56 protein-coding genes, 1 tRNA gene and 3 pseudogenes (1 of these 60 running past the window's edge) are annotated in these 55739 nt (G+C 65.4%); 23 read left to right on the plus strand and 37 right to left on the minus strand.

Going from position 1 to position 55739, the window contains the following annotated elements; translation table 11 throughout:
• A partial coding sequence (locus tag WBB07_RS29545; protein ID WP_526313356.1) for a C39 family peptidase occupies positions 1-1283 on the plus strand: 1283 nt, incomplete at its 5' end.
• Positions 1284-1329: 46 nt separating this feature from the next.
• On the opposite strand, the gene WBB07_RS29550 is transcribed toward WBB07_RS29545, so the two are convergent.
• Both WBB07_RS29550 and WBB07_RS29555 read right to left on the minus strand, forming a co-directional pair.
• Positions 1330-2271 (minus strand): 2-hydroxyacid dehydrogenase, encoded by a 942-nt coding sequence (locus WBB07_RS29550; protein WP_526313358.1) that lies wholly within the window; start codon positions 2269-2271, stop codon positions 1330-1332.
• Positions 2268-2777 carry a GNAT family N-acetyltransferase gene (locus WBB07_RS29555; protein WP_526313360.1) on the minus strand — a complete coding sequence of 170 codons (510 nt, stop codon included), beginning with the start codon at positions 2775-2777 and terminating at the stop codon, positions 2268-2270. The genes WBB07_RS29550 and WBB07_RS29555 overlap by 4 nt, the downstream gene beginning before the upstream one ends.
• A gap of 91 nt (positions 2778-2868) precedes the next feature.
• Here WBB07_RS29555 and WBB07_RS29560 point away from each other — a divergent pair, with 91 nt between their 5' ends.
• The 6 genes from WBB07_RS29560 (at position 2869) to WBB07_RS29585 (ending at position 10076) form a co-directional block, all read left to right on the plus strand.
• On the plus strand, positions 2869-3414 hold the full coding sequence (locus WBB07_RS29560; RefSeq protein WP_526313361.1) for a hypothetical protein: 546 nt from the start codon (positions 2869-2871) through the stop codon (positions 3412-3414).
• A 64-nt stretch (positions 3415-3478) separates the two neighbouring features.
• Positions 3479-4750 carry a PucR family transcriptional regulator gene (locus tag WBB07_RS29565; RefSeq protein WP_526313363.1) on the plus strand — a complete coding sequence of 424 codons (1272 nt, stop codon included), beginning with the start codon at positions 3479-3481 and terminating at the stop codon, positions 4748-4750.
• A 124-nt stretch (positions 4751-4874) separates the two neighbouring features.
• Positions 4875-6332 (plus strand): class I adenylate-forming enzyme family protein, encoded by a 1458-nt coding sequence (locus WBB07_RS29570; RefSeq protein ID WP_526313365.1) that lies wholly within the window; start codon positions 4875-4877, stop codon positions 6330-6332.
• A 19-nt stretch (positions 6333-6351) separates the two neighbouring features.
• Positions 6352-8109: a DUF3556 domain-containing protein gene (locus tag WBB07_RS29575; protein WP_526313367.1), complete on the plus strand. Its 1758-nt coding sequence runs from the start codon at positions 6352-6354 to the stop codon at positions 8107-8109.
• On the plus strand, positions 8106-9527 hold the full coding sequence (locus tag WBB07_RS29580; RefSeq protein WP_526313369.1) for a phytoene desaturase family protein: 1422 nt from the start codon (positions 8106-8108) through the stop codon (positions 9525-9527). The genes WBB07_RS29575 and WBB07_RS29580 overlap by 4 nt, the downstream gene beginning before the upstream one ends.
• Before the next feature lie 183 nt (positions 9528-9710).
• Positions 9711-10076, plus strand: a complete 366-nt coding sequence (locus WBB07_RS29585; RefSeq protein ID WP_526313371.1) for a cupin domain-containing protein — start codon at positions 9711-9713, stop codon at positions 10074-10076.
• 111 nt (positions 10077-10187) lie between these two features.
• Here the strand turns inward: WBB07_RS29585 and WBB07_RS29590 are convergent.
• The 3 genes and pseudogenes from WBB07_RS29590 to WBB07_RS29600 form a co-directional block, all read right to left on the minus strand.
• A pseudogene (locus WBB07_RS29590) lies at positions 10188-10601 on the minus strand (transposase family protein); the annotation flags it as partial.
• 177 nt (positions 10602-10778) lie between these two features.
• Positions 10779-10851: transfer RNA gene (locus WBB07_RS29595), tRNA-Arg, on the minus strand.
• Positions 10852-10984: 133 nt separating this feature from the next.
• Positions 10985-11803, minus strand: coding sequence for a TIGR03621 family F420-dependent LLM class oxidoreductase (locus WBB07_RS29600; RefSeq protein WP_526313373.1), 819 nt, complete (start codon positions 11801-11803; stop codon positions 10985-10987).
• A gap of 71 nt (positions 11804-11874) precedes the next feature.
• On the opposite strand from WBB07_RS29600, the gene WBB07_RS29605 reads away from it, so the two are divergent.
• Positions 11875-12924, plus strand: coding sequence for a carboxylate-amine ligase (locus tag WBB07_RS29605; protein WP_526313460.1), 1050 nt, complete (start codon positions 11875-11877; stop codon positions 12922-12924).
• A gap of 1 nt (position 12925) precedes the next feature.
• Here the strand turns inward: WBB07_RS29605 and WBB07_RS29610 are convergent, their stop codons facing one another.
• The 13 genes from WBB07_RS29610 to WBB07_RS29670 all read right to left on the minus strand — a co-directional run bounded on the left by WBB07_RS29610 (position 12926) and on the right by WBB07_RS29670 (position 23014).
• A complete protein-coding gene (locus tag WBB07_RS29610) occupies positions 12926-13627 on the minus strand; it encodes an anti-sigma factor (protein ID WP_526313375.1) in 702 nt (233 codons plus the stop codon).
• Positions 13624-14205 (minus strand): RNA polymerase sigma factor, encoded by a 582-nt coding sequence (locus tag WBB07_RS29615; protein ID WP_526313377.1) that lies wholly within the window; start codon positions 14203-14205, stop codon positions 13624-13626. Before WBB07_RS29615 ends, WBB07_RS29610 begins: the two co-directional genes overlap by 4 nt.
• Positions 14202-14984 carry a DUF1295 domain-containing protein gene (locus tag WBB07_RS29620; RefSeq protein ID WP_526313462.1) on the minus strand — a complete coding sequence of 261 codons (783 nt, stop codon included), beginning with the start codon at positions 14982-14984 and terminating at the stop codon, positions 14202-14204. The genes WBB07_RS29615 and WBB07_RS29620 overlap by 4 nt, the downstream gene beginning before the upstream one ends.
• The gene (locus WBB07_RS29625; protein WP_526313379.1) at positions 14981-16255 is read right to left on the minus strand and encodes an SAM-dependent methyltransferase; all 1275 of its coding nucleotides are present in this window, start codon (positions 16253-16255) and stop codon (positions 14981-14983) included. The genes WBB07_RS29620 and WBB07_RS29625 overlap by 4 nt, the downstream gene beginning before the upstream one ends.
• Entirely contained in the window at positions 16252-17013 is a 762-nt protein-coding gene (locus WBB07_RS29630; protein ID WP_526313381.1) for a DUF1365 domain-containing protein, read from the minus strand. The genes WBB07_RS29625 and WBB07_RS29630 overlap by 4 nt, the downstream gene beginning before the upstream one ends.
• The gene (locus WBB07_RS29635; protein WP_526313383.1) at positions 17010-18308 is read right to left on the minus strand and encodes an NAD(P)/FAD-dependent oxidoreductase; all 1299 of its coding nucleotides are present in this window, start codon (positions 18306-18308) and stop codon (positions 17010-17012) included. The genes WBB07_RS29630 and WBB07_RS29635 overlap by 4 nt, the downstream gene beginning before the upstream one ends.
• 125 nt (positions 18309-18433) lie before the next feature.
• Complete coding sequence (locus WBB07_RS29640) at positions 18434-18712, minus strand: ANTAR domain-containing protein (RefSeq protein ID WP_526313385.1); 279 nt, start codon at positions 18710-18712, stop codon at positions 18434-18436.
• A gap of 123 nt (positions 18713-18835) precedes the next feature.
• On the minus strand, positions 18836-19843 hold the full coding sequence (locus tag WBB07_RS29645) for a poly-gamma-glutamate hydrolase family protein (RefSeq protein ID WP_526313464.1): 1008 nt from the start codon (positions 19841-19843) through the stop codon (positions 18836-18838).
• A gap of 54 nt (positions 19844-19897) precedes the next feature.
• The gene (locus tag WBB07_RS29650) at positions 19898-21124 is read right to left on the minus strand and encodes an Nramp family divalent metal transporter (protein WP_526313387.1); all 1227 of its coding nucleotides are present in this window, start codon (positions 21122-21124) and stop codon (positions 19898-19900) included.
• Between the two features lie 65 nt (positions 21125-21189).
• Positions 21190-21447 (minus strand): hypothetical protein, encoded by a 258-nt coding sequence (locus tag WBB07_RS29655; protein ID WP_526313389.1) that lies wholly within the window; start codon positions 21445-21447, stop codon positions 21190-21192.
• A gap of 59 nt (positions 21448-21506) precedes the next feature.
• Complete coding sequence (locus WBB07_RS29660; RefSeq protein WP_526313391.1) at positions 21507-21755, minus strand: hypothetical protein; 249 nt, start codon at positions 21753-21755, stop codon at positions 21507-21509.
• Between the two features lie 15 nt (positions 21756-21770).
• On the minus strand, positions 21771-22019 hold the full coding sequence (locus WBB07_RS29665; RefSeq protein ID WP_526313393.1) for a hypothetical protein: 249 nt from the start codon (positions 22017-22019) through the stop codon (positions 21771-21773).
• Positions 22020-22222: 203 nt separating this feature from the next.
• The gene (locus WBB07_RS29670) at positions 22223-23014 is read right to left on the minus strand and encodes an SDR family oxidoreductase (protein ID WP_526313395.1); all 792 of its coding nucleotides are present in this window, start codon (positions 23012-23014) and stop codon (positions 22223-22225) included.
• Between the two features lie 165 nt (positions 23015-23179).
• On the opposite strand from WBB07_RS29670, the gene WBB07_RS29675 reads away from it, so the two are divergent.
• Genes WBB07_RS29675 through WBB07_RS29685 form a run of 3 tightly spaced genes read left to right on the plus strand, consistent with a single transcriptional unit; the run spans position 23180 to position 25777 of the window.
• Positions 23180-24235: a type III polyketide synthase gene (locus WBB07_RS29675; RefSeq protein WP_526313397.1), complete on the plus strand. Its 1056-nt coding sequence runs from the start codon at positions 23180-23182 to the stop codon at positions 24233-24235.
• Positions 24236-24242: 7 nt separating this feature from the next.
• A complete protein-coding gene (locus WBB07_RS29680; RefSeq protein ID WP_526313398.1) occupies positions 24243-24764 on the plus strand; it encodes an isoprenylcysteine carboxyl methyltransferase family protein in 522 nt (173 codons plus the stop codon).
• A complete protein-coding gene (locus WBB07_RS29685; protein WP_526313400.1) occupies positions 24761-25777 on the plus strand; it encodes an NAD(P)/FAD-dependent oxidoreductase in 1017 nt (338 codons plus the stop codon). The genes WBB07_RS29680 and WBB07_RS29685 overlap by 4 nt, the downstream gene beginning before the upstream one ends.
• 7 nt (positions 25778-25784) lie before the next feature.
• Here the strand turns inward: WBB07_RS29685 and ku are convergent, their stop codons facing one another.
• The 3 genes from ku to WBB07_RS29700 form a co-directional block, all read right to left on the minus strand.
• Positions 25785-26681, minus strand: coding sequence for a non-homologous end joining protein Ku (ku, locus tag WBB07_RS29690; protein WP_526313402.1), 897 nt, complete (start codon positions 26679-26681; stop codon positions 25785-25787).
• 108 nt (positions 26682-26789) lie between these two features.
• On the minus strand, positions 26790-27707 hold the full coding sequence (locus tag WBB07_RS29695; RefSeq protein WP_526313404.1) for a carbohydrate kinase family protein: 918 nt from the start codon (positions 27705-27707) through the stop codon (positions 26790-26792).
• Positions 27704-29122: a mannitol dehydrogenase family protein gene (locus WBB07_RS29700; RefSeq protein WP_526313406.1), complete on the minus strand. Its 1419-nt coding sequence runs from the start codon at positions 29120-29122 to the stop codon at positions 27704-27706. Before WBB07_RS29700 ends, WBB07_RS29695 begins: the two co-directional genes overlap by 4 nt.
• Positions 29123-29246: 124 nt before the next feature.
• On the opposite strand from WBB07_RS29700, the gene WBB07_RS29705 reads away from it, so the two are divergent.
• From WBB07_RS29705 to WBB07_RS29725, 5 genes are read left to right on the plus strand one after another with little or no spacing between them, the layout of a single operon-like run.
• Entirely contained in the window at positions 29247-30266 is a 1020-nt protein-coding gene (locus WBB07_RS29705) for a sugar-binding transcriptional regulator (RefSeq protein WP_526313466.1), read from the plus strand.
• Between the two features lie 14 nt (positions 30267-30280).
• On the plus strand, positions 30281-31654 hold the full coding sequence (locus tag WBB07_RS29710; protein WP_526313408.1) for an ABC transporter substrate-binding protein: 1374 nt from the start codon (positions 30281-30283) through the stop codon (positions 31652-31654).
• 5 nt (positions 31655-31659) lie between these two features.
• Positions 31660-32616 (plus strand): carbohydrate ABC transporter permease, encoded by a 957-nt coding sequence (locus WBB07_RS29715; protein ID WP_526313468.1) that lies wholly within the window; start codon positions 31660-31662, stop codon positions 32614-32616.
• On the plus strand, positions 32616-33500 hold the full coding sequence (locus WBB07_RS29720) for a carbohydrate ABC transporter permease (RefSeq protein ID WP_526313410.1): 885 nt from the start codon (positions 32616-32618) through the stop codon (positions 33498-33500). Before WBB07_RS29715 ends, WBB07_RS29720 begins: the two co-directional genes overlap by 1 nt.
• Before the next feature lie 17 nt (positions 33501-33517).
• A complete protein-coding gene (locus WBB07_RS29725; protein ID WP_526313412.1) occupies positions 33518-34597 on the plus strand; it encodes an ABC transporter ATP-binding protein in 1080 nt (359 codons plus the stop codon).
• A 20-nt stretch (positions 34598-34617) separates the two neighbouring features.
• Here the strand turns inward: WBB07_RS29725 and WBB07_RS29730 are convergent, their stop codons facing one another.
• From WBB07_RS29730 to WBB07_RS29765, 8 genes are read right to left on the minus strand one after another with little or no spacing between them, the layout of a single operon-like run.
• Entirely contained in the window at positions 34618-35586 is a 969-nt protein-coding gene (locus tag WBB07_RS29730) for a sugar kinase (protein WP_526313414.1), read from the minus strand.
• Entirely contained in the window at positions 35583-36218 is a 636-nt protein-coding gene (locus tag WBB07_RS29735; protein ID WP_526313415.1) for a bifunctional 4-hydroxy-2-oxoglutarate aldolase/2-dehydro-3-deoxy-phosphogluconate aldolase, read from the minus strand. Before WBB07_RS29735 ends, WBB07_RS29730 begins: the two co-directional genes overlap by 4 nt.
• Positions 36215-37351, minus strand: coding sequence for a mandelate racemase/muconate lactonizing enzyme family protein (locus WBB07_RS29740; RefSeq protein ID WP_526313417.1), 1137 nt, complete (start codon positions 37349-37351; stop codon positions 36215-36217). The genes WBB07_RS29735 and WBB07_RS29740 overlap by 4 nt, the downstream gene beginning before the upstream one ends.
• 59 nt (positions 37352-37410) lie before the next feature.
• Positions 37411-39015, minus strand: coding sequence for an N-acyl-D-amino-acid deacylase family protein (locus WBB07_RS29745; protein WP_526313419.1), 1605 nt, complete (start codon positions 39013-39015; stop codon positions 37411-37413).
• Positions 39015-39755 carry an amino acid ABC transporter ATP-binding protein gene (locus tag WBB07_RS29750; protein ID WP_526313421.1) on the minus strand — a complete coding sequence of 247 codons (741 nt, stop codon included), beginning with the start codon at positions 39753-39755 and terminating at the stop codon, positions 39015-39017. Before WBB07_RS29750 ends, WBB07_RS29745 begins: the two co-directional genes overlap by 1 nt.
• Positions 39752-40456, minus strand: coding sequence for an amino acid ABC transporter permease (locus WBB07_RS29755; protein ID WP_526313423.1), 705 nt, complete (start codon positions 40454-40456; stop codon positions 39752-39754). Before WBB07_RS29755 ends, WBB07_RS29750 begins: the two co-directional genes overlap by 4 nt.
• Positions 40456-41118: an amino acid ABC transporter permease gene (locus WBB07_RS29760; RefSeq protein ID WP_526313425.1), complete on the minus strand. Its 663-nt coding sequence runs from the start codon at positions 41116-41118 to the stop codon at positions 40456-40458. Before WBB07_RS29760 ends, WBB07_RS29755 begins: the two co-directional genes overlap by 1 nt.
• A 9-nt stretch (positions 41119-41127) precedes the next feature.
• On the minus strand, positions 41128-41949 hold the full coding sequence (locus WBB07_RS29765) for a transporter substrate-binding domain-containing protein (protein ID WP_526313427.1): 822 nt from the start codon (positions 41947-41949) through the stop codon (positions 41128-41130).
• Positions 41950-42124: 175 nt separating this feature from the next.
• Here WBB07_RS29765 and WBB07_RS29770 point away from each other — a divergent pair, with 175 nt between their 5' ends.
• The 3 genes from WBB07_RS29770 to WBB07_RS29780 all read left to right on the plus strand — a co-directional run bounded on the left by WBB07_RS29770 (position 42125) and on the right by WBB07_RS29780 (position 46215).
• Entirely contained in the window at positions 42125-42802 is a 678-nt protein-coding gene (locus WBB07_RS29770; RefSeq protein ID WP_526313429.1) for a GntR family transcriptional regulator, read from the plus strand.
• A 108-nt stretch (positions 42803-42910) separates the two neighbouring features.
• A complete protein-coding gene (locus tag WBB07_RS29775) occupies positions 42911-43711 on the plus strand; it encodes an SDR family NAD(P)-dependent oxidoreductase (protein WP_526313431.1) in 801 nt (266 codons plus the stop codon).
• 218 nt (positions 43712-43929) lie between these two features.
• Positions 43930-46215 (plus strand): ATP-dependent DNA ligase, encoded by a 2286-nt coding sequence (locus WBB07_RS29780; protein WP_526313433.1) that lies wholly within the window; start codon positions 43930-43932, stop codon positions 46213-46215.
• Between the two features lie 146 nt (positions 46216-46361).
• On the opposite strand, the gene WBB07_RS29785 is transcribed toward WBB07_RS29780, so the two are convergent.
• Both WBB07_RS29785 and WBB07_RS29790 read right to left on the minus strand, forming a co-directional pair.
• A complete protein-coding gene (locus WBB07_RS29785; protein ID WP_526313435.1) occupies positions 46362-47096 on the minus strand; it encodes an alpha/beta fold hydrolase in 735 nt (244 codons plus the stop codon).
• A 506-nt stretch (positions 47097-47602) separates the two neighbouring features.
• Entirely contained in the window at positions 47603-48316 is a 714-nt protein-coding gene (locus tag WBB07_RS29790; protein WP_526313436.1) for a TetR/AcrR family transcriptional regulator, read from the minus strand.
• Between the two features lie 137 nt (positions 48317-48453).
• Here WBB07_RS29790 and WBB07_RS29795 point away from each other — a divergent pair.
• The 3 genes and pseudogenes from WBB07_RS29795 to WBB07_RS29805 form a co-directional block, all read left to right on the plus strand.
• Positions 48454-48561, plus strand: a pseudogene (locus WBB07_RS29795) (MmpS family transport accessory protein); the annotation flags it as partial.
• A gap of 21 nt (positions 48562-48582) precedes the next feature.
• Positions 48583-48714: pseudogene (locus WBB07_RS29800) on the plus strand (hypothetical protein); the annotation flags it as partial.
• Positions 48711-49670 (plus strand): ketopantoate reductase family protein, encoded by a 960-nt coding sequence (locus WBB07_RS29805; protein WP_526313438.1) that lies wholly within the window; start codon positions 48711-48713, stop codon positions 49668-49670. The pseudogene WBB07_RS29800 and the gene WBB07_RS29805, both read left to right, overlap by 4 nt.
• A 26-nt stretch (positions 49671-49696) precedes the next feature.
• On the opposite strand, the gene WBB07_RS29810 is transcribed toward WBB07_RS29805, so the two are convergent.
• From WBB07_RS29810 to WBB07_RS29830, 5 genes are all read right to left on the minus strand, one after another.
• The gene (locus WBB07_RS29810; RefSeq protein WP_526313440.1) at positions 49697-49825 is read right to left on the minus strand and encodes an arylsulfatase; all 129 of its coding nucleotides are present in this window, start codon (positions 49823-49825) and stop codon (positions 49697-49699) included.
• Positions 49826-49965: 140 nt separating this feature from the next.
• Positions 49966-50583, minus strand: coding sequence for a hypothetical protein (locus WBB07_RS29815; protein WP_526313442.1), 618 nt, complete (start codon positions 50581-50583; stop codon positions 49966-49968).
• An 87-nt stretch (positions 50584-50670) separates the two neighbouring features.
• A complete protein-coding gene (gene rnhA / locus WBB07_RS29820; protein ID WP_526313444.1) occupies positions 50671-51144 on the minus strand; it encodes a ribonuclease HI in 474 nt (157 codons plus the stop codon).
• Positions 51145-51195: 51 nt separating this feature from the next.
• Positions 51196-53067: an acetate--CoA ligase gene (locus tag WBB07_RS29825; RefSeq protein ID WP_526313446.1), complete on the minus strand. Its 1872-nt coding sequence runs from the start codon at positions 53065-53067 to the stop codon at positions 51196-51198.
• A gap of 40 nt (positions 53068-53107) precedes the next feature.
• On the minus strand, positions 53108-53938 hold the full coding sequence (locus tag WBB07_RS29830; protein WP_526313448.1) for a helix-turn-helix domain-containing protein: 831 nt from the start codon (positions 53936-53938) through the stop codon (positions 53108-53110).
• Between the two features lie 101 nt (positions 53939-54039).
• Here WBB07_RS29830 and WBB07_RS29835 point away from each other — a divergent pair, with 101 nt between their 5' ends.
• Positions 54040-55026, plus strand: coding sequence for an aldo/keto reductase (locus tag WBB07_RS29835; protein WP_526313450.1), 987 nt, complete (start codon positions 54040-54042; stop codon positions 55024-55026).
• A gap of 22 nt (positions 55027-55048) precedes the next feature.
• Here the strand turns inward: WBB07_RS29835 and WBB07_RS29840 are convergent, their stop codons facing one another.
• Positions 55049-55739, minus strand: partial view of an LLM class flavin-dependent oxidoreductase gene (locus WBB07_RS29840; RefSeq protein ID WP_526313452.1) — the 3' portion only. It continues 185 nt past the right edge of the window; only the last 691 of its 876 coding nucleotides appear in the window; the start codon falls outside the window, past its right edge — the gene reads right to left on this strand; its stop codon occupies positions 55049-55051.

Raw genomic sequence — 55739 nt, forward strand, 5'->3', positions numbered from 1 at the left:
GTGCCGGGGGCACCGCCTACCTGGAGCCGGGCAACGGTGGTGACGGCGGCGACTTCGGATACGGCGGCTCGGCCGGCGACGGCGGTGACGCCGGAAGCAATTCCATCGGTGACCGGCACGGATACGACGGCGACGACGGTACCGGGGGCGTGAACGGGCACCCAGGTTCGGCTCAAACAACCAGTGCTGTCAGTGATTTCAGTGCTGCGGCCGTGTCCGCGGCGCAACCGATCACATTGCAGTCACTGTGGAATGGCCTGGCCCGCCAGCTTTCCTACATCCTGTTCAACAACGCCCCGATCGTGGCTCCGAGCTGGGGTAGCCAATACGGCAGCGACAAGAAGATCGACGGGGATCTCAATGGTCAGAGCAGCAACGGGTTCGACCTGACCTACACGGTCAAGACGCCCCCACGGTTCGGCACCCTGACGCTGAACGAAACCACCGGCAAATTCGTCTACACACCGGACGAGAGGCTCGTCGACGCGGGGATCACCGACCACTTTGTGGTCACCGTCAACAACGGCACCACTGCAAAGCTTCCGGGAGCAGCCGGGGTGCTGCAGGGAATCGTCCACTCGTTTGCGGTCGCCATCGGATTGGCGCAGCCCGACAGTATCGATCGGGAGATTGTCCTCACGGTCACCGGCAACGGTCAGTACGGCACCACGGCCAACGGCCAATACTGGTCGGAGCAGCACTACTTCAACTGTGTGCTGATGGCGACGTCCATGGCGGTCGCGCAGGTCACGAGTCAGCATCCGCTCACCGAGGCGCAGATGATCGCCCTGGCGATGGATACCGACAGCATCGTCATCCCCGGCCAGCGGGTCTTCTTACACCAGAACATCGAGGAAGGCGCCTACGCGAAGGACGCCGCGAGGTTGATGGAGAAGCACTTCAACGTCACGGCGGAGTATCACATTTCCGGGACCTTCGACGACGACGACAACCCGATCGACCTGCCCACCGCCCAGGACGGCCAGCGGGCTTTCTCGGCCATGCAGGCAGCGCTCGCGCAAGGGAAAGCCGTGATGGCAGGAGTCAACTCGAACACTATCTGGTCTGCCGCAGACAACTACACCCCGGGCGCCACCGCCAACTGGACCAACAGTGACCACGAACTGGTGGTGATTGCCATCGACATGAATCGTGGCATGGTCTATCTGAACGACAGCGGTTCCGCTTTCGGGCGGGCGATGAAGGTGCCGGTCGGCGCGTTCCTCAATGCGTGGCAGGCGAATTACTACGAGATGGTGATCGTCTCGGCCAACAACACCTGAGGCGAACATCTTCCGCAGCAACGGGTTTGGCCCCGGCGTGACGTCCTCATCGGTCCGTCGCGCCGGGGCCTGCAACCAGGTTCGCTGGACGGCCGCCGCCGAGGAACTCCTCGATCTGCTCCCGGGCGATCACCCACGCCCGCTCCGAGGCGCCCTCGGTGCTTCCGGCGACGTGCGGGGTGAGCAACAGCCCCGGAGCCGTCCACAGGGGGTGGCCTTCGGGCAACGGTTCCGGGTCGGTGACGTCCAGCGCCGCCCGCAGTCGGCCCGACATCAACTCGGCCGTCAGGGCGTCGGTGTCCACGGCGCCACCACGTCCGGCGTTGACCACGATGGCACCGTCGCGCAGTTGTGACAGGAACTCGGCGTCGATGAGGTGGTGGGTGGCCGCGTCGGCGGGCAGCATCGACACCACAACATCGACGTGGGGCAGCAGCTCACCGATCTCACCGAGGGCGAGGACTCCCGCTCTGGCGGTGCGTCCGACAAGCGTGACCTCGGTGTCGAAGGGGGTCAACCGGGCTGCCAGGTTGGCGCCGAGATCACCGGCCCCGAGGACGAGGACCCTCTTGCCGATGAGTGTGTCGGTGTCCGCCGGCCGCCATTGGCCTTCGGACTGACTGTGGTTGAAGTAGGCAAGATCTCGATACAGGAACAGCAGCGCCGCCACCACCCACTCGGCGGTCGAGCCGCCGTGTGCGCCGCGACCGTTGGACAACTGCACACCGTCAGGGAGATAGGGCAGCCACTGCTCGAAACCGGCAGTCAGCGTTTGGATGAGCTCGAGGCGGGGCAATTCGGCAAATCGGGTCGCGGTGGCCTCGGAGCTTTCATGGCTGACCACCACCACCGTCGCGTCCAGACCGGCATCTGGCCACGGTTCTCCCGGCTGATAGCGCAGCGTTGTGATGCTCGTCGAGTCGGCGAGCGTCGCAACACCCAGATCGTCCGGCACCAGCACCAGCTGCGGGACCTGCGGAGTACTCATGCGTCACCGAGTTGTTTCTCGAACGTATGGGCGCCGACCGTTTCGGCCGGCAGGGCGAGGTCGTAGAGCGGTGTGTATCCCATGGCGCGGTAGAGGGCGACGGCCTCCGGCTGCCGCGGACCGGTCATCAGATACACCCGGGTGTAGCCGTATTGTGCTGCAAGGCGCTCCAATTCGGCCACCACGCGTCTGCCGTGGCCCTGTCGGCGATGCGTGGCTGCTGTCCAGATCCGCTTGAGTTCGGCGGTGGTCGAGCCGTGCCGGCGAAACGCTCCGCCGGCGACCGGGCTGCCGTCGATCAGCGCAATCACCAGCGTGCCGTGGGGAGGTTCGAACTCCTCGGGTGGGTAGGCGCGTAGGTCACGGTATTCGCCGCCGATGTCGTCGCCGTATCGGTTGCGGTACTCGACGGACAGTTCATCCAGCAGTGGTGCCGCCAGCGGGTCGTCTTGATGCACGACCACAAAAACGGGTTCGCCGACGGCGGCATCGGTAGATGTGGTCACGCGCGGCTGTCCTCCGTGGCTTGTCCTGGATAGGTACGAGCAAGTATGCCGTTCGGCGGCGCAAACGCCGCTGCCCCGTCACAATGGCCGGGTGTTGACAGTGCCCGCCAGTGTGTGGAAAGGCGGCCCCGTCCGTCGGGCGATGACAGTGGGGGTCTGCCTCGGTGTGTGTGCCGGAGCCATGGCCTGGTTGGATACGGGCGATCCCAGCGCCGGGGTGATCGCATTGGTGGTGTTCGGCATCGCCTGCGGCGCCTGGACGGCCTCCCGGATGAGTCGATTCTGGCCGGGTGCAGGGGAATTGACGGGAAGTCAACGAGTCTTGGTGGTCAATGCGGTGCGAAGGGCCCGGCCGATCCGGGATGCGCGGCTGGCCCCCGCGGTACTCGACTACAGCCGGGGGTTGCACGCTGCCGCGGAAAGCACCAAGCCGTGGCGCTGGGTGGTGCCGGTGGTGCTGCTCGTTGTGATGGTGATGGCGTTGTGGGATGGGATCATGGGGTCGGCGAACAACGCCGTCGCCTCGTTCGTCTATGTGGTGCTCATCGGACTCAACGTCTCGTGGTGGCCGGGCCGTCGCGAGGACCTGCTGGTCAACGCGGATCGGGTGTCGGCATTGGCGCGGCAGATGGTCTGAGCGGCCGCGCTGTTCTGGGCAGCGTGATCACCTGTCAGTAGCGGTGCGGGGGTGGAGGTGGACCGTGGCTGAGCAGCCCAGTGCGTTGGTGTTGTGGGTTGCGCAACAGATGAGCGTGCGTCGTGACGGGTTCATCGCAGATCTGGTGTCGGTGACGCGTGCCCAGATTCGTTCCTTGGACCATGACGCGCGGCTGGTCGATCTGTTGAACGCCAGTATCACCGAGAATGTGGTCGCCGCCGTTCACTTCCTCGAACACGGCGGTGAGGAAGGCGATGTCGAGGCGCCGAGCGCGGCGTTGGTCTATGCGCGCGCACTGGCGCAGCGGGATGTGCCGCTGTCGGCGCTGATTCGCGCCTACCGGATCGGGCACAACCGGTTCATCGACGAGGCGATGACGGTGCTGGGAACGGCTGAATCCCAGGATCAAGCCTTGTCTGCCGCCGCAGAATTGGTGCATCGAGCTGCGCTGTGGATCGACCATGTGTGTGATCAGGTCGGCGTGGTGTACGAGCAGGAACGCGACCGCTGGGTGAGTAGCCGCAGTGGTCTTCGCCAGCATTGGGTCAATGAAGTCCTCAACGGTGGGCCGGTGGACATCGGCCGCGCGGAGCACGCCTTGGAGTACCGGCTCGACCGTCTGCACCTGGCAGCGGTGATGTGGTCCGACGGCGAGGTGGCCACCAGGGAAGTGGGGGAGCTCTTCGACGATGCAAAGGCGCTCATCGGTCAACGGCTGGGCGCCGTCGGTCCGGCGCTGATGGTCCCGACCGACGAACGGGAGGCGCGGCTGTGGTGGCCCGTCGGTGCCGTCGAGGTGCAGACCGAACCCCTGGGGCGCGCACTGCAGGAGGCCGGTTTGGCCGCCCGGGTGGCCATGGGTGACCCCGGACGTGGGGTCGAGGGATTCCGGCGAAGCCTGCGTCAGGCCGAACGGACCCAGGTGGTGGCGGTCGCCGGCGATGACAAGTTGGGGCCGGTGGTGACCTACGCTGCCGTGGCCCCGGTGGCTTTGATGGCCGACAACCTGGCCGACCTGCGCCGCTTTGTTGCCGCGGTGCTTGGCGAGCTGGCCGTCGACGACGAACGCAGCCAGTGGTTGCGAGACACGCTGCGTGAATTCCTGGCCCGCAATCGCAGCTACGCGGCGACTGCCGAAGCCCTCTATCTACACCGGAACACCATCCAGTACCGGATCGGTCAGGCCTTGGACAAGTGCGGGGTATCGCTCGAAGACCACGACCTTGTTGTGCACGTGCAGATCGCGCTGCTTGCCTGCCGGTGGCTGGGTCGTGCTGTTCTGACTCCCACGTCCAGAGACCTCAGGTCCCGATGATGCTGTGTGTTGTGCGGAGCGCACGACGGCGGCGGTCAGCTTCGGTTGGTCGACATATGGTGTACATCACATCGGCGCGCCTAGCGTGAGTCAGGCCCCAGGATCTCGCTGTTGAGGAGTTTCGATGCATTTCGCCGACCTGCTTGACCACCGTGCGGAGGAGCACCCCGACCGGACGGCGTTGTCTGACGAGCACAACGGGCAGCTCTCCAACGTCGAGGTGGTGGCGCGGATCGACGCCGCCGCGGCCCGGCTCGCGGCGGCCGGAACGGTCGCCGGGGATGTGGTGGCAATCAAATTGCCCAACCGCAGCGAGTTTGTCATCGGGTTGTTCGCCGCATGGAGTCTCGGTGCAGCCGTGACACCCATCAATCCGTCGCTCACGGCCGCCGAGGTCGAGTTCCAACTCTCCGATGCGTCGGTGCGGGTGATGATCAGCGACGACAGCGACACCGACCAAGAGGTCACGGTGCTGCGGATCGGCGCCGACGTGGCGGCGCCGAGGCCTGCGCCTGGACCGCGGCGCGCTGACGATGTGGCGTTGGTGGTCTACACCAGCGGCACCACCGGTCGCCCCAAAGGGGTGGAGCTGACCCACGCCAACCTGATGGCGATGGCCGAATCGATCAACACCGCCATGGACAGCGGGCCCGAAACCCACAGCCTGCTGATACTCCCGCTGTTCCACGTCAACGGGATCGTGGTCAGCATCCTGGCGCCGCTGCTGGCCGGCGGCCAAACGACCATCGCCGGCCGGTTCGACCCGAAACGGTTCTTCGACATTGTGGAACGTCACCGGCCGACCTACTTCTCGGCGGTGCCCACCATCTATTCGATGCTGGCCACGCTGCCCGCGGAGATCACCCCCGACACCAGTTCGCTGCGGTTCGCGATCTGTGGCGCCGCCCCCATGCCACCGGCACTGATCGACACATTCGAGCGTCGTTACCGCGTCCCGATCATCGAGGGTTACGGCCTCTCGGAAGGAACATGTGCGTCGACAACCAACCCGCTCAACGGAATTCGCAAGCCCGGCACCGTCGGGGTGGCACTCCCCGGCCAACAGGTCGCGATTTTCACCGACAGCGGCGGGGGCGTCGCACCCGGAACGGCCGGCGAAGTCGGTATCAAGGGGCCCACCGTGATGCGGGGCTACCTGAATCGTCCCGAGGCAACCGCCGAAACCATCGTCGACGGCTGGCTGCGCACCGGCGACATCGGATTCCTCGACGACGACGGCTATCTCACGCTCGTCGACCGGGCCAAGGACATGATCATCCGTGGTGGAGAGAACATCTACCCCAAGGAAATCGAGTCGGTGCTCTACACCCATCCCGGGGTCCGGGAGGCCGCGGTCGTCGGACGCCCCGATGCCGTGTACGGCCAGATCCCGGTCGCCTTCGTCACCGCACAACCCGACGCCGAATTGACCGCGGCAGTTCTGCGCGAGCACTTGGCAGAATCGCTCGCCAAGTACAAGATTCCCGAATTGGTTCTGGTAGAGGATATTCCGAAGAACCCTGTCGGCAAGCCCGACAAACCCGCCCTCCGCCGACGTTTCAGCCCACCTACCACCGTTTGACCTCGAAAGAAGCGCCGCCATGAGCTTCATCAAGCCCAACATCCCTGATGTGGATACCGCGTCGTGGCCGAGCATTCCTCGCTGGCAACGTATTCAGGTGATGACCCGGCACTGGACCGAGAACGGTTTCGGCACGCCATACGCGGTTTATCTGCTCTACGTTGTCAAGATCGCCGCCTACCTGGCGGGCGCCGCCGTCGTCATCTCCCTCACCCCGGGCCTGGGCGGCCTCACGGATATCGACTCATGGTGGACCCAGCCGATCGTCTACCAGAAGCTGGTCGTCTTCACGTTGCTCTTCGAGATCCTCGGTCTCGGATGCGGTTCGGGTCCACTGACCCTGCGGTTCCTGCCCCCGCTCGGCGGGTTCCTGTACTGGCTGCGTCCCGGCACGGTGCGGCTTCCGGCCTGGCCGGACAAGGTGCCCCTGACTCGCGGCGACACCCGAAGCCTCTTCGACGTCCTGTTGTACGCGCTGGTCCTGCTGTCGGGAGCCTGGGTGCTGTTGGCGCCCGGGCACGGTGGATCGGTCACCGCCGCCGGCGACGTCGGGCTGCTGAACCCGTTGCTGGTCATACCGATGCTGGCGGCGTTGGCGTTGCTCGGGTTGCGGGACAAGACAGTCTTTCTTGCCGCCCGGGGCGAGCATTATGCGCTGACGCTCATCGTTTTCTTCTTCCCGTTTCCCGATCAGATCGCGGCGTTCAAGCTGATCCTGCTTGCCCTGTGGTGGGGTGCGGCGACCTCCAAGCTCAACCACCATTTCCCGTATGTGGTCGCGGTGATGATGAGCAACAGCCCGGTCCTGGCCGGCGCCAAGTGGGCCAAACGCCTGATGTGGCGGGACCCGGTCCACGACCTACGCCCGTCGTGGCTGCCGAAGATGCTGGCCCACGTCGGCGGAACCACCGCCGAATTCCTGGTCCCGCTCTACCTGGTCTTCTTTGCACCGTCGAGCGGCCCGTGGCTGTGGATCGCGGTCGGATTCATGGTCGTCTTCCACCTCAACATCACCTCGACAATTCCCATGGGGGTGCCGTTGGAGTGGAACGCCTTCTTCATCGTGTCCCTGTTCTACCTCTACGGGGGATACGGCAGCTACCGCGCCACCGACCTGGAGTCGCCACTGCTGCTGGCGATCCTGATCGCCGCACTGCTTGTCGTGCCGATCGTGGGAAACCTGTTCCCGGACAAGGTGTCGTTCCTGCCCGCCATGCGGTACTACGCCGGTAACTGGGCCACCAGCACCTGGTGCCTTCGCCCCGGGGTGGAAGACAAGATCGAAGACAATGTGGTCAAAGGCTCGGCGCTGGCCAACCGGCAGCTGACCAAGCTCTACGGCCCCGAGATCGCTGAAGTGATGCTCGACAAAATGACCGCCTGGCGGGCGATGCACACGCACGGCCGCGCGCTCAACGGGCTGATTCCGCGGGCTGTCCCCAATGAGGCCGACTATGTGATCCGCGACGGGGAGTACATGGCGGGCCCGATCCTGGGCTGGAACTTCGGCGAAGGTCATCTGCACAACGAGCAACTCATCGACGCCCTGCAGCGACGGTGCCACTTCGAGGAAGGTGAGGTGCGGGTCATCATCTTGGAGGGCCAGCCCATCCATCGGCATTGGCAGGCCTACCGCATCGTCGACGCCAAAACCGGTGAGCTGGAACGTGGTTACGTCGACGTTGCCGAGATGCTCAGTCGCCAACCGTGGCACGCCCCCGGCGACGAGCTACCGGTGCGCCTGGCCGCCACGAAGTCGACGGCCCGCATCCGATGAGTACCGCCGTGGTGGTGGGCTCGGGCCCCAACGGGCTCGCCGCGGCCCTGACGTTGGCCGAGCGCGGCGTCGACGTCACCGTGCTGGAAGCTGCGGACACCCTCGGCGGCGGCACCCGCACCAGCGAGCTCACCTTGCCGGGTCTACGCCACGACGACTGCTCGGCCATCCACACCATGACCGCGGCATCGCCGTTCATCCAGAGTCAGTCGCTAGAGGACTACGGGCTGCGCTGGCGCTATCCCGATGTCGACTTGGCCCATCCGTTCGACGACGGAAGTGCCGCCACCCTGCACACCTCGATCGGCGACACCGCCGACCAGTTCAGTCGGCGCGACGGGAACGCCTGGCGGCGAATCTTCGGTCCGCTCAGCAGGAACTTCGACGCGCTTCGTGACGACGTCTTCCGGCCCATCGTGCATCTACCGCGGCATCCGATCAAGCTCGGCACGTTCGGTGTTCAGGCGCTCATGCCGGCGACGGCGCTGGCCCGGGCCTGGCGCGGTGAACCGGCACGCGCGTTGTTCATGGGGGTGGCGGCGCACGTCTACTATCCGCTGACCCGGCCCAGCAGTGCTTCGGTCGGGTTGATGATCACTGCCGCCGGACACCGGTACGGCTGGCCGGTCGCCGAAGGTGGCTCGGCGGCCATCGCCGCCGCCATGGTTCGCCGGCTGACCGATCTGGGTGGCAAGACCGAGACCGGAGTGTTTGTCGACTCACTCACGCAATTACCGAACACCGACATCGTGATCTTCGACCTGGCACCACGCGCGGTCGCCGATATCGCCGGCGACGCACTACCGGGACGAGTGCACCGCGCCTTCCGGCGTTACCGGCACGGCGCCGCGGCCTTCAAAATCGACCTCGCGATCGACGGGGACATCCCGTGGACCAACGAGGCATGCCGGCGGGCGGGAACCGTACACGTCGCGGGGACCGTCGACGAAATCGTCGCTGCGGAACGGGAAGTCGCCCGCGGCATGATGCCGGGGCGCCCATTTGTGCTCGTCTGTCAGCAGTACCTCGCCGACCCGACCCGCAGTGCCGACGGGCGCAACCCGATCTGGGCCTACGCCCACGTGCCACACGGCTACCCCGGAGACGCCACCGAAGCGATCCTGGCGCAGATCGAGCGCTTTGCGCCCGGATTTCGCCGTCACGTGGTCAAGATCCACCGCCGCGGACCGGCCGCGCTGGCCGCCCACAATCCCAATTACGTCGGCGGCGACATCGCCACCGGCCGAAACGATCCGAAGCAGATTCTGATCCGACCCCGACTCGCTGTGGACCCGTACAGCACCGGGGTGCCGGGGATGTACATCTGCTCGGCCGCCACGCCACCCGGCGTCGGCGCCCACGGTATGTGCGGTCACAACGCCGCTCGGTCGGCCCTGCGTCACCTCAACAGGCGTTGATCGAACACACACCCGGTTTTGTTCATCGACACTGCTGACGGTGGGTTGCCGGGCCCCGGATAGGGTGTGCACCGGCGCCGATCGCGGGGGACCGCAACCCTTGGTCTCCCACGCGGGAAGGTGCCCAGCGCAGCAGATCCAGGATGACCATCTTGGTAAAACTCGACCGACCGGAGGGTCCAAATGGGAAGCTTCAATCCCGCGATGCAGAAGGCTCGACTGGCTGATGTTCCCAGCGACGCCCACGGATTGATCTCCAAGCGCACCGCCGAGCTCGACGGAGTCGCCGTCACCGAAGTGACGTTCGGCGTGGGGGCCCGCTGGTCCAATGACTTGAAGGACTACGCCGGCACGGATCTCTGCGAGTTGCCGCATGTGGCCCTGGTGCTGGCGGGATCGCTGGCCGTGCAGATGACCGACGGGACCGAAGACGTCTTCTCCGCCGGCGACGTCATGCTGCTTCCTCCTGGCCATGACGCGTGGACCGTCGGGGACGAGGCGTGCGTCTTCGTCGAGTTCTCTCGCGGAAACGACTACTACGGACGATAAGTCGCGAGTCGACGTCTGTAGGGCAACGTCATCAAACCACCGTCGCCGATCAGATCGGCGACGGTGGTTTGTTGATCAGGTGCGCAACCAACGGCGCCAGTTCATGTCAACACTGACGAAAGGCGCTCGGCCCGAGCGGAACTCAGCACGCAACGGTGATGAAATGGGTTGAGTCAACAGATGCCGATCCCGTTCTGGCGGCAGATCGCATCAAAGAACACCTCCACCGGCGGATGATTGAACCGGCCCGTGAACACCGTGGGAGTCATCCGTCAGAATCTGGGCCGGCACCCCATGAGGGGCCAGGGCGCCACGCAACCCATCGCAGACCGCGCGGGTCCGCTGACGCGCCATCACGGTGGCATACGCGGAGATCCGAGAATGATCATCGACGCCGGTCAGTGCCTTCGCTGACATGCCGGCAGCGAGCGGGAAAGCCGCCCAGGACAGCCATCTGCCACAACCCCATCGCCGCGAAACTTCTCTCCGTTTCCACTTCCGGGACCTCCGATCCCGCAGATTCGGACGAGGCGACCTGCGACATCGACAACCCATCGCTGATCGCGGCCAAAACACCCCTGGTACCGCTGCTCGGCCACGGTCAACTCCCTCAAGGGAGTGTCAAGGATCAGCCGAAGCCACTGTCAGGCATCAACCGAAACAGCAGTGGCCAGCATCAACGGACCCAAAGCAGGTAGAAAGTGCCCCCGGCATGATTCGAACATGCGACACCGGCTTTAGGAGAGCCGTGCTCTATCCCCTGAGCTACGGGGGCGACGGTGGGAGTGTACTCGGCGGCGGCGAATGCTTCACACAGCGCCACGTCGATGGCTCTGTGACCAGGACTGCGCGCACCGGGCCGGAGCAATACCAGGACCCGGGTCGGCCAGGGAAACCCCGGGACACTGTCAGCGCAGCTCGGCGATGACCTTCGCGAACTCATCGGCATGCCGGAACATCACCGTCAGATAGGTGATGCCGTAGGTGTCGCGCAGGTGGCGGACCTGATCGGCCATGTCCTTGGGTGTGCCGGACAGCACTCCCGGCATGCGGAGCAGCTCTTCGTCGGTGCTGTTCGGCGAGTACCGCCGGATCAACGACAGATCGGGTTTGCCCGAGGAATCGGCCGACGCGGTGACGGTCAAGTTCAGCTCGAGTTCGTCGAACCGGTCCCCGGCGGCGGTCCGCACAAATTCCACCCGCTCGGCCAACGGATCGGCGACCCCCTTACCGAGGTCGGAGCCGGTGAGGCCAACAATGTGTGCCTGGGTGGCCGCCAGCGTCAGCACCCGGTCACCGTTGCCGGCCACCAGCAGGCGCAGTGCCGGATGATGCTCCCGCAGGTAGTCGATGACGTGCTCGAGATGGGTGACGCGCTGGCCGGCAGGCGGGTAGGGCAGCTCGGCGGCTTCGAATTCCTCGCGCACGTAACCGGCGCCCAGGCCCAGATCGAGCCGGCCGTCGCTGAGCAGATCCAGGTCCGCCGCGTCGCGTGCCAACAGAGCGGGTTTGTAGAAGCCGGCATTGAGGACGTTGGTGCCGACCCGGATGGTCGAGGTCACCGCGGCGACGGCGGCCAGCGCCGGCAGGGGAGCGATGGCCCCGAGATGATCCGGTGCGATGAAGACGTCGAAGCCCAGATCCTCGAAGCGCCGGGCATTTTCGATCAGTGCGGTGCGTGAATGCACCCGGTTGACACCAACGCCGAACCGAAAGCTCTTGTTCATCGAACGTGATGCTACGCGCGGCACGTTTGACCGCACCGACATTGGTGAATCCCGCCGCGGTGAGCATCGAGATCGGCGAGCCGCCGACGGTTGGGGTGGAGGAGGAGTTCCTACTGGTAGACCCGGACTCCGGCGAACCGGTGGCCAAGAACGAAGAAGTGGCCCGCCACGCCGCGGCCAACGGAGTCGACCTGCAACGCGAGCTCACCAGCTGCCAGGTCGAGACCGCCACCGAGGTGCTGCACGGACGGGAGGAGGTGCTGGCCGAGATCGTGCGGTTGCGCCGGGTCACCGCCGAAGCGGCCGAGAAGGCGGGGGCGCGGTTGTTGGCCGTCGCGCTACCGCCGACGGTGCCGCAGACGTTCCCGATCACCGACAAGCCCCGCTACCACCGGATCGCCGCCGAATTCGGCATGCTCGCCCACGAGCAGGGCATCAGCGGATGCCATGTGCACGTCGCCGTTCCGGATCGCGACACCGCGGTGCGGGTGTGCACCCGGCTGCGGCCGTGGCTGCCGCTGCTCCTTGCGGTGAGCGCAAACTCGGCGATCTACCGCAACGACGACACCGGCTACGCCTCCTGGCGCAGAATTCAGTGGGGACGCTGGCCCAGCGCCGGGCCGCCACCGCACCTGCGCTCGGCGGCCGAGTACGACGCCGTCGTCGCCGAAATGCTTGACGCCGGCGCGATTATCGACGACGGCATGATCTATTGGGACGCAAGGCCGTCGGCGAAGTTCCCGACAGTGGAGATCCGCGTCGCCGACGTGCCCGCCACCGCCGCCGACACGACGGTGCTGGCGCTGCTGGTCCGGGCGGCGGTCATGACGGCGATGCAAGACCTCGACGTGCGCCACCCGATATCCGAACACCGCTTGCGGGCGGCCTACTGGCGATGCGCGCGTGATGGCGTGGAAGGCGGGATACCGCCGCTGCTCACCGCGTTTGTCGACGAGCTGCGGCCGGCGCTGGAGGCGGCCGGTGACTACGAGTACGTCACCGAGGAAATGACAAGGATCCTGCGCGACGGCAACGGGGCCACCCGGCAACGCCGCGCGTGGCGGCGCCGCGAAGACATCAACGACGTGCTGGACGAATGCGCCGAAGCGACCGTCCAGTGACTCAGCTCAGCGGCAGGCTCGCAAACGGTTCACTCGTCGGCTGTTCGGACCCGGTGCCGGGTTCGACGGTGAAGGCCAGCTCGGTCGACGCGCCGATATCGGGCACCACCGCGGTGGTCGACGGCGACACCGAAGCCGCATCCATGGTGCCCGCCGAGGTCGCCTGCCCGTCGTGCAGCAGCCACATCTGATACACCGTGCCCTCCGACGGCGGCGGCACATTGTTCATCACCAGCACGGCGGCGTCGCGGTCCCGGGAGAACACCAGGGTGGCCTGGCCGCCCGCGGGCAGCTCGCCGGAGACGGTACGCACATCGGGAGCCGCAAAAACCTGCTCGGCGGTCGACGGCTGCCCCTCCGGTCGCATCGAGATGCCCACGCCCAGCGCCCCGAGCCCGACCACCACCGCCGCAGCGGCCGCCACCGCGAGCTGGCGCCAATTGCGTCGCTGCGGAAGCGCCACCACCGCGGCGTCGGCCGTCACCGCCAGCACCCGATCCCGCAGCGCGGCGGGAGGTTCCACCGCCGTGGCCGCCGACAACACCGCCATTGCTTCGCGAATGGCCCGCACCTCGTCGTAGAACGCGTCGGCGTCACCCGAACGCAGCAACCGTGCGTCGATCTCGTCGCGCTCGTCGGTGCTCACGGCGTGCAGGGCGTACGGAACGGCCAGGTCCAACACGTTGTCCTCGGGAGATGTCATCGCAGCCCCAGACAACTACGCAGGCCGCGGAGTGCGTCGCGCATCCGGGACTTCACCGTCGCCAGATTTGCCGACAGCCGTTCGGACACTTGCGAATAGGTCAGGCCGTCGTAGTAGGCCAACTGGATGCACTGACGCTGCAGATCGGTCAATCCGTCCAGGCAGGCAACCACCTGTTGGCGCTCCTCGCGTAGGAGCACCGTGTCGCTGACGTGATCGACGGCGCGATCGACGGTGGCCGAGCCGTAGCGGGACTCGCGCCGGCTGGCCGCCTGCTCGGAACGCACCCGGTCCACGGCGCGCCGATGCGCCAGCGTCATCAACCACGACAACGCCGATCCGGCGGCGGGGTCGTAGTTGTCGGCGGAGCGCCACACCTGCAGGTAGACGTCCTGGGTGGTTTCCTCGCTGTACCCGGGATCGCGCAATACGCGTGTCACCAGGCCGAACACCCGGGCGCGGGTGTGGTCGTAGAACGTCGCGAACGCGTCGGCGTCTTGCCGCGCCACCCGGCGTAGCAACGCGTCGAGGTCCGTCACGTGCACGAGCCTAACGGCAGGCAGCGCAAACGCGGTCACACTCGCCGCCGCGGCGGACGTGGCAGAAAGAACGACACGCGGTTGCGGTACTCGCGCAGACCCGGCCGGTCGGCCATGTGTTTTTCGGTGAGGCGGGCGCCGGTGCCGTACACCAGCAGGTACGTCATCGCCACCGGCGAGACGATGGTGAGCAATGCCGGCCAGGCGCTGAGACTCACCAACCACACGCCCCACCAGATGCAGGCGTCGCCGAAGTAGTTGGGGTGCCGCGTCCAGGACCACAGTCCACGATCCATCAGGACACCCCGATGGGCGGGATCGGCCTTGAACACCTTCAATTGGTGGTCGCCGACGGCCTCGAACACCAGACCGATCAGCCAGACGATGACCCCGAGGCCCAGCACGGGCAACAGGATGGCCGGTGTCGGTCCGGCCGCCGCCGACACCTGGATGGGCAGCGAGATGAACCAGGCTGCAGCGGCCTGCACGAGGAAGACCTTGCGCAGCACCGTGGCCGTCGACGGATTCGCGCCGAGTAACGCCTCATAACGAGGGTCTTCGCCGGAGCCCCGGGTCTTGCCGTACATGTGCCAGGCCAGCCGGGCTCCCCAGACGGCCACCAACACCAGCATCAGGAGCCGACGGGTGAGATCACCGGTTCCGGCCACGGCCGCCGTCGCCGCCACCGCCACGAACCCCACACCCCACGTCACGTCGACGACGTTGTAACGCCCGAGGCGCCTGCCGACGGCAAAGGTGATCCCGAAGACCACCACGATGGTGGCCAGCGAGGCGAGGGTGACGGCCAGGAAATTCACCAACGTCCCCCGGTCGGGGCGAAGGTCCACTGGTACACATCCAGATAACCGGAGCGGAATCCCGCTTCCGAATAGGCCAGGTACAGCTCCCACATCCGGTGGAAGACGTCGTCGAAACCGAGTGCGGCCACCGCGGTGCGCCGCTGCAGGAACCGTTCCCGCCACAACCGCAGTGTCTCGGCGTAGTGCGGTTGCAGGGAGAACATGTCGACGGTACGTAAACTGGTGTGCCGCTGCGTGATCCCCAGGATGGCCTCGGCCGACGGCAGCAGGCCACCGGGGAAGATGTATTTCTGGATCCAGGTGTGGGTGTTGCGGCTGGCCAACATGCGCGAGTGTGGCATGGTGATCGCCTGGATGGCGACGCGCCCGTTCGGGGTCACCAGATCATCGAGGGTGCGGAAGTAGGTGGGCCAGAACTGGTATCCGACGGCCTCGATCATCTCGATGGAAATCACTGCGTCGTAACGGCCCTGGACGTCGCGATAGTCGCACAATTCGACATCGACACGGTCTGACAAGCCGGCCTCGGCGACCCGGCGTCGGGCCAACTGCTGCTGCTCGGTGGACAGCGTTACCGAAAGCACTTGTGCGCCACGGGCAGCTGCGCGCAGGCACAGTTCACCCCAGCCGGTGCCGATCTCGAGCACCCGGGTGCCGGGGCCGACCAGCGCGCAGTCGAGCAGCCGGTCGATCTTGCGATGCTGAGCCGCGCCCAGAGCGTCGCAGGTGGCAGGCAGTTCATCGAACAGCGCGCTCGAGTAGGTCATGGTGTCGTCGAGGAACTCGGCGAACAGCTCGTTGGACAGGTCATAGTGTTCAGAGACGTTGCGCCGGGCATGGTCTCGGCTGTTGTGATGAGTCCGGGGTTGTCGGGCCAGGGCGATGGGACGCATCTTCTGCAGGCTGCGTGGCACCAGATCGGCCATCGAGGTCGCGAATGCGGTCAGCACGCCGGCCAAGTCGCTGGATGACCATTCTCCGGCCATGTAGGACTCGCCGAAACCGATCAGCCCGCTGGTGCCGACCCGGCGCACCAGCCGGTCCGGATGGTGCAGCACCAGCGTCGGCAGAGTCGGGTCGGCAGCGCCGGCCACCGACCCGTCCGGATAGGCCACCCGCAGCGGTAGCCGGGCCGCCGCCCGCCGCAACAGACTGTCGGCGACCTTGGCCGAGACCGCCGCCACCGGCCCCGCCGGGACCTTCGCCAGCCCCGGCCAACGCTCGGAATCTATTGCCAGATGCTGGGTTCCAGTGGTGTTGATGGTCATGGCAGGTTCGCACTTTCTGCTGCGGCCTTGGTGTCGGCGACGGGACAGGTCTGCTCGCACGGCACCACCGGTACGCGGCGCAACCACAGGGTGATGCCTTGGACTCGAATGCTGAGCGCGCCCATCAGGGGAGCCAGCGGTGCGGTGAGCTGCAGCCGGGCGAGGCGTCCGGTGGTCGCTTTGCGGCGGGTGCCCCGCAGCGTGGCGACAAACGCCGGGTGGTTCTCCCGGTGCAGGGTGATGGTGACGTCGAGCTTGTCGTCGGGGCGAGGCGCCCGTACCTGATAGTGACCCTCGACAGCATTGAACGGGGATACGTAGAGCTTCTTGGGCACCGTCGTCGGGCGGCTCTGATCCGGCGGCAGCAAGTAGGCGTGCCGGCCGCCGTAGGTGTTGTGCACCTCGGCTATCACGGCGCGGACCTCACCATCGGCGTCGTGACACCAGAACAGGCTCAACGGGTTGAAGACGTAACCCAGCACCCGGGCCTGCATCAGTGCGGTGACCTGGCCGCCCGGGAGGTGCACACCGTGTTTCGCGAGGAACGCGTCGACCCGGCGGCGCAGGGTGTCCGGCCCGTCCGGGGGCGCCTCGAGATGGTCGCGTGGGTCGAACCGGGCGAACGGGCGTAGCGGCGCGGGGAGTCGCGGAGGCTCGTCGATATCGATGTACCAGCAGTAACTCTGGTGTTCGAAGTAGTGATGCACCGGGGCGCGGCGCAGGTGCGTGACCCGGGTCTGGAACAGCGCTGCGGTCATGCCGCCACCTGCTTCGAGCTCGTCGCCGGCCACTGTGCTCCGAGATGCTGGGCGGCGCGCAGGCCGGATGCGGCGCCGTCCTCGTGGAATCCCCAGCCGTGATACGCGCCGGCAAAGACCAGCCGCTCCTCGTTGAGGGTTGGCAGAAGTTTCTGTGCGGCAACCGATTCTGCGGTGTAGAGCGGATGGTGGTAGGTCATCTCGGCGACCACGGTGGCCGGGTTGACGTGCTGGTGTCCACCCAGGGTGACCAGGAACCGCTTCGGCCCGGTCAACCGCATCAACCGGGTGACGTCGTAGGTGACCAGCACCTGATCGCGCGCCGGGGTCAGCAGATAGTTCCACGAGGCGCGGGCCCGGTTGCGGCGCGGCAGCACCGACTCATCGGTGTGCAGTTGCGCCCGGTTGGTGGTGTAGGGCAGAGCCCCCAGGAGGGCGCGCTGGGCCTCGGTCGGCTGCTCCAGAATTGCCAGCGCCTGATCGGAATGCGTCGCGATGACGGCGGCGTCGAAGTGGCGCGGCGCATCCGGGCCCGCGGTGATCTGCACTCCGCCGGGTACCTGTCGCACTCCCGACACCGGCCGCGACGTGTGTACCTCGTCGAGTCGGCCGGCGATGGCCTGCACATAGGTGTCGGACCCGCCGACCACGGTGCGCCAGGTTGGCGATCCGTACACCGTGAGCATCCCGTGGTGTTCGAGGAACACGAACAGGTAGCGCGCCGGATAGTCCAGCGCGGAGTCGGGTGCACACGACCACACCGCGGCGACCAGGGGAGTCATGAAGTATTCGGTGAAGTAGGCGCTGAAATGATGACGCCGCAGGAACTCGCCGACCGTGTCGGTGTCCTCGGTGGTGGCCTGCAGCAGTGCGGTCGCCTTGCGATGGAACCGCTTCACCTCGGCCAGCATGATGAGGTACTTCGGCCGGGTGAGGTTGGACAAGGTGGGGAAGAGGCCGCCGATCCCGCGGGCGCCGGCGTACTCGAGTCCGATGCTGTCGGCGCGCACCGACATCGACATGTCGGTGTCGCCGGTGAGGATGCCGAGCTCGTCGAAGAGTCGGCACAGGGTGGGGTAGGTGCGGTTGTTGTGCACCAGGAACGCGGAGTCGACGCCGACGGTGTTACCGGCTCCGTCGTCGACAAGATGGGTGTGGGCGTGGCCGCCCAGCCGGACATCCGCCTCATAGAGCGTCACCCGGTCACGCGCCGAGAGCACGTAGGCGGCGGTGAGCCCCGCTACGCCACTTCCGATGACCGCGACCGATCGCCTGCTTGTGTCATTCGCCTGCACATCTGCTATTCGGAGGCGGTGCCGGTTCGGATGGGTGACAAATTCAGGACGTGCCCCCGCAACGCAAACTCAGGCGCCTCCTCGAACGTGCGTTCGTGGAGACGCCTGAGTGGCGTTGAGTCAGGTCAGGACACGCTGGCGGCGCTGCGGGCCCCGTCGATCAGATGGCCCCAGGTCTGCGCGGCGACCTCCGCGGCCGGCTCGGCGACCACGCGCGGCGACCCCTCGGCATGATTCACCAAGGCTCGTGCCAATGACAGCGTGCCGAGGCCATGCGACCTGGAGGTACCCGCCAGCTCGGCGAACGCCTCCTCGGGGCTGCAGCCACGCAGGGCGACCAGAACGCCCTTGGCGATATCCAAGGATCGACTGTCGATGGGCGGGGTGTGTGAGTTCCTGAGCAACGCGATTCAACCTTTCTTGGCGCTGAATGGTCTCACACTAGTTGGCGGGCAAAAGATTTGAGTGACTTCGCCAAATAGTCGACCGCGTGGCGAATTGAATGTGAACGAGCGGTGGCGGTTTGTTCAGCCGGACCAGGAGCGGGCGGCCCCGATCAGCCCCTGGATCAACGCCGATGTCGCAGGACAGAGTCCGTCGTCACCCGGCATCGCGCTACGCGGGCTGATGCCGCGCACCCGCGGGGGCAGCTCCAGTTGCACCCCACCACGGCGCGGCAGATTCGCCGGATTGTCCGGGTGCAGGCCTCGCAGTTCGGGCGGGATGGCGTTGAGATCGGTGATCAGCTGGTAGCCGGGGACCTCGACATGGGAACCCAGATGAGCGGCCAACGCCCGGTTGCCGCCACCCGCCAACAGGTGGGTGCTGCGCCCGATCCGGCCGTAACCGTGCAGCGAGACGACGGTGTCCACGTGCTCGAGGAAAGCGCGCAGCCGAGGCGAGTCGGCGGGGGAGAACCGCGCGGACCCGAGGTGATGTGGGTAATGGTCGGGATGCTGCACGACATACACCGACGCGCCGACGGCGTCGGCGGCACGTTGGGCGATCACGTCGGTCATCCGCTCCAGGCCGCCGCCGTGGATCGCCATGAACCCGAAGTCGGAGCGCAGTGTCGATGTTTCGCGGACACCGGCCTCGGACAGCAGCGCCGCCAGCGTCGACGGTGCCTCGGGTGCGGCCGGGCCGAGTTTGCGGGGCCAATGGATTGGATCCCAGCGCCGGAGGAACTCCACCCAGCGTTCGGGCAGGCCGTGATGCAGGGCCCCGTCGATGACCCGTTCCAGGTAGCCGGGTCGAGGGGCACCCGGCTCGACCCGATGGTCGATGTAGACCCACGCCTGGGTGGGGCCGGTGTCGGTATCCAACGTCAACCGGTCCCGCCGGTAACGCACCGGGACCCCCTCGGCGCTGTCCAGGGTGGCCAGATCCCGATCGGAGACGTCCCAGATGACGCCGTGCACCCGGGAGCTGACAAACGGCTCGACGGTGGCGACGCCACGCTCGTTGATCAGCCAGTCGTGGTCGGCGAGGGTGGCCGGGCGCGGCGATCCGGCTTCAGGGCAGCGGCGCGCCATCTGCTCCACGCACAGGTTGGACCCGTACGCGAAATAGAGGTGACGGACCGACACTCAGTCCGTCACTGTCAGATAGATGAGCACCACATTCAGCACACTAATCAGCACGGCGACAGCCCAGCCGAGCGCGGTGGTCAGGCGGCTGTTGACGTCGGCGCCCATCACCTGCGGGTCACTGGTCAGCCGCACCAGAGGGATGAGTGCAAACGGGAGCCCGAATGACAGCACCACCTGCGACAACACCAGGGCGCGACTCGGGTCGAACCCCACCCCGAGGACAAGCAGCGCCGGGATCAGCGTCACCAGTCGGCGGGCGAGCATGGGAACCGACACCTTGAGCAGACCCTGCATGATCATCGCTCCGGCGTAAGCGCCCACCGAACTGGAAGCCAGCCCGGAGGCCAACAGCCCGATGGCGAAGAACAGGGCGACCGTCGGGCCCAGGGTGTCCTGTACCGCCGCGTAGGCGCCCTCGATCGAGTCGGTGTTCTCCCGCCCCTGCAAGTTGGTGGCGGCGACCAGGAGCATCGCCAGGTTCACCGCGCCGGCAACCAACATGGCCAGCGCAACATCCCATTTGGTGATGCGCAGCAGCCGCCGGCGAGGTTCGCCCGCCGCGGGATGCCCGTGACGGTCGCGGGCCAGGCCGGAGTGCAGGTAGACCGCGTGGGGCATCACCGTTGCGCCCAGCATGGCGGTGGCCAGCAGCACGCTCTCGGCGCCGTCGAACATCGGGACCAGGCCGGAGATCACCTGTTCCGGGGCCGGTGGCTGCACCACCAGGCTGGTGAGGAAGCCGATCGCGATGACCAGCAACAGGCCGGTGATGACACGTTCGAACATGCGCTGGCCGCGGCGGTCCTGTACCAGCAGGAGCAACAGCGATACCGCGCCGGTGATGATCCCGCCGAGCAGCAACGGCAGGTCGAACAGCAGGTACAGGGCGATCGCGCCGCCGACCACTTCGGCGAGATCGGTTGCCATGGCCACCAATTCGGCCTGCACCCAGTAGGCCAATCGGGTCCGCCGGCGTGTGTGGTCGGCCACCGCTTCCGGTAATGACTGCCCGGTGACCAGGCCCAGCTTGGCGGACAGGAACTGCACCAGTCCCGCCATCACGTTCGCCATGACGATCACCCACACCAGCAGGAAGCCGAACTGGGCGCCGGCGCTGACGTTGGCGGCGACGTTTCCGGGGTCGACGTAGGCGATCGCGGCGACAAACGCCGGCCCAAGAAGGAGGAACCCCGACCTCACTGGTGCTGTGGTGGCACGACTCAACGCCCTGGCTCTCTGTTGAAGTGCTCAAATCAGAAAGTTAGGGTAGACGAAACTTTGTTCAGCGGCTAGCCGAATCCGATGACAAATCCGGGGCCGCCCCAGCCCCAGCCCCAGCCGTTGTTCCAGCCCCAGCCAGGCCAGCCATAGCTCACCGGCGGCGGCGAGGTGGTGATCTGGGCGCTGCCTCGGGTTTGGCACTGGGTGGTCTGCGGGGACACATACACGCACTGCGGCATGGCCGACGCGGGCGGTGAAAGCCAGACCGCCGCCGACAGCGCCAGGGCTGTCAGCGGCGGAATGAGAAGTGTTTTTGACGTGCTCATGATCGCTCCGATCGATGGCACGATTTTACGCTCCGAACAGCACGTTCGACAGTTTGGAACTACGGAAACTCGATGACGTAGTTCGGGAAGTCCCAGTACCGATACGTGAAGCCCGGCCAGGTGGGTGCGCCCATGGCCGGCGGCGTCGTCACGATCTGGTGACTACCCCCGGCAGTGGTGCAGTGGGTGGTTTGCGACGAGACATTGCCGCACTTCGGCGCCGCTGCGGCCGCCGGTGAAAACAGCACTGCCGCTGCCAGCGCCAAGGCTGTCAGCGGCAGTGTAAAAATCTTGGTTGACGCGATCATGACGTCAGGCGCAGGTCAGAGAACCCCGATGCCGCCACCCCAGGGCCACATTCCGAACTGGGTCATGCCGAGCTCGCCGGGAGAGGTGGTGAGCTGGGCGTTGCCCGGGCTCTGGCACACCGTGCTGGAACCGGAGATGATGCTGCCCGCCTGGGTGCAGCTGGGCTGCGTGCTGGGATCGGCCGACGCCAGCGGTGCGGACATGATGGCCCCCGCAGCACCAGCGGCGGCGAGCATGGCGGCGACGGTCAAGGGTGACTTCATTACAGTCCTTTCATTGGCTGCAAGCAGCCTACAGGCCTTTGCCAGCGATGAGCGGTGTGTCCAGCAAGCTTCATCTGCAACACTCCGTCGCTGCCACCCCTGAATGGCATGGACGAGTGGTACCGACGATGGGCATCGGCAGTCCGCGAGTGCCTCGGCCGGTCCGGCACGGCTGGCCACGGGGGGACTGCGGGAGCGGACTTCTACAGATCGGGGATGGGCAGATCCAGGTTGGGGAAGGTGAGGCCTCCGTCGACCTCGAGAGTCTTTCCGGTCAGGTAGCTGGCCGCCGGGGAAGCCAGATACACCGCGGCGGCGGCGATATCGACCGGGTCGCCCAGCCTGCGCATCGGGGTCGCCTTCTCCATCGGGGTGCGCAACTGTTCGTTCTCGGCGACCACGTCCAGGGCCGAGGTGAGGATGGAGCCGGGGGCGATGGCATTGACGCGCACCCGCGGCGCCAAATCCAGTGCGGCAAGCCGAGTGTAGTGTGCCAGTGCGGCTTTCGCAGTACCATAGGCGGCAAATCCGCGGCCGGCCAGCCGCCCCATGGTCGACGTGATGTTGATGACATTGCCGCCGCCGCTGTGCTCCAGCATCAGTGGCACCGCAGCCGAAGTCAGCGCGTGCGCCGTCATCACGTTGAAGGCGAAGGCATTTTTGAAGGCTTGTGTCGGGGTGTTCAGCAACGGTCCCGGCATGGTGCCGCCGACGTTGTTCACCACCACATCGAGTTTGCCAAAGGTCTCGACGGCGACGCTCGCCAAGCCGGCGGTGGTCTCGGGTTGGGCCAAGTCGCCGACAACAACATGGGCTCGCCGGCCGGCGTCTCGGATCTGGTCGGCTACCGCCTCCAGTTCGGATTCCGTGCGCGAGGCGATCACCACGTCGGCTCCTGCCTGCGCGAATGCGACGGCAATGGCTGCACCGAGGCCGCGGCCCGCGCCGGTGACGACGGCGACCTGGTCTGTGAGGCGAAATCTGTCGAGGATCATCGCGGCACACGGTAACAACCCCCGACGCTGTTCTGTGGCACATTGCGGAAGGTTTCTGGAACAGGTTCTAGTTGCCGACTCTGGCGACTTCAACGTGCGATTGAACCAAGTGTGAGCCGCGGACGTAACCAACCATATGAATGTTCTACGACTTAGCCTGAGCTGATGACCGACGACAAGACGCCCGCGATTTCGGCGGTGGCGGTGGAGTTTCCGCCACACCGCCACTCCCAGGCAGATGTGATCGCCGCGCTGGCGGACTTCGCCGGCCCCGAGTTCCACCGATTCGCCGCCGCCGCCGGCGTGGAGCACCGGAACCTGGCGCTGCCCCTGGCGCGCTATCCCCAGTTGACCGGTTTCTCCGAAGCCAACGCCGCCTACCTCGAAGTGGCGCTGGAGATCGGCGAGCGGGCGCTGCTGTCTGCGCTGGACAAGGCGGGCCTGCAACCCGCCGATGTCGACATCATCTTCTCCACGACCGTCACCGGTCTGGCGGTGCCCACCCTGGAAGCACGCCTCGCCGGACGTGTCGGACTGCGGCCCGACGTGAAGCGCGTCCCGCTGTTCGGGTTGGGATGCGTCGCAGGCGCGGCCGGTGTCGCCCGTATGCACGACTATCTGCGCGCCTTCCCCGACCAGGTGGCGGTGCTGCTGGCTGTAGAACTGTGTTCGCTCACCGTGCAGCGCGATGACATGTCGATGGCGAACCTGGTGGCCTCCAGTCTGTTCGGCGACGGTGCCGCAGCTGTGGTGGCCACCGGTGCCAACCGGACTTCCTCCAAGTCCGGCGGACCCCAGGTGTTGGCCACCCGTAGCCGGCTCTACCCGGACACCGAAAACGTGATGGGCTGGGACATCGGCACCCAGGGATTCAAGATCGTACTGTCGGCCGACGTACCCGACGTCGCCGAGAAATACCTCGGTGAGGACGTCACGCTGTTCCTCGCCGAGTTCGGCCTCAAGACCACCGACATCGGCACCTGGGTGTCTCACCCCGGTGGCCCGAAGGTGATCGACGCGATCGAGAACGTTCTCGAACTTCCCGCCGATGCGCTGGCTCACACCCGGACGTCATTGCGCAACAACGGAAATCTGTCCTCGGCATCGGTACTGGACGTGCTGCGGGCCAACTTGGCCGAGCCGCCGGCGGAAGGCACCTACGGCATGATGATCGCGATGGGGCCGGGCTTCTGCTCCGAACTAGTCTTGCTGCGCTGGTAGGGGGGCCGTGTACTACCTGTTGATCCTGGCCGTCGCCGTTGAACGGCTCGTCGAACTCGTCGTCTCCAAGCGAAACGCCAAATGGGCCTTCGCCCACGGCGGTAAGGAATACGGGCGCAAGCACTACCCGGCCATGGTGATCATCCACGCCGGCCTGCTGATCGGATGTGTGGTCGAGGTCTGGGCGCTGGACCGGCCGTTCATTCCCTGGCTGGGATGGTCGATGCTGGTGGTTGCCGTGCTGACCCAGGTGCTGCGGTGGTGGTGCATCACCACCCTCGGTAAGCGGTGGAACACCCTGGTGATCGTGCTGCCAGACGCGCCACTGGTGAACACCGGTCCCTACAAGTACAAGTGGCTGCACCATCCCAACTACCTCGTTGTGGTCCTCGAAGGCATTGCGTTGCCACTGATCCACACCGCCTGGATCACCGCCATCTGTTTCACGGTGGCCAACGCGTGGCTGCTCAGTGTGAGGATCCGGGTGGAAAACCAGGCGTTGGGATACACCGCGCCGAGCAAGGTATGAGCGGCTACGACGCTGATGTGCTGGTGGTCGGTGGCGGCCCCGGCGGCCTGGCAACCGCGCTACACGCACGGGCCCTTGGCCTTTCGGTGATCGTGATCGAACCCCGGGAAACCCCGATCGACAAGGCGTGTGGCGAAGGGCTGATGCCCGGCGGGCTGGCGCAGCTGGCCCGACTCGGAGTCGATCCGGCGGGCATGCCGTTTCGAGGTATCGCCTACTCGGACGGAAAACGGCGCGCCGAAGCCAACTTCCGTGACGGTGTCGGTCGCGGTGTTCGGCGCACCACCCTGCATGCCGCCATGGCGACCCGGGCCAAAGAGGTGGACACCACGTGGGTGGCGACCAAGGTGACGTCGGTGGCCCAGGACCCTGACGGGGTGACCGCCGCCGGCATCCGGGCGCGCTACCTGGTGGGAGCCGACGGGCTGCACTCGGTGGTGCGCCGGTCGGTGGGAATCGGCGCGGCGGTGGGCAGCCCCCGACGGGTGGGGCTGCGCAAGCACTACCGGATTCCGGTGTGGTCGGACTGCGTCGAAGTGCACTGGTCCCCATACGGTGAGGCTTACGTGACGCCGGTGGAACCCGACCTCGTGGGAGTGGCCATCTTGAGTACCGGGCGCGCCGACCTGAATTGGTTCCCGTGGCTGGCAGAGCGGCTCGAGGGCGTCACGCACGGCGGCGAGCGGGGCTGCGGGCCACTGCGACAAGTGGTTTCACGACGAGTCGCGGGCCGGGTGCTGTTGGTCGGTGACGCTGCCGGCTACGAGGACGCGCTCACCGGCGAGGGGATGAGCCTGGCGGTGAAACAGGCCGGAGCTGCTGTTGCCGCGATCGCTGCGAACCGGCCGCAGGACTACGAGAAGGACTGGCATCGGATCACCCGGCGCTACCGGCTCCTGACCCGTGGTCTGGTCCTGGCCACGGCGAGCCGATTCGGCAAGCAGGCCATCGTGCCCGGTGCGGTCGCCCTGCCACCGGTGTTCCGCTTGGCGGTCAACACCCTGGGACACTAGCTCCCGGTCACCGGCTCGCCTTCTTCGCCGGAGCTTTCTTGGCGGCCTTCTTCGCGGGAGCTTTTTTGGCCGGGGCTTTCTTTGCGGACTCGGCGTCCCCGCCCGACGATTCGGCCCGGCGCTTCTTCACGCTGGCCTCCAACTTGGCCAGCAGATCCGAGACATCTTCGGTGTCGTCGAGTTCCTTCGGCTGCTCCTCGGCGGTGAACGCCTCACCGCCTTCGAGCTTGGCCTCGACGAGCTCCCGCAGCTGCTCCTGGTAGTCGTCGTGGAACCGGTCGGGGTTGAAGTCGTCGGCCATCGATTCGACCACCTGCCCGGCCATTTTCAGTTCGGCGGGCTTGATCTCGACCTTCTGATCGAGCACCGGGAAGTCGGGATCGCGGATCTCGTCGGGCCACAGCAGCGTGTGAATGGTCATCACGTCGCGCTTGTTGATGTCCATCACCCGCAGGGCGGCCAGTCGGGTCTTGTTACGCAGGGCGAAGTGCACGATCGCCAGCCGGTCGGTGTCCATCAATGTCTTGGCCAGCAGCACATACGACTTCGACGACTTGGAATCCGGCTCCAAGAAGTAGCTCTTGTCGTACATGATCGGGTCTATCTGGCTGGCCGGCACGAACTCCAGCACCTCGATCTCGCGGCTGCGTTCCTCGGGCAACGTGGCGATGTCCTCATCGGTGATCACCACGGTCTGGCCATCGTCGGACTCGAACGCCCGACCGATGTCGCGGTACTCGACAACTTCACCGCACACCTCGCACACCCGCTTGTACCGGATGCGCCCGTTGTCCTTGGCGTGTACCTGATGGAACTTGATGTCATGGTCCTCGGTGGCGCTGTAGACCTTGACGGGGACGTTCACCAAGCCGAAGGCAATCGAACCCTTCCAGATGGACCGCATAGGCCAGTATGGCCCAGGTTGGCCTCCGCCAAACGCCGCGAACCTGAACTCTGGGCGGAAAAACCGCGGTCTGGGCGCCCGGAGTGCAAGTTCGATGAGAGACGGCGGTTACGTAGCGGCGTCCAGCGTTGCCCGATCGGGGAGCTGGGCACCGGCCTTGGCGACGGTCAGGGCCGAATTGAGCACGGCCGCGCCCAACACCGACTGCAGCTGGTCAGCGGTGATGGCACGCAGCGCCGGCCGGTTGTCGGCGCCGAGTAAGCCCAGCGTCCACAGCGAGTCCAACAGCCCCGTCATGAACGAGTCGCCGGCGCCCACGGTGTCGACCACCTCGACCGCGCGGGCGGGCAGCGACACCGCACCGGACTGTGCGACGGCAAAGGCGCCGTCGCCACCCCGGGTGACCGCGACGAGCGCCGGGCCCGCCGCCAGCCACCGGCGGGCCACTTCCTCGGGTTCGACGCCGGGGGCCAGCCAGCGCAGGTCCTCATCGCTGGCCTTGACCACATCGCTCTTGGCGACCAGACGTTCGATCCGGTCCCGGGCGAGGTTGTCATCGGTGATCAGGTCGGTACGTACGTTGGGATCAAAAGTCACCGTCGCCGACACCCGGTAGGTGTCCAGCAGCGCCGACACCGCCCGGCACCCGGGTTCGAGCACGGTTGCGATGGAGCCGGTGTGCACCACCAGTGGCGGCCCGACCTCCGGCGTGCCGGTCAGCTGCCACGACAGGTCAAACGTGTAGGTGGCCGCACCGGCGGCGTCGAGCCGGGCCCGTGCCACCGGGGTGTGCTCGGCGCTGACGCTGCCGGCCACCAGGGAGACCCCGGCCGAGGTCACGTATTCGGCGATCCGGCGGCCGCGGCTGTCGTCTCCGATGTGGGTGAGGAAGTCGACGTCGCGCTCCAGCCGCGCCAACCCGACCGCCACATTGAGCGGGCTACCGCCGACATGCTCTTCGACGCCGTCGCGTGTATCTCCTTCGATGATGTCGATCAGGGCTTCACCGATGACAAGTGCCCTCATCCGCGCAGAGCTTCCAGCGTCGCCCGCGACCCGTCGCGATGCAGGGAATCGAGCGCCCACAGGTAGGCCTCGACGAACCGGGGATGCTGGGCGAGATCACCGAACAGGGCGGTGTTCTGGATGAAGGCCAGCGGGTTCTGGAGCTGCGACTGCGCGAGTGGGATCAGCTGATCGGCCAGTTGGTCGACGACGTCGATGGGCCGGCCTTGTTCGTCGACCCCCTCGGCGTACCGCGCCCAGCTGGCAACGATCGCCGCCGACAACCGGACGGGCCCACCGGTTTCGAGGTTGGTGCGGATCACCGGCACCAGCCATTTCGGGATGCGGTCGGAGGAGTCGGCGCACAGCCGGGCGATCGTGTCGCGTACACCGGGATTGGCGAACCGCTCGATGGCCGTGCGTTTGAAGGCGGGCAGGTCGATACCCGGAACCGGTTGCAGCGTCGGGGTGGCCTCGGAATCCATGTAGTCCAAGAGGAATTCGGCAAACAGCGGATCTGCGGCCGCATCGTGCACCAGCCGGTAGCCGGCGAGGTGGCCGAAGTAGCAGATGCCCTGATGGCTGGCATTGAGCAGGCGGAGCTTCATCAGTTCATAGGGCGTGACGTCGGCGACTGTCAGGACACCGACGTCCTCCAGTGGGGGACGGCCGTCGACAAAGTTGTCCTCCAGCGCCCACGACGTGAAAGGCTCTGCCACCACGGGCCATTGGTCTTCGACACCGTCTTCGGCGGCCAGGGTGCTGATGACGTCAGGGGTGGTCACGGGAGTGATCCTGTCGACCATCGAGTTCGGGAACTTGGTGTGCTGGGTCATCCACTCCGTCAGGCCGGGGTGGTGGAGGTCGGCAAAATCGGTGAAGGCCTGCTGCGCGACGTGACCGTTGCCCTCGATGTTGTCGCAGGACACGATGGTGAACGACGGGATGCCACGATCCCGGCGCCGGGCCAGCGCGGCGGTGACGAGACCAAAAACGGTGTTCTGGTGGTCGCCGTCGTCACCATCGCGGATTTGGTAGCCGCCCTCGGTGATGGTGAGCGACACGATGCGGGTGCTGGGTGCGGCCAGCAGTTCGATGACGGCCTCGGGATCGTCGGGGGCATAGCGATAGTCGACGATCGAACCGATGACCCGGACGTCGCGGCTGCCGTCGGGATTGACCAGTATCAGCGTGTACAGCCCATCTTGGGCGGTCAGGGCGTCGCGCATTTTTTGGTCCTGCGGCAGGACGCCGACACCGCAGATGCCCCACTCCCGGGCGCGACCCTGCTCCAGCAGCTGGTCGATGTAATACGCCTGATGTGCTCGGTGGAATCCGCCGACACCAAAATGCACGATGCCGACTCCGATCCCGTCACGGTCGTAGGTCGGTTTGGCGACCGCCAGCTTGGGCAGATTCGCACTGTTCAGTTTCATGAGCGCACCACCCCCCTGACGTTACCGCTGCGGTTCGAGGCTCTGCGAACTGTTGTGTGCGTCACATTTTCTATGTTAGCGTGGTGAGCATCTACACGCATCCATGAGCAAATGCTCACGGATGATGGAAAGGCGGGCACACGTGGCACTGGTCGGCGGCGCAGAATCCGGGGTCAAACCCGAGGATCTGCGGTTGGCGTTGCGTGCGGCCACCATGTATTACCTGGACGGGTTGACCCAGGCTGAGATCGCGCAGCGGCTCGGCGTCTCGCGACCCACCGCGGGCCGGCTGGTGGCACGCGCCAAAACCCGCGGGCTGGTGCGGATCGAGATCGTCGTACCCGCCGACCTGCGTGATGACCTCCACGCCGAAGAAGAGCGGGCGCTTGAAGAGCGGTTCGGGCTGATCGAGGTCGTCGTCACAGGGCACGGCATCGACGTCGGAGCGCCGGGGCGTGCCGACGCGTTCGCCAGCGTCGGGCGCGCGGCGGCAGCACTGCTGTCGAGGCGGCTGGCGCCCGGGGACACGCTGGGATTCACCTGGGGTCCGGAGATCGTCGCCGTGGCGCACGCACTGCCCGCCGGGGTGGCGACCTGTCGCGCGGTGGTCCAGCTCGACGGCTCCATGGCTGGACCCTCGGCAGGTAACTATCAAACCGGAACCGAGTACATCCTGAGCCGCTGCGCCGAGGTGTTGCGCGCCGACACCTACCGGCTGCCTGCGCCGCTGTACGCCGACCCCGCCACCGTCGACTCCATCCGCAACGACTCGGGAATGTCACGCACCCTCGAGGCCGGCCGCAAGGCCGAGGTGATGATCTTCGGCATCGGCGCCGTCTCGACATCGACGACCCTGTTCGAAGGCAGCTTCCTCGACACCGGCATGCTCGACGAACTGATCGCGCTCGGCGCCGTCGGTGAGATCGGTGGCCGCTTCTTCGACTCCGAGGGGCTCCCCGTCGACAGCGAGCTCCAGCGCCGAGCGGTGTCGGTTGCCTTGGAAGACATCAAGACCTGCCCTGCCACCATCCTGGTATCCAGCGGCGCCACCAAGCACAGCGCCACCCTCGGCGCGTTGCGGGGCGGGTTGGCGCGCTTCCTGGTCTGCGATATCGATTGTGCCCGTTGGCTGCTCAGTCAGTAGAAGGAGAGATTCCAGTGAAAGCACAACGAAGAGCGCTGCACCGACTGGCGGCCTGTGTCTCGGCGCTGGCACTGACCTTCGTCACCGGCTGTGCGGGCGCGGGCAGCCTGGGTGCCTCCGACAACGAGGTGACCATCGCTCTGGTGTCCAACTCCCAGATGACCGACGCGCAACAGCTGTCATCGCGGTTCGAAGCCGAAAATCCCGGAACCAAGCTCAAATTCATCACGCTGTCGGAAAACCAGGCGCGAGCCAAGATCACCATGTCAACGGCCATGGGCGGCAGCGAGTTCGACGTGGTGATGATCAGCAACTTCGAGACCCCGCAGTGGGCCAGGGACGGCTGGCTGACGAACCTCTCCGAATACGCCCAGAAGACACCCGGATACGACGAGGACGACTTCATCTCCTCGCTGCGGGATTCGCTGTCCTACGAGGGCGACATGTACGCGGTGCCGTTCTACGGCGAATCGTCATTCCTGATGTACCGCAAGGATCTCTTCGAGCAGGCTGGCATCCAGGTCAACGAGGATCCCAACTACCAGCCCACCTGGCAGGAAGTGCGGGACTGGGCCCAGCAACTCAAGACCGACAACCGGGCCGGGATCTGCCTGCGCGGCAAGCCCGGCTGGGGTGAGGTGCTGGCTCCGCTGAACACCGTGATCAACACCTTCGGTGGTCGCTGGTTCGACGAGGACTGGAACGCCCAGCTCAACAGCCCCGAAGTCAAAGAGGCCGTCAACTTCTACGTAGACACCCTTCGGGAATCCGGTGAACTCGGCGCCGCCTCAACCGGATTCCAGGAGTGCGCCAACCTCTTCGGCCAGGGGCAGACGGCCATGTGGTACGACGCCACTTCCGCGGTGTCGGTACTCGAGGACCCGAACTCCTACCCGGAACTGCAGGGCAAGATCGGCTACCTGCCCGCGCCGGTCGCGGAGAAGCCGGACTCGGGCTGGCTCTACACCTGGGCGCTGGGCATCCCGAAGGGGGCCAAGAATCCCGACGGGGCCTGGAAGTTCATCTCGTGGATGACCAGCAAGGACTACATGAAACTGGTTGGGGAAGAGCTGGGCTGGGCTCGCGTACCACCCGGCAGCCGGACATCGACCTACACCGACCTGCCGGAATACGAGGCGATCTCCCAGTCCTACGGGCCGCTGACCCTTAGTTCGATCGAGAACGCCAGCCCGAATGAACCGACGGTGGAACCGGTGCCCTACACCGGGGTGCAGTTTGTCGGAATTCCCGAGTTCCAGGACCTCGGGACCCGGGTGAGCCAGCAGATCAGCGCGGCGATCGCCGGACAGAAGTCCGTCGACGATGCGATGGATCAGGCCCAGGCCTACGCCGAGGTGGTCGGCAAGACATATCAGGAGAACCAATGACTCTCATGACTGATACCGGCACCGATACCGATCAGGCGGCCCGCGTACGAAAGATCAGGGAGAGCCAGAACGTCGGCGTGAGTCGCGCCGAAGGCTGGCGCAGGCGTGGACCGTTGCTCCCGGCGTTGATCTTCATGATCGTCGTCACCCAGATCCCGTTCGTGTTCACGCTGTACTACTCCACCCTGTCCTGGAACCTGGTGCGGCCCGGCTCCCGTCAGTTCGTCGGGCTGGACAACTACATCGCGGTGGTCCAGGACAGCCAGTTCTGGTCGGTGGCCATGAACACCGTCATCCTGATCGTCGGGGTGGTCGTCATCTCGGCGTTCCTGGGCCTGCTGATCGCGCTGCTGTTGGATCGGGCGTTCCTGGGCCGCGGCATCGTGCGGACCCTGCTGATCACCCCGTTTCTGGTGACACCTGTTGCGGCGGCGCTGATCTGGAAGACCACCATTCTCGACCCGACCAACGGCATCTTGAACTGGGGGCTGTCACTGGTGGGGATCGGGCCCGTCGACTGGATCGGGCAGTTCCCGTTGGCGATGGTGATGGTCGAATTGATCTGGCAGTGGACGCCGTTCATGATGCTGCTGATCCTGGCCGGTCTGCAGTCGATGCCGCGGGACATCCTCGAAGCCGGCGGCGTCGACGGTGCCACGGCGTTTCAGGCGTTCCGCGAGTTGACGTTGCCGCACCTGCGGCGCTTCATCGAACTGGGTGTGGTGCTCGGTGCGGTGTATCTGGTGAACACCTTCGATGCGATCTACATGATGACCCAAGGTGGCCCGGGTATCGCGAGCTCCAACCTACCGTTCTACATCTACCAACGTGCGTTCCTCGGCTTCGACATGGGCCAGGCCGCGGCGATGGGCGTGGTGGTGGTGCTCTTCACGATCATCATCGCGAACTTCGCTCTTCGGTTGATCTTCAAATCGTTCTCCGGCAAGGAAGAGGCAGCCTGATGACCGCTCCCAATGTGGTGGACAACGCCGAAACCGACACTGCCAGGACCGGTTCGGCCGTTGCCGCCAAAAAGAAAACGCAAAAGCTCGGCCCGTGGGGTGTGGTCGCCTGGCTGGTCGGCCTCGGGTTCTTCTTCCCCGTGTTCTGGATGATCCTGACATCGTTCAAGCAGGAAGGGGACGCGGCGACCACGCCACCGAAGCTGTTGTTCACCCCGACGCTGGATCAGTACGGGGCGGTCTTCAACCAGGGCATCGGCCCGGCGATGCTGAACTCGGTGTTCGCGACCGGGCTCTCGACGATCCTGGTGCTGCTCCTCGGTGTTCCCGCGGCGTTTGCGCTGTCACTGCGCCCGGTCCGCAAGACCCAGGACGCGTTGTTCTTCTTCATGAGCACCAAGATGCTGCCCATCGTGGCGGTGATCCTGCCGCTGTATGTGATCGTCTCCAATATCGGTCTGCTGGACAATATCTGGGCGCTGGTGATCCTCTACACCGCGATGAACCTACCGATCGCAGTGTGGATGATGCGGTCGTTCTTCCTGGAGGTTCCCGCCGAACTGCTCGAGGCCGCCAGCCTGGACGGCGCCAGCCTGTGGCGCTCGGTCCGTGAGGTGATCCTGCCGCTGGTCTCACCCGGCATCGCGGCCACCGCGTTGATCTGCGTGATCTTTGCGTGGAACGAGTTCTTCTTCGCGGTGAACCTGACCGCGGTGAACGCATCGACCATGCCTGTGTATCTCGTCGGCTTCATCGCCGGTGAGGGTCAGTACTGGGCTGTGTTGTCTGCGGCCGCCACCATGGCAGCACTTCCCGTGATCCTCTGCGGCTGGTTTGCGCAGAACAAGCTGGTTCGCGGACTCTCCTTCGGCGCAATCAAGTAAAGGAACGGAAAATTTCCATGGCCTCAATCGCTTACAAAAACGCCACCTGCATCTACGAGGGTTCGGACAAACTTGCAGTGGACTCACTCAACCTCGACATCAACGACGGTGAATTTGTCGTCCTGGTCGGCCCGTCCGGATCCGGTAAGAGCACCGCGCTGCGGATGCTGGCCGGGCTCGAAGAGATCGACGAAGGCGATATCGAGATCGGCGGCAAGAACATGAAGGGGGTGCCGTCCAAGGACCGTGACATCGCCATGGTGTTCCAGAACTACGCGCTCTACCCGAACAAGACGGTGGCCGAGAACATGGGCTTCGCCCTCAAACTCCGAGGCGTTCCCGCCGACGAACGGCGCCGCAAGGTCGAGGACGCCGCCAAAGTGCTCGACCTCACCGAGTTCCTGGATCGCAAGCCTGCCAAGCTCTCCGGCGGTCAGCGCCAGCGGGTGGCGATGGGCCGGGCCATCGTGCGGGAACCGCAGGTGTTCTGCATGGACGAGCCGTTGAGCAACCTCGACGCCAAACTGCGGGTGCAGACCCGCACCCAGATCGCGGCCCTGCAGCGGCGTCTGGGCACCACCACCGTCTACGTCACCCACGATCAGGTGGAGGCCATGACGATGGGTGACCGGGTGGCGGTGCTGCGATTCGGCAAGCTGCAGCAGTTCGCCACCCCGGCCGACCTCTACGACAAGCCGGCCAACGCGTTTGTCGCCGGCTTCATCGGTTCGCCGGCGATGAACCTGATGACAGGTCCGATCGTGAGCACCGGGGTCAAGATCGGTGAGGACTCCACGCTGGAGCTCGAGCGCGACCAGCTCGCGGCACTGAAGTCGGCTGGACTCGACGAGGTGACCGTCGGTATCCGTCCCGAGCATCTGGAGGTGTCCACCAGCGGCGGTATCGACGTCGTGGTGGACCTGGTGGAGGACCTGGGCAGCGAAACCTACCTGTACACCCATGCCGCGCCGGGGGTGCAGCTGGTGGCGCGGTCCATCACCCGGGCGCCGGCCCGCCTCGCCGAGACCGTTGAGCTGCGCAAGGTTCCCGACAGCGCCGTGCACTTGTTCCATCCGCAGACCGGGGAACGGATTTAGCTGGACGGAGAGCGCGCGCGTCAGCGACTGACGGGATCTACGTCGCCCTGGCGTAGCCGAGCCAGATCTTCGCGGGTCGGGTTGGCTTCCCAGTCACCCGGACCGGTACAGGCCAGAGCTCCACACGCTACGGCGGTTTCGATGATCGTGGGCAGGGAGCAACCGCGCGCCAGCTCGGCCAACCAGCCGGCCACGAACGCGTCGCCCGCACCGACTGTGTCGATGACCGGCACCGGGATGGCCGGTCGCGACTCGTGTTCGCCGTCTCGTGTCGCTGCCACCGCTCCCCGGTGTCCTCGCTTCACGATCGCCTGTCGAGCCCCCATTTCGAGCAGCGCATCGAGTTGTCGCTGGGTGCTCTCGTGGCCGGTGATCAAGCTGGCTTCGTCATCGCCGGCGAACACGATGTCGGCGCGCTCGGCCAGCTTGCGGTAGCACGCTGCGGCGAGCTCGTCATCGGTCCACAGTGAGCTTCGGTGGTTGACGTCGAAGGACACCAGCGTTCCCGCCGACTTGGCATGGTCGATCGCAGTGTTGACGGCGGCCCGAGGGTCGGCACCCAACGCAGCTGAAATCCCGGTGATGTGAAGGATCTTTGCGCCGGCGATGACAGTGGCCGGAATGTCTTCGGGACGTAGCCGGCTGCCGGCTTGAGCGCTGCGATAGTAGCTGACCCGGCTGGTCCCCGGGTACGGACGATCTTTGAGCATGAGCGCGGTGGGGACGTGTGGATCCACCGCGGCATGGGTGTCCACGGCCTCGGCGCGCAGTTCACGAATGATCATGGCCCCAACTGCGTCTGGACCGATCCTGCCGATCCAGCCGGCAGCGCCACCGAGTCTGGCGATGCCGATGGCCACGTTGCTTTCCGCACCGCCGAACCCCAGACGCATACGCCCGGCGTGCTGCAAACGTCCTGGATCGTCACAGGTGAGCAGTCCCAGGCTTTCACCTACGGTGACGGTATCGAGCCGGCGAGCTGTCGTCATTGCGGTCTCGTTGCCCGACACGCTGCGATCGCGTCGCGCGCAGCGGCAGCGACGGCCGCAGGACCACCTTCGGCCGCGGCGGTGATCCAACTACCGCTCACGGCAAAAACTGTTGGTTGTGACAAGAATTCGGTCATCGTGTTCCTGTTCACCCCTGCCGATGGCATGAATCGCACGTCCGGATACACCTCTGAGTAGGCTTTGAGCATCGCGTGCGCGTCCACCGCCGCGGCGGGAAAAAGCTTGAGGTGGGTGAGGCCCAGTCGTGCTGCGGCCCCCACCTCGGTCGGGGTGAGCACGCCGGGCACCACCGGATGACCCGTGGTGGCGACGTACTGCACCAGGTCACGGTCGAGCTCCGGTGCGACGATGAACTCGGCGCCGGCATCGAGCGCCTGGCCGGCTTGCGCGACGCTGAGCACCGTCCCGGCACCGACCAGAAGATCTCCGCGTGCCGCAAGTCGTTCGATCGCCCGCAGGCCGAAAGGGCCCCGCAGGGCCACCTCGACCACCGGGAGCCCTGCGGCCACCAGACCGTCGCCGACAACATCGATATGCGCTTCAGTGCGCAACGACGCCAGCGGGATGATCGGATGATCCAACATCGGGTGACCCACTGTGGCGGCTGTCATGAGGCGTCGGCGAAGGTCGGGTTGGTTCCATAGCGCTGCAGGGCATCTGGGTCGAGAGTAACGCCCAGGCCTGGTGCGGACGGCACCGTGAGCAATCCTTCGCTGTCGAGTGACCAGCCACCGGTCACCAGTTCGTCGATGTAGGGTGCTCCGGTCTTGTATTCGACGAGGTCGGTCCCCGACAGCGCTGATGCGAGTTGCAGATCGGCGGCCAGTCCCACCGCGGTGTTCCAGCCGTGCGGCACCAATCGGATACCGCGATCCTGTGCGGCCCAACCGATCCGGCGGGATTCGCTGAGGCCGCCGCCCTTGGTGGAGTCGGGTTGCACGATGTCAAAGGCTCCGGCTTCCAGGTACGGTGCAAACGACTGCCGCCGAGTGAGTACCTCTCCGCCACTGATGGGGACGCGGGAATATGTTCTCAGCGCGACGAATCCGTCGATATCATCAGGCGCCAACGCTTCCTCGAACCAAGCTACCCCGTAGCTGGCGAGCATATCGGCGGTGCGCTTGGCCCACGACAGGCCGCCGGGGAAGAACGCTTCCGATCCTCCGGCGTCGACGGCCAGCAGCCGGTCGCCGACTGCCTCCCGGGCCGCTGCGACAGTGCGTTCGTCGGTTGCGAAGTCGACGCGTCCGAACTTCCACCATCCGATCTTGAAGGCGGTGAAGCCCTCCTCGACGAGTGTGGTCAGGTTCTGGGACATCACCGGAGCTTCGTCCATCAGCACCGAGGCGTAGGGACGCACGCGCTCACGGTAGCGGCCGCCGAGCAGCCGACCGACCGGCTGGCCGAGTGCCTGGCCGGCCAGGTCCCACAGTGCGATGTCGATGGCGCTGGTCGCGTGCGTCAAGCTTCCACCCCTGCCCATCCAAAACGCATTCTGGTGCAGGGTTTCGGTGAGTCGCTCCACTTCGAGCGCACTCTGTCCGACGAGCTGGGGACGCAGAAGATCGATGGCTGCGCGGACCAAGCCTTCGGAGGTGAATGCACTGCCGATGCCGACCTGACCCGTGTCGGTGTGGACGGCGACAAGGGTGTGCACCACGTCGTCGGGTTGCAGTTCGTTCGACCAGCCGCCCTCCGGGGTGGCGCCGCGTAGTCCGCAGGTGTTGATGTGGGTGATCTTCATCTGTGCTGTTCTCCTCGTCATTTGCCTGCCGCGGTCGGCGGGCCGGATGTCGTTGATTGTCAAGGGTTATGGGGCAGCATGCGTCCGGGCCTGTGCCCGTTGTGGGTGGCGTCGGTGACGACGGGGACGCCGTTCACCCAGACGTGACGGGCGGCATCGGCATACTGCTGGGGCATCGTCCAGGTGTTTGTGCCGGCCAGGATTTCGGGATCGAGCACCACCACGTCGGCGAAGCTGCCTTCTCTCAGGTAGCCGCGGTCGGCGATGCGGAAGTGGTCAGCGACCATCCCCGTCATCCTGTGCACCGCGTCCTCCAGTGTGAGAGTGCCGGTCGAGACGTGGTGCGCCAGATAATGGGTGTGCCCGTAGTAGAACAGCGGATCTCGGGTACGGGCACCCAGTGGACCGCCGCGGTGTGTGGTGAACGCGTCGACGCCGAGCAGGAAATGATCGTGCGCAATCGCCTCGGCCAAGTGATCGTCGGTGAACAGTTCACCGAGCAGTTGGACACCGCCGATATCCTCTCCGGCGGCAGAAAGGACGGTGAAGAAACAGTCCCATTCGTCTGTCCCGCTCAGTTCGGCAATCTCGGGGAAGGTGAGTCCTTCCCACTGCGGATGGGAGGGGCTCACGTTGAGCCGGACGCGCTCCCACTGTCCGCGATGGACAAACCGCCAGTAGCGATCCGCGTCATCTCGGACGCGGGTGCGAACCTCGGCATCGGCGAGGAGTGCGGCTACCTCGGCCGCCGGGCGGTCGGCCAACCAGGGCGGCAACAGCCCAGAAGCCAGACCGATTCCGTGCGGATAGGGCGTCATATCGGCTAGGACATCGACACCCCGCTGTCGTTCGCCGACCACCCGCTGGGCTGCCCGCTCCCACGCCCCGGGTTCGGCGCCCGTGTTGTGCCGCACGTTTAGGTGCGAGAGTTGGGCACGCGCTCCGGAACGATGCACGATGTCGAAGAATTCGTCGACAGCTGTAGCCAGTTGAGCGTCGCGGTTTCGAATGTGACTGGCATACATGCCGTTTCTTTGTCCGACAACGCGGGCGAGATCTGCGAGCTCATCTGCGTCGGCGAATCGACCTGAGCCGTATTCCAGTCCGCTGGACAAGCCGATGGCGCCAACATCCATGGCATCTTCGAGTAGGCGGACCCGCTCGCCGTGCTCGTCGACGCTCTCTGCCGCTGCACGGGACCGCGCCGCGGTTCGTAACGCCGTATGACCGACGAACCAGACCAGATTCTGCGCGGTACCGGTGTCGTGCACGAGTTGAATCAGCTCGCCGAAACTGCGCCATTGCACAGGATCCGAATAGCCCAAGGAGCTCAATGCGCTCTGAGCCGTAGCGACGTCGGCGGGGTGCAGCGGAGCATAGGTCACCCCGCAATTGCCAACTACTTCGGTCGTTACGCCTTGATGCACGGTGCTGAGGGCGTCGCGATTGCCCAGGATCGACCAGTCGCTGTGACTGTGGGGGTCGATGAACCCGGGAGTGACGATCATGTCGTCGGCGGTCACCGTCCGCTCGGCCCTCACGTGTGGGGAGGTGCCGAGGTAAGTGATCCGGTCGCCGCGGATGCCGATATCGCAACGTGTGCGAGAATTCCCGGTTCCGTCGATGACTTCGGCGCCGGTGATGAGGGTGTCGAGCAGCGACATCAGAGCACCTTGCTCAGGAACTCGCGTGTCCGTTCCGCCTGCGGCGCGCTGAACAATGCCTTCGGTTCCGCTGTTTCGACGATGAGGCCACTGTCCATGTAGATGACGCGGTCGGAAACCTCACGGGCGAAGCCCATCTCATGGGTCACGACCACCATCGTCATGCCCTCGGAAGCAAGGCCTTTCATGACGGCCAGTACTTCTCCGACGATCTCCGGGTCCAGCGCTGAGGTGGGCTCGTCGAACAGCATGATCTTGGGGTCCATCGCCAACGCCCGCGCGATGGCGACTCGCTGAGCTTGGCCGCCAGAGAGCGAATCGGGGTAGGAGTCGGCTTTGTCGGCCAACCCGACCCGGCCGAGAAGAGTGCGGGCTCGTTCCGCGGCGTCGGATTTGCTTCTGCCGAGCACCCGATGCGGTGCCAGCGCGATGTTCTGCAGTGCGGTCATATGGGGGAAGAGATTGAAGTGCTGGAAGACCATCCCCACGTCACGTCTGACCACCGCCAAGTCGGCGGTCTTTTCCTGCGGGCCGAGGGTGTGGCCGTTGATCACCACGTTGCCGTGCGTCGGGCGTTCCAAACCGTTCATACAACGAAGTAGCGTGCTCTTGCCGGATCCGGACGCCCCGATGATGCAGACGACTTCACGCTCTGCCACTTCGCACGAGACGCCGTGCAGCACCTCGTTGTTGCCGAAGCTCAGCCGTAAATCGTTGACCTCGATCATCTTCTTGGTCATTTGTTCGCTCCTGTGGAGGTCAGGGCGTCGGTGACACCCGGGGTCGGTACGTGTACACCCAGTCGTCGCTCGTAGCGGCGGCCCGCCGTGGACAGGGCGTAACAGATGACGAAGTAGAAAGCTCCTACCACCAGATACGTGATGATGGGTTCGGCGGTGAGTGAGCTGACGATGTTCCCGGCGCGAGTGAGTTCGATCAGGCCGATCACCGCGACAAGAGAGCTGTCCTTGATGAGGATCACCAGGAAACCGACTCCCGGCGGCACCATCACGCGGGCCGCCTGAGGCAGAATGACCCAGCGCATCCGCTCCAGGTACGGCAATCCCAGTGCTTCGGCCGCTTCGAACTGGCCACGCGGGATCGCCTGAATGCTGCCGCGTACCAATTCGGCGATGTACGCCGAAGCGAAGACCGATAGCGCGATGACACCTGCCCAGTACTCGGGCAGGCTGCTACCGGGTGAGAGCAGCGGAATGCCGAAGTAGACGAAGAAGATGATGAGCAGGACCGGGATGCCACGGATGAGCGCAACGTAGGCCGCGCTCAGCCACCGTAACGGCCGGATACTTCCGGCTGACATGAGCCCGACCAGCAGTCCCAGCAGGCCGCCGAACAGTAGTGACAGGACACAGATCTGGACGGTGACCACTGCGCCTTCCATGATGAGTGACATGTGCTGCCAACCGAAGCCCTCGAACATCACGCCACCTTCCACTTGATGAACCTGGTCTCGATCAGCCGTGAGCAACTTGCGATGAGGAATGCGACGCCGAAATACATCAGCCCACCCACGGTGAACGTCTCGATGGTGCGGAACGTGGTGGACGTGATCCCCAACATCGCGTGCATCAGATCGGGGAGCGCCACCACCGACGTGATCGAGGAGGCCAGGAACAGCAGGATGGTCTGGTTGGTTATTGCTGGCAACACATTTCGCATTGCAGGCGGAAACTGCACCCGCCAGAACGTATCTCGACCACTCAACCCGAGCGCCGCTCCTGCCTCGTGCAGCCCCTTGGGCACCGATTCGAAGCCGGCGCGGTAGATTTCGGCCATGTAACCGGCATTGTTGACCGAGAGCGCCAGCACCCCGGCAGCGATCGGGTCGAGGTTGACGCCGGCCTGCGGGAGCGCAAAGTAGATGAGGTAGAGCTGTAGAAGCAGTGGCGTGTTGCGAATGACTTCGATGTAGGTCGCCGACAGCACCCGCAGTATCCGCACGTGCGAGCGCCGCCCCGCGTAGAGGAGTATTCCGAATGCCCCGCCTGCGATGGCCGCGGCGGCGCTGACTGCGATGCTGATCGCCAGACCGGTCAGCAGTGGCTCCAGGTAGGGAATGATGTCGCCGTAGTAGAGCTGCATGGGGGTCGACTACTTGATCAGATCGGGAACGTCGACACCGAGCCACTGGTTGTAGGACTCGTTGGCGGCCTGGCTGATGTTGTAGTTCATGATGAAGTTGTTGAGGTAGTTCAACCAGAGTTGATCGCCCATCTTGACGCCGAACGACACCAATGATGGTGCGAGTGCGGGGGCGTCGAGGACGCGTACGGCCTCGCCCTGGCTACTACGGATATCGGCCACCACCGCAGTGCTCTCCATCAGCGCGTCGACTTTGTTGCTCCGCAACGCCTGAATCGAATCGGCGACCGCCTCGAACAAGTTGGCCCGGACCTCAGGGAATTGGGTCTCGAGGATCGTTGCGGGGACGCTGCCGCGAGTGGCCGCCACAGCTCGACCGTTGAGGTCGTCGTAGGTGTTGATGTCGCTGTCGGCGGGGACCACCACCAGCTGACCTTCCGACGCGTACGGCCTGGTGAGAGCGACGACCTGGGCACGTTCGTCGAGGTTGGTCAATGCTGCGATCACCACGTCGACCTTCTGCGTCTCCAGCATGGGGATGCGGCTGGCGTTGGTGGTGCTGACGAAGTCGACCTCGGCGCCCAGTGAATCGGCGAGCGCGCGGGCTTTGTCGATATCGAAACCCTGGTATTCACCCGAGCTGGTCATCACCGCGTACGGGGGAGCGTCGGCGAAGACGCCGATGCTGATCTTCTTCGAGTTCAGGACTTTTGTCAGGGTGCTCTCGCCGGCCGCCGTAGGACCAGCCTGCCCGGCGGAAGTGCAGCCGGTGGCGATGACGACGAGGGCGGCCGCGGTGGTCGCAAGGGCGATCCGAATGTGACGGCGCATGGTTCTCCTTGGATGTGGATGGCAGGTTCATCGGTGCGCCCGCATGTGAGTCGCCGCACGAACGCTTGAACAAATCGGAGATTATCTACAATCTGTAATCTCCGCAAGGGTGCGTGTTTCAGCACTATGCTCAAGCAACATGCGGCGAATGCCGCCGTGGAGGGAGTGACGCCGAGTGGTCGAGGCTGTGGATTCGCTGGCTGTTGCCGCGCCTGCGGTGTCCTCGAGACGCCATCAGATCGCCGACTGGCTACGCGAGCAGATCGTGAAGGGTGCATTGGCGCCCGGCGCACAGCTCAAGCAGGATGTGCTCGCGGCGCACCTGAGTGCGAGTCCAGGCCCTGTGCGAGAAGCGCTGCGGCAGCTGGAGAGTGAAGGCCTGGTCCATCACATCCCCAACCGAGGTGCGTTTGTCGCTTCAGTGAGCGCCGATGAGTTGCTCGGGGTCCTGATGCCTGTCCGTTTGGCGATCGAGTCTTTTGCGATCGAGAAGGCCAGTGCCGACCCTGAGGTCATCGCCGAACTCGAACGACTGGTCGCGATGATGACCACGGCAGCTCAGGCCAATGATCTTGATCAACTCAACGAATTGGATGTGTCTTTTCACGAGGCGATTGTGCGAAGCGCACATTCCGAGCACGCCCTTCAGCTCTGGGCAAGTGTTCAGCCGCGAATCAGGATGCAGATCCACCGGTTGGCTCAACGGCACGCGAGTCCGTTTGCTATTCCGATGGAACATCGAAGTCTGCTGGACGTCATGATTCACGCCGATGCCGCCGGAAGGGCGGCGGCACTGGACGAGCACATTGTGTCCAGTGCCCGAAATCTGCTGGCCCGTGAGGGCAACGCTTGACCTATGTCCCGTTCTCGCCGGCAAACTTGATGAGTTCGATGGGTCCCTGCGCGTTGGCAGGCCACCATGCACCCGGCAGACAACCGACACCTAGTGGAGAGTGACTACATGCCCGCAGCCCATCTGATCGTCACTGGGGCGGCCGCGGGCATCGGACGGGCCACGGCACTTCTGGGCGCCGAGAATGGCATGCGGCTGACATTGATCGACCTGCATCGCGATGCTATCGAGCCGGTTGCCCACGAAGCACGCATGCGTGGCGCGGCGGATGTGCTGTCGATCAACTGCGATGTCAGCGTCGAGGAGCAAGTTGCCGAGTCGATTGCGACCAGCTCGAACAGACTGGGCCCACCGACCGGGTTGGTCACCAGCGCTGGGATCGAAACGAACTGTCCGGCACACCAAATGAACGTCCGAGACTGGCAACACGTCATAGACGTCAATCTGACCGGTTCCTTTCTCAGCTGTAAACACACTTTGGCGGCGATGCTCGACGCCGGCGACGCCGACCTGGAGCGTTCGATAGTTTTGGTTTCGTCCCCGGCGGCCTTGGTGGGTTTCGCCGGCGGTGGTAACTCTGCTTATGCCGCCTCGAAAGGGGGCGTGTCTGCAATGACGCGAACGCTGGCGCTCGACTACGCGCGGCACGGCATTCGGGTAAACGCGGTGGTGCCGGGCAGTACGGACACAGATCTGCTCTACACCGGCAACGATGCCACGGATACCCAAGACAGGCGTCGAGCTATCGAAAGCTTTGCACGTGAGCAGATTCCGCTGCGTCGCCTCGCTGATCCCGGTGAAATTGCTCAGGCTGTTCATTGGCTGCTGTCACCGCTTTCTTCCTACGTCACCGGTTCACACCTCGTTTGTGATGGCGGCCTTATGGCCAAGAGCGCCAATAGTTTTTGATAGTCGACGCGATGTCCTCGGTCCACTCGGCGCTGGCGTAGTGGTTACGGATGATGTCATTGTTTCTGGATCGACGACGCCAGCCGGAGGGCATCCGAGGTGATGTCTGACTGACCGCGATGGGAGCCGTCGTATGTTCATCACCTACGACGAGGTGACGGTCGAACGGGTGGCTGATCAAGTGATCAGGTTGCGCCGATTGTGGGTATGTTTCCGACATGGAGCACCTTGGCCGCGTTCGGCTGACCAACGCCGACAAGGTGCTCTATCCCCAGACCGGCACCACCAAGCAGGAGATCTTCGACTACTACTGTGCCATCGCCGAGGTGATGGTGCCGCACACCGCGGGCCGGGCCACCACCCGCAAACGCTGGCCCAACGGTGTCGACGAGCCGTCGTTCTTCGAGAAACAGCTGGCGTCCTCGGCACCAGACTGGCTGTCGCGGGGCAGCGTCAAGCACGGGTCGGGCACCATCACCTACCCGATCATCGACAGTGTGGAGGCGCTGGCCTGGATCGGCCAGCAAGCGGCGCTGGAAGTCCATGTGCCGCAGTGGCGGTTTGTGAACGGAAGCGTCGGCCCGGCAACCCGGCTGGTGTTCGATCTGGACCCCGGTGACGACGTGCCGATGGCGCAGCTCTGTGAGGTGGCCCGCGCCGTACGAGACCTGATGTCCGATGTGGGGTTGACGGTGCACCCGCTGACCAGCGGCAGCAAGGGCTTGCATCTGTACGCCGCGTTCGACGATCCGGTGAGCTCGCGCGGAGCGGTGGTCCTGGCCAAAAGGGTGGCCCAGCAGTTGGAGCAGGCGATGCCGAAGACGGTGACGGCCTCGATGACCAAGAGCTTGCGCGCGGGCAAGGTGTTTGTCGACTGGAGCCAGAACAGCGGGTCGAAAACGACCATCGCCCCGTACTCGCTGCGGGGCCGTGAACATCCGACCGTGGCGGCACCGCGAACCTGGGAGGAACTCGAGGATCCCGACCTGGCCCAGTTGAGTTTCGCCGAGGTGTTGGACAGGGTCGGCCGGGACGGAGACCTGCTGGCAGACCTGGACACCGACGCGCCGGTGGCCGACCGGCTGAGCACCTACCGCAGCATGCGGGACGCAGGCAGAACCCCGGAACCGGTACCGCAGACCAAACCGGCTGCCGGCAACGACAACACCTTTGTCATCCAAGAACACCACGCCCGCCGGCTGCACTACGACTTCCGGCTGGAGCGCGGCGGGGTGCTGGTGTCGTGGGCCATTCCGAAGAACCTGCCGCAGAGTCCCGCGGTGAACCACCTTGCGGTGCACACCGAGGATCATCCGCTGGAGTACGCCACCTTCGAAGGTGGGATTCCGAAGGGGGAGTACGGCGGCGGCAATGTGATCATCTGGGACTCCGGCACTTACGAGACCGAGAAGTTCCGTGATCCCGGGGTCGACGGCGACAGTGTTGACATGGGCAGTAAGGGGCACAAAAAAGGAGAAGTGATCGTCACGCTGCACGGCAGCAAGATCACTGGCCGCTACGCCCTGATCCAGACCGGCGGGAAGAACTGGATCGCCCACCGCACCAAAGACCAACCGGCCCCGGCACCATCGGATCTGGCGCCCATGCTGGCCACCCACGGATCGGTCGAACGCCTCACCGCCGCCCAGTGGGCGTTCGAGGGAAAATGGGACGGCTATCGGTTGTTGTTCGACACCGACCACGGGTCGATGCTGCTGCGCACCCGGAGCGGGCGTGATGTCACCTCCGAGTTCCCGACGCTGGCGGCGGTCGCCGCCGAGTTCGCCGATCACCATGCCCTGTTCGACGGTGAGGTGGTCGCGTTGAATGACGGGGGAGTGCCCAGCTTTTCGGAGATGCAGAACCGGGTGCGGGCCACCCGCATCGAGTTCTGGGCGTTCGATCTGCTCTACCTCGACGGGCGGTCCTTGATGAAGGCCAAGTATCGGGACCGCAGGCGGCTGCTGGAGGCGTTGGCGCAAGACACGAACCTGATTGTCCCCGAACAGCTTCCCGGCGACGGCGCCGAGGCGTTGGAGTATTCGCGTCGCCGAAAATGGGAAGGTGTCGTCGCCAAGAAATGGGACTCCACCTATCAGCCCGGCCGCAGGTCGGCCTCCTGGATCAAAGACAAGAACTGGAACACCCAGGAGATCGTGATCGGCGGCTGGCGCCAAGGTGAAGGCGGCCGCTCCAGCGGAATCGGCGCGCTGCTGATGGGCATCCCCGGCGAGGCCGGCCTGGATTTTGTGGGTCGTGTCGGCACCGGCTTCAGCGACAAGGAGCTCGACAAACTCAAAAAGCTCTTGACGCCGCTCGAAACCGACACGTCTCCCTTCAACACCCGCCTCACCGGGGTCGATGCCCGCGGCGTCACCTATGTCGAACCCGTCCATGTCGGCGAGGTGCGATTTGGTGAGTGGACCTCCGACGGCCGGCTGCGGCACCCCAGTTGGCGGGGGCTGCGCCCGGACAAGTCGCCGGATGAGGTGCAGCGGGAATAGGGTTGTAGTAGAAGCGATGTTGTATAGCCGTCTGAGGACGTCGTAGTAGCGGGCAGTTACCTCGGAAGGCTCGCAGCGGGGCGTTTGAATCTGCAGGTCGAGCTGGTGTGTCGAAATCTAACGTATGAGTCCCGGGGCAGCCTGAGTCAGTTCAAGCGTGAACTGTGTTCGGTCGCAAAACGACGGATGAAATCATTGACCTCGTCGGGATGTTCGGCTGGCAAAGCATGTGAGGCGTTGGGCCACAGGTGATATCGCCAGTCGGGAACCACCGATCGTATGCGCGCGATACCCTTCCCCGAATTGTGAACCGTGTTCCCCGCCAGAAGAACTTGTACCGGAAGTTGGACCGAACGCAGCAGACGATCACTGGTGAAATGCAGCGCCGGCGTGCGCAAGGGTGGCCCGAAGGCGGCGAATCCAGCCACAAACAGCCCGACAAGCCTATCGACCGAACTCCCAGGTGTGGGGTTACCCGCAATCCACGCCGCAGCGCGTGCAGCTCGCGCTGAACGCGGGCGCGACAACAGGAGCGCAAGACTTCGCCAGAACTTCGCAGAGGTTCGCGCCACCGTGCTGGCCGGATCAACCAGCGTCACCGTCGCCAACCGACCGGGTACCCGCGCTGCGGTATGTACGGCGAGCCAGCCGCCATAGGAATGCCCAACCAGATGCACATCGTGCAGCCCCAGCCCTTCCAACACCGCGTCAATGCAACGCGCGGAATCTGCAGCGGTGAACATCGTTCTCGACTGAATTCCTGCTCCGGGCTGGCCCAACATATCCATCGCATAGACGGTGAAATCGCTTGTCAAGGCCGCGACTTGGTGCCACCACATGGCCGAGGTCAGAAAGAAGCCATGTATCAGTACGACGGGCATACCGCCGTCTGGCCCGTGCTGATACACCCGAACGGCGCCGAACTTCGTTGGAACATCGTGCACGACATCCGGCCGCGGACTCAATGCGCGTAACGCGTCATACGCTGCTGAATAGCGCTCTCGTGCGTCCGAGCTCTTGAACCCACCGTTTGCCAAACTCAAAGGGACCCTTTTGCTGCTGTGAGAAACCGGCACAGGTCACGCTACGGGCGGGGTAACAGACGCGGTCGACGACGGCTCACATCTTTGCAGTTCCGTGATCTGGGTTGGATGCGCTGCTCTGCTGCGAGTGCTTCGACCGGCTTTGCGCTCACTCATCAGATCGCCCCGATGATCGAGCCGCTGCCGTTCGTCGAGGCGCCGAAGGCCTACGAACGCATGATGTCCGGCCGGTGCGCTTCCGCGTTGTCCTCGACTTCACGTAGACCAGTCGCCGTCCGCCGGTCGTCTGCTGAGATCGCGCACTTCGCGTACCGCACCTCCGCCATTTGGTAATCGAAGCGCCGTCAGCGCGGTTGGGGATGCAGACCGCGGATGATGTCGACGATGTCCTCTCCAGCGGGCGGAGCGAGCGGCAGAGGAGTAGACCCGTCGGGTCGCTTGGCGAGTGCCTCGAGAAACAGCGTGAAGTAACGACGCCACAGCTCTGGTTGCGCTGTGGTGCTCAGGGAGCTGAGGACGATCGCCAAGGCCCCGATGTCTGCCGGCTCGATGTCCTCCCTGAGGGCGCCGTCGTGCTTGGCCCGGTCCAACAAGGTGGTCAAGGCCGGCGTCAAGCGGTCACGATTCGTGGTTGCGCCGAAACCGTACAGCGCCACGCCGCCCAGCAGCTCTTTGAACCCGCGGTTGGCGGTCTGCATCTGGATCATCTGCTCCAGAAACCAACCCAGGGCCGACCACGCGTCGGACTGTTGTGCCGCGTCCTCGGCCAGCGCACCTATCTCCTCGACTTGCGATTCAAAAAGTGCCTGCACGAGTTCGGCGCGTTCGGGGAACCGTCGGTAGACAGTGCCCGCACCCACCCCGGCGCGTCGAGCGATCTCGTCGTAGCTGCCGTTCAGACCGCTCTCGGCGAACACCTCGGCGGCAGCTTCCAAGACCACCTCCCGGTTGCGTGCGGCGTCGCGGCGCAGTGGCCGCGGCGCTGATTCGACCTCTGGTGCCGGGTTCCTGCCGGAATCTGTCGCGATCCCCTTTGCAGACCGTGGTGTGGGTGTCACAGCTCCAACGATATGGCAGAGAAAATGGAGAAGAGTTTCCGGTTCGTGTACGTTAAACGGAAGATGCTTTCCGGTTGGGTGTCAGGGGTTGACGGTGAGGCTGAACCGGCGAGTGCAGGCAGACGAAAGGCCCACCGATGATCGCAACGCTCAGGCGGGCGTGGATACCGCTGCTCATCGTGGCGGTGATCGCTCTGGCGGGAGCGGTGGTTCATCGCCTACATGGGCTCTTCGGCTCGGACAACGAGATCACCCGGCCGGGTGCCTTGGTGGTGCGCTCGTTCATGCTGCCCACCATCGCCGCACTGCTGGGCCGCTGGTTCTGGTGGCCGCAGAACGTACCCACCCGCCCCGCCCGCTCCGTCGGGCGCCACCTGGAACGGACACCCTCGGTATGAAGATCCTGATGTTCGGACGCGGCGTGATCGCCTCCATCTACGGCTGGGCCCTGGAGCAGGCCGGGCACGACGTGGAGTTCTATGTCCGGCCGGGCCGCGCCGCGCAGTACGGGGAAGCGATAGATCTTGATCTGATCGATGCGCGGCGGCGGGTACTGGGGACGCGCATCGTCGCGAAATGGCCGGTGCGCTACCGCGAGTCGCTGAGGCCGGATCATGACTTCGATCTGATTGTGCTGAGTGTGCCGCACCACCGGCTCCCCGAGGCTACAGAGTTCCTCGCGCCGCGGGTCAGCGGTGCCACGGTGTTGATCTTCGGGAACGTCTGGTCCGAGCCGACGACCGCACTGGGTGCCCTCCCCGTCGACCAGGTGGCTTGGGGCTTTCCGGTGGCCGGCGGCGGCTTCGGTGAGGGTGACGTGCTCTATGGAGCGATGGTCCGGTCCGTCATCTTCGGCACCTTGGGCCTGCCCCCGACCGATCGTGAACAGGCGGTGCGCAACGCATTCCGCCAGGCCGGACTTCGGATTCGGGAGCAGCCGGACTTTCGTGGCTGGCTGTGGATACATTTTGTGGCGGACGCCGGGATGTTCGTGCAGGGGCTGCGGCTGGGCTCATTGTCCAAGATGATCGGGGCAACGGGCGCCTTACGGGAAGCGTTGCTGACGACCCGTGAACTGTTGCCAATCCTCGAAGCCCGCGGCGTCGACCTCCGACAGCATCGGGGCGCAGTTCTGCCCTACCGAGCGCCGGTCCGGCTGACAGCGACCGTCATGAGCTGGTTGACCAGACACGTCCCGTTGGCGCGCCTGAGCCTGGCAGCACATTCCGATCCCGATGCAGAGGAGCCGCGTGAGGTCTGCCGGGACACCCTGACAGAAGCGCGAGGTCTGGGTGTCGCGGTGCCGCGGCTGGAGGTGGCGGAACCCGACTTCGCCCGCCACGAGAATGGCTGAGTGCCGGGCATCCTCCGGCTGCGGCGTCAATCGCGCGCCAGGATCGCGGCCAGGCGGCGTTCGAGATCAACGTATGCGTCACCGCCGACGTCGTAGACAACCTTGTGGATTTTGCCGCCGGTGAATGCGAACCCGCTCGCGTATTGCGCGGACACGGGGTCGGCGCTGTCGCGCCCGACGGCCAGACCTTAGCTTGCCGGTGAGTAGTGACCGCTCTGGGTGCGGAACTGCCCACTGTCGACTGCCGCGGCGTCGACGTGCAGGGTCATGGTGCCAAGGGTTTCGAGTTTGTCGCTCACGGAGGACTTGTCGAAGGAGACGCCGACGAGGTGTGCTCCCGGGGACGCACCGGGCAGCTGAGCCGCTGTTCTGGTGCAATTCCGAGGAAGTTGTAGACGAATTGCAGGAGAACGTCTTTGGCGAACAAGGTGTAGCCGCCGAAGCGGGACCCCTGCGAGACGATGACGCCCTGGGTGCGCGTCGTGAAATCGACGTCGGCGACGATCTTCAACGACGAACCCAGTGTCCGGGCGCCGGATGCTTCCGGAATCTTACTGGTGTTCGAGTAGTAGAGGTAGCGGCCGTCGGCCGGTGGGGCCACCTTGCACTCCAGAGCGTGAATGCCTTCCACCCCATAGTCGTTGAGGGGTAGCACATTGTTCTTCTCCGCTTCCGCCAGCCACAGATCGGTCAGCCGGCGCACCGTGTCGGGATGCTCGGCTGCGAGCGGTCCAGGGTGGGCATCTGTATCCGCCCGCCGTAGGTTGACCAGGCGGCACAGCCGGTGTCGTCGTACAGGATCACCAGAACGTTGGGCGCTCCCGCGGGGGGCCTTGCGGTCCAAGAACGCATTCCAGTCGGGCTTTGACTCGCGAATGTCCAGTGCAATCTCACCGGTGAACTTCTGCGCCATCAGAGCCTCCTCCGTCGGTGGTGCTGCCAGAGGTGGAAGTCTCCAGGGTAGAACGCCGGCGGGTGCCGCAATGCCGGATCGGCGCCGTTACCGGGCGGCGTCGATGGCCTCCTGCAGACCCCGGGTGGCCAGCACATCAGCCAACTCGTTGTCGACCACCCCGGAGTGACCCTTCACCCAAAACCACTCAACCCGATGCCGCGCGCACGCCGTCTGTAGCCGCTGCCAGAGGTCGACATTCTTCACCGGCTGCTTCGCGGCCGTCATCCAGCCGTTGCGCTCCCAGCCGGAGACCCACTTGGTGATGCCGTTGCGGACGTAGGTGCTGTCGGTGTGCAGATGCACGACAACCGGTCTGGTCAGTGCCTCCAACGCCATGATCGGCGCGGTCAACTCCATGCGGTTGTTGCTGGTGGCAGCCGGTTCGCCGCCGAACATCTCTCGGACATGCCCGCCGTGGCGCAGCACGGCTCCCCAGCCGCCGGGGCCGGGGTTGGGTCTGCATCCGCCGTCGGTGTGGATGACGACGATGTCTTCGTGACGGTCTCCCGGGTCGGTCATCCGCCGAGAATATGCGGCGAGGTGACCGCCAGGCGAACCCGCAGTCCGAGCTCAACCCTGCAGGATCGGGCGCAGCACCTCGAGCACCGAGGCATCCTCGATGGTCGACGGGACCGGTTCGTCACGTCCGGCGGCGATGCCGCGCAGCGTCTTGCGCAGGATCTTGCCCGACCGAGTCTTGGGCAGTGCCGGCACGACATCGACGAGCCGAAACGCTGCGACGGCGCCGACCTCGGCACGCACCGAGGCCACCAGATCCTCGACCAGCCCGTCGGCGGAGGCGCCCGCTTTGAGCACCACCAGGCCCCGCGGAACCTGACCCTTGATCTCGTCGGGAACGCCGATCACCGCACACTCGGCCACGGCCGGGTGGGTGGCCAGCACCTCCTCGATCGAGCCCGTCGACATCCGGTGGCCCGCAACGTTGATCACGTCATCGATGCGGCCCATCACAAACAGGTAGCCGTCGTCGTCGACAAAACCGCCGTCACCGGACAGATAGAAACCGGGATGCTCAGACAGATAAGACTTCCGGTAGCGGGCGTCATCACCCCAGATGCCCTGCAGTGTCCCCGGCGGCAACGGCAGCCGAATGCAGATGTCACCCTCGACGCCGGCCTCACAGTCTTGGCCGTCGTGCCCCAACACCCGCACGTCGTAGCCGGGCATCGGGAAGGTCGGTGACCCGGCCTTCACCGGGAACTGTTGCACCCCCATGGGATTGGCGGCAATGGGCCAGCCGGTCTCGGTCTGCCACCAGTGATCGATCACCGGGATGTCGAGCTTTTCAGCAGCCCAATGCAAGGTGTCGGGATCCAGCCGTTCGCCGGCGACAAAGAGATACTTCAGGCAGGCCCGGTCGTAGCGGGTGACGAACTCCCCGGCCGGGTCTTCCTTGCGGATCGCCCGGATGGCCGTCGGCGCGGTGAAGAGCACCTTGACCTGATGTTCGGAGACCACCCGCCAAAACGCGCCCGGGTCCGGGGTGCCCACGGGTTTGCCTTCGTAGAGCACGGTGGTGGCACCGAGAAGCAGTGGCGCATAGACGATGTAGGAGTGGCCCACCACCCAGCCGACATCGGAGGCCGCCCAGAACACCTCCCCGGGTGCGACATCGTAAACATGGCGCATCGTCCACAGCAGCGCCACCGCATGCCCACCGTTGTCCCGGACGATGCCCTTCGGTTTGCCGGTTGTGCCGGAGGTGTAGAGCACATACAGCGGGGCAGTGGCGGCCACCGGAACGGGGTCGACGGGTTCGGCGGACGCCATCAGCTCGGCGTAATCCAGATCGCGGCCCTCGATGAGCTCGCAGCGGTGATGATCACGCTGAACCACCACACAGTGCTGCGGAGGGAACTCCGACCGCTCGATGGCGGCGTCGATCATCGGTTTGTACTCGACGGTGCGGGTGGGTTCGATCCCGCACGACGCGGTGACCACGACGGTCGGGCGCGCGTCATCGATCCGGATCGCCAACTCGTGCGGGGCGAAGCCGCCGAACACCACCGAGTGCACCGCACCCAACCGGGCGCAGGCCAGCATGGTGATCACCGCCTCGGGGATCATCGGCAGATACACCACCACCCGGTCGCCCTCGCCGACACCGAGGCCGCGCAACACACCAGCGAAACGTGCAGTCTCATCCAGTAGTTCGGCGTAGGTGTAGGTGCGCTGCGAGCCCGTCACCGGGGAGTCGTAGATCAGCGCCGGCTGGTCGCCGCGGCCATCGGCGACATGGCGGTCCAGCGCATTGGCGCAGGTGTTCAGCTCCCCGTCGGGGAACCACCGGTAGTGAGGCGGATCGGTGTCGTCGAGAATGCGCTGCGGCGCCCGCGTCCAGGTGACGGCTTCGGCTGCCTGCGCCCAGAATCCTGCAGGGTCAGCGATGCTGGCTTCGAACAGATCGGCGTATCGGCCCATCCCGAAACCGTAGCGTGTCGCCGTCGGCCGGTGGAGGTGCTCAGCGCGGGGAGTCGCCCACCACTTTGAGCAGTCGCAGATCGTCGAGTGCCGACGATCCGGCCGGCGGGGTGAGCAGCACCAGAGTCTGGCTGTCGTCGGTGGCCAACACCTCACAATCCAGGTGGAGCTCGCCGACCCTGGTCTGAAACGTCTTCTGCTGCCTGCGCCGTACCGCCACTTCGTGGCGTGCCCACAGCTCGGCGAACTCGACGCTGTGTTCCAGCAGGTTGTCGACGAGCTCGGTCATGTCGGCGTCGTGACGGCGGCGGGCCCACGCCGCCCGCAGATCTGCCACCATGACTTGGCTGTGCTCGTCGCGCAGTTCGGGCGGCGCCTGGTCCCGGCCGTGCGGGTCGGTGAACCACTGCCAGGCGATGCTGGAGCGGAAACCGAGGTCTGCGGGGACCAGATCACCCATGAGCAGCCGGGCCAGATCGTTCTGGGCAAGCATCACGTAGGTGTCCGAGCAGACGAACGCGGCGGCGTCGCGCAGCTGGTCGAGGACAAACAACAGGGCGGGTCGCACGTGTAGCGACGGACCCGTCCGGTCCGGCACGGCGTGACCGGCCAGCCGATACAGATGGGCGGTCTCGTCATCGGTGAGCCGTAACGCTCGCGCCAGCGCCCGCAACATCTGCGGGGATGGCTGGGTGCTGCGGGCCTGCTCCAGCCGGCCGTAGTAGTCCACCGACATCCCGGTCAGCTGCGCCACTTCCTCGCGGCGCAGGCCTGCCGTGCGGCGGCGGGATCGTTCGGGAAGACCCACCTCCGCCGGGCGAATCGCCTCCCGGCGGCGGCGCAGGAACCCGGCCAGCTCGTCGCGATCCATCAGCCCATTGTCGCCGCGCCGGGAACTTGCAGGCAGGGACTGCCGGTCCCTGGCTCCACGCGTCCTTTTTACGACCGCCGGATCGGCCGACACTGGCCGACATGTTGACCAAGAACCTCGGAACCCTGACCACCTCCGCGCTCGGTCTGGGATGCATGGCCATGTCCGGCGCCTACGGCGCGGCGGACCGCGACGAGAGCGTCGCCACCGTGCACGCCGCGCTCGATGCCGGAATCGCCCTGCTGGACACCGGAGATTTCTACCGGTCGGGCCACAACGAACTGCTCCTGGCAGAGGCGTTGCGTTCGGTACCCCGCGAGAGTTACCAGCTCAGCGTGAAGTTCGGGGCTCAGGTCGCGCCGGACGGTTCCTTCGTCGGTGTCGACAACCGGCCCAGCGCGGTCAAGTCCGCGTTGGCCTATTCACTGCAGCGGCTCGGTACCGATCACGTCGACGTCTACCGACCGGCCCGGCTGGACCCGGCGGTTCCCGTCGAGGACACCATCGGCGCCCTCGGTGAGCTGGTCGACGCCGGGTATGTGCGCCACATCGGGCTGTCGGAAGTCGGCTCGGAGACCATCCGGCGGGCGGCCGCCGTCCGGCCCATCAGCGACCTACAGATCGAGTACTCGCTGGTCGATCGTGGCATCGAACGCGGCATCCTTGACACCTGCCGCGACCTCGGGATCGGCATCACCGCCTACGGTGTGTTGTCCCGCGGCCTGATCAGCGGGCACTGGACAAAAACCAGTGGGGGACAAGGTGATTACCGGCTCGGCGGGCCGCGGTTCTCCGGAACGAACCTGGACCGCAACCTGGCCGTGGTCGACACGCTGCGCGGCGTCGCCGAGGAACTGGGGATCACCGTGGCACAGGCAGCGATCGCCTGGGTGGGCTCTCGCGGCGGCGACATCGTGCCGCTCGTGGGCGCCAAGACCCGGGTGCGGTTGACCGAGGCCTTGGGTGCCGGCGCCGTCGTCCTCACCGCGGATCAGCTGGCGCTGCTGGAACAGGCCGTGCCGGGAGGACGGCTGGCCGGCGATCGTTATCCGGCGGCGCAGATGGCGATGCTGGACTCGGAGCGCTGAGTATCAGGCCTGTCCGGACCTGTCAGGCTTTGGCAATCACGTTCTCGGCGAACCACTCCAGGTTGCGGATCTTGGCGTCCAACGGCTCGGTGTCGGGGCCCTTGATGTAGGGGATCCGGAAGCCGACGATGACATCGGTGACGCCTTTGTCCTCGAGCCGCTTCACGCCGTCGAGGGTGAATCCGTCGATGGAGATGACGTGGATCTCGAACTCCTCGGCCTTACCGATCCGCTCTTCCTCCTGGCGGAACTTCGCGAGCTTGGCCAGCAGCGGATCCAGTTCCGCGGGGTCCCCACCGCCGTGCATCCAGCCGTCGTTACGGGCGGCGCGGCGCAGCGCGGCATCGGCGTGCCCACCGACCAGGATCGGCACCGGCTTTGTCGGCGCCGGTGTCATCTTGGTGCTGGGGATGTCGTAGAACTCCCCGTGGTATTCGAAGTAGTCCCCGGAGGTCAGGCCACGGATGACATCGATGCACTCGTCCATCCGCTTACCTCGCCGGGCGAACGGGACTCCCATGATCTCGTAGTCCTCGGGCCACGGGCTGGTGCCGACACCCAGACCGAGCCGGTTGTCGAACATGGCGGCCAGTGAGCCGGCCTGTTTGGCCACCAGTGCCGGCGGGCGGATCGGCAGCTTGAGCACAAAGATGTTGAAGTGCAGTTTGGTGGTCACTGCGGACAGTGCGCCGATGAGCGAGAACGATTCGATG

The sequence above is a fragment of the Mycobacterium sp. genome, assembly GCF_049647605.1.
Taxonomy (GTDB): Bacteria; Actinomycetota; Actinomycetes; order Mycobacteriales; family Mycobacteriaceae; genus Mycobacterium.

Coding starts and splice junctions, on each gene's coding strand:
- WBB07_RS29785 (WP_526313435.1), bottom strand. CDS start 47,096: ATGCCCGTCGTACTGATACATGGCTTCTTTCTGACCTCGGCCATGTGG.
- WBB07_RS29630 (WP_526313381.1), bottom strand. CDS start 17,013: ATGACCGCAGCGCTGTTCCAGACCCGGGTCACGCACCTGCGCCGCGCC.
- WBB07_RS29715 (WP_526313468.1), top strand. CDS start 31,660: ATGACTGATACCGGCACCGATACCGATCAGGCGGCCCGCGTACGAAAG.
- WBB07_RS29780 (WP_526313433.1), top strand. CDS start 43,930: ATGGAGCACCTTGGCCGCGTTCGGCTGACCAACGCCGACAAGGTGCTC.
- rnhA (WP_526313444.1), bottom strand. CDS start 51,144: ATGACCGACCCGGGAGACCGTCACGAAGACATCGTCGTCATCCACACC.
- WBB07_RS29570 (WP_526313365.1), top strand. CDS start 4,875: ATGCATTTCGCCGACCTGCTTGACCACCGTGCGGAGGAGCACCCCGAC.
- WBB07_RS29750 (WP_526313421.1), bottom strand. CDS start 39,755: ATGACCAAGAAGATGATCGAGGTCAACGATTTACGGCTGAGCTTCGGC.
- WBB07_RS29730 (WP_526313414.1), bottom strand. CDS start 35,586: ATGACGACAGCTCGCCGGCTCGATACCGTCACCGTAGGTGAAAGCCTG.
- WBB07_RS29725 (WP_526313412.1), top strand. CDS start 33,518: ATGGCCTCAATCGCTTACAAAAACGCCACCTGCATCTACGAGGGTTCG.
- ku (WP_526313402.1), bottom strand. CDS start 26,681: ATGCGGTCCATCTGGAAGGGTTCGATTGCCTTCGGCTTGGTGAACGTC.
- WBB07_RS29660 (WP_526313391.1), bottom strand. CDS start 21,755: ATGATCGCGTCAACCAAGATTTTTACACTGCCGCTGACAGCCTTGGCG.
- WBB07_RS29830 (WP_526313448.1), bottom strand. CDS start 53,938: ATGGATCGCGACGAGCTGGCCGGGTTCCTGCGCCGCCGCCGGGAGGCG.
- WBB07_RS29705 (WP_526313466.1), top strand. CDS start 29,247: ATGGAAAGGCGGGCACACGTGGCACTGGTCGGCGGCGCAGAATCCGGG.
- WBB07_RS29575 (WP_526313367.1), top strand. CDS start 6,352: ATGAGCTTCATCAAGCCCAACATCCCTGATGTGGATACCGCGTCGTGG.
- WBB07_RS29550 (WP_526313358.1), bottom strand. CDS start 2,271: ATGAGTACTCCGCAGGTCCCGCAGCTGGTGCTGGTGCCGGACGATCTG.
- WBB07_RS29580 (WP_526313369.1), top strand. CDS start 8,106: ATGAGTACCGCCGTGGTGGTGGGCTCGGGCCCCAACGGGCTCGCCGCG.
- WBB07_RS29695 (WP_526313404.1), bottom strand. CDS start 27,707: ATGAGGGCACTTGTCATCGGTGAAGCCCTGATCGACATCATCGAAGGA.
- WBB07_RS29835 (WP_526313450.1), top strand. CDS start 54,040: ATGTTGACCAAGAACCTCGGAACCCTGACCACCTCCGCGCTCGGTCTG.
- WBB07_RS29775 (WP_526313431.1), top strand. CDS start 42,911: ATGCCCGCAGCCCATCTGATCGTCACTGGGGCGGCCGCGGGCATCGGA.
- WBB07_RS29585 (WP_526313371.1), top strand. CDS start 9,711: ATGGGAAGCTTCAATCCCGCGATGCAGAAGGCTCGACTGGCTGATGTT.
- WBB07_RS29670 (WP_526313395.1), bottom strand. CDS start 23,014: ATGATCCTCGACAGATTTCGCCTCACAGACCAGGTCGCCGTCGTCACC.
- WBB07_RS29665 (WP_526313393.1), bottom strand. CDS start 22,019: ATGAAGTCACCCTTGACCGTCGCCGCCATGCTCGCCGCCGCTGGTGCT.
- WBB07_RS29700 (WP_526313406.1), bottom strand. CDS start 29,122: ATGAAACTGAACAGTGCGAATCTGCCCAAGCTGGCGGTCGCCAAACCG.
- WBB07_RS29755 (WP_526313423.1), bottom strand. CDS start 40,456: ATGTTCGAGGGCTTCGGTTGGCAGCACATGTCACTCATCATGGAAGGC.
- WBB07_RS29735 (WP_526313415.1), bottom strand. CDS start 36,218: ATGACAGCCGCCACAGTGGGTCACCCGATGTTGGATCATCCGATCATC.
- WBB07_RS29645 (WP_526313464.1), bottom strand. CDS start 19,843: ATGGCGCGCCGCTGCCCTGAAGCCGGATCGCCGCGCCCGGCCACCCTC.
- WBB07_RS29625 (WP_526313379.1), bottom strand. CDS start 16,255: ATGACCATCAACACCACTGGAACCCAGCATCTGGCAATAGATTCCGAG.
- WBB07_RS29655 (WP_526313389.1), bottom strand. CDS start 21,447: ATGAGCACGTCAAAAACACTTCTCATTCCGCCGCTGACAGCCCTGGCG.
- WBB07_RS29760 (WP_526313425.1), bottom strand. CDS start 41,118: ATGCAGCTCTACTACGGCGACATCATTCCCTACCTGGAGCCACTGCTG.
- WBB07_RS29805 (WP_526313438.1), top strand. CDS start 48,711: ATGAAGATCCTGATGTTCGGACGCGGCGTGATCGCCTCCATCTACGGC.
- WBB07_RS29815 (WP_526313442.1), bottom strand. CDS start 50,583: ATGGCGCAGAAGTTCACCGGTGAGATTGCACTGGACATTCGCGAGTCA.
- WBB07_RS29825 (WP_526313446.1), bottom strand. CDS start 53,067: ATGGGCCGATACGCCGATCTGTTCGAAGCCAGCATCGCTGACCCTGCA.
- WBB07_RS29675 (WP_526313397.1), top strand. CDS start 23,180: ATGACCGACGACAAGACGCCCGCGATTTCGGCGGTGGCGGTGGAGTTT.
- WBB07_RS29745 (WP_526313419.1), bottom strand. CDS start 39,015: ATGTCGCTGCTCGACACCCTCATCACCGGCGCCGAAGTCATCGACGGA.
- WBB07_RS29685 (WP_526313400.1), top strand. CDS start 24,761: ATGAGCGGCTACGACGCTGATGTGCTGGTGGTCGGTGGCGGCCCCGGC.
- WBB07_RS29600 (WP_526313373.1), bottom strand. CDS start 11,803: ATGAACAAGAGCTTTCGGTTCGGCGTTGGTGTCAACCGGGTGCATTCA.
- WBB07_RS29720 (WP_526313410.1), top strand. CDS start 32,616: ATGACCGCTCCCAATGTGGTGGACAACGCCGAAACCGACACTGCCAGG.
- WBB07_RS29610 (WP_526313375.1), bottom strand. CDS start 13,627: ATGACATCTCCCGAGGACAACGTGTTGGACCTGGCCGTTCCGTACGCC.
- WBB07_RS29765 (WP_526313427.1), bottom strand. CDS start 41,949: ATGCGCCGTCACATTCGGATCGCCCTTGCGACCACCGCGGCCGCCCTC.
- WBB07_RS29740 (WP_526313417.1), bottom strand. CDS start 37,351: ATGAAGATCACCCACATCAACACCTGCGGACTACGCGGCGCCACCCCG.